Origin of the sequence: Alkaliphilus serpentinus, from assembly GCF_009017255.1 — a bacterium.
GTDB lineage: Bacteria > Bacillota > Clostridia > Peptostreptococcales > Natronincolaceae > Alkaliphilus_D > Alkaliphilus_D serpentinus.
Map to the genome: position 1 here is coordinate 115,343 of NZ_WBZB01000004.1, position 57,671 is coordinate 173,013.

Here is a 57,671-nt window from a genome sequence, read left to right on the forward strand (position 1 = left end):
TCACATCCCCCTGGGTATGCAATCTCATGGTACTTATGTTAAAGTTCCAAAATATTTTCATATAGATACCATCAGGGTAATCCTCGGATTGCCCTACCAATATCTTATCAATTAATATCTCTAAATCCTGTCTCTCCAAATCCTTCTTCCTAATTATATCATTAATTATTCCATTAATGGATATTTTTTGTACATTATTCATCGCTATAACTTTATTATTATATGTCACAAATCTAGACATCATAGACTCTAATTCCATTTCCCCTTCATCCATTAGTTCCCGATAAAGGGATTCTTCAAGCCTCCCCCTTGAATAGAGCTTTGTATAGCTTTTTAACTCGTTTCTTTTGATATCAATATCCTTGTTGATTTTTTTAAGTGCTTTCTGTATATTCCCTACATCTCTAAAAATTTCACATGTTTTCTCTAACTCCTTCATAGCTGTAGGTTTTAGTATCAAAATTTTCTTCAAATTATCAATAATAATATTTTGAATTTCTTCACCTGAAATGTTATGTCCACTACAATAATCCCTTCCCAGTTGATGATATTTACCACAGTAATAATAATGTCTTTCCTTTCTTTTTCTCATAATCATATAGCTTCCACATTTACTGCAGTATAGAAATCCGGAAAAGAGGTTTATTCCCTTACTGCCACCCTTGATTTTTCTTTCTACCCTTTTTTCGGCTATCTCCATAGCTATTTTATAATCTTCCTCTGAAACAATGGCAGGATGATGATTTTTGTAAATAATATGTTGGTCTTCAGGTATCTTAACAGATTCACCTTTAATCCTTTTTTTGATGGTTTTTTTACATCTAAGAACTCCCGTGTATATATCATTTTGAATGATTCTCTGAACATGAACTGGATTCCAGTTCTGTGCTACCTGAATGTTCGAACCATCTTTACTTTTCTTATACTGAGAGGGAGTTGGTATTTTCTCTTCATTAAGTTTTGCGGATATTTTTCTATAGCCCCATCCTTGTATGTATAAGCTAAAAATATACCTTACTGTTTCTGCTGCCTCCTCATCTATTAAAAGCTTATGTTTTAAATTTTTATCCTTTTGGTAACCAAAGGTGTTACGGATTACTAGGCCACCATTTTTTTGTTTGCTTCTTATACTCCCAATAATTTTCCTACTAATATCCTTTACATACATCTCGTTGTACCAAGTTCTAAGACCCAGGATATCGTCACTATCTTTTCTACTATCATAGTTTTCATTTATTAATATTAACCTGGTTTCATATTGATCTAGTAGTTCAAAAAAAAGTAAGGTTTTAGCATTATGTCTTCCGATCCTTGAGCTATCCTTAGTTAGCAAAAAATTCACTTTTCCTGATTTTATGTCTTCTACTAAGGAGTTAAAGCTTACTCTGTCAAAGGTATAACCCGATACATTATCATCCTCATAGATTTTATCTATGGTATACCCTAGTTCTTGAGCCTTTTGGTATATTAGTTCCTTTTGTTGAATTATTGAGCTATAGTTTTCTTTATCTTCATCTCGAGATATTCTGACATAGCCGCATACCCTCATCAATATCCCCCTTGGCATCTACTTTTAACTTTATTCTTAATTAAAATCTTAACCACCTCTTCCATAGTTTTATTACCCTCATATTTATGAACAACTACAACTTTTTTATCCTTCCTCCTTCCTTTGCTATTGGTTTTTTTTTCTTCCATAATATTTCCCTCCAATTCTAAGGGTTTCTATATTATAGATATGCAATAAAAACTATGTCCTATTAAAAGAACAAAAGCATTTCATGCGTTAATTTTCTATGGTTAAAATGCTTTTGTTTTCCAGGGAACCCATGTGTTCCCTAGGACGTTTCACTGTACCCTCCTTACTTTAATAAGGGGGAACGCCCCCCTTAACAACCTCCCATTTCATAGGACTTAAAACGAACTTTTTTCCTATGAAATAAAAAAAGCCCTAAGGCTTTTTTAAAAATGTTGAATGTTGAATGTTGAATGTTGAATTAAAGAAAGATTTGCATTGCAAATCTCTTATTTGTTATTTATTCTGATCCTTTAATATACCTATTACATAATTTCCTGCCCATTAATTGCTCATTTCCAATTACTCATTGTTTTTATTCTTCTTCTTAATTCTTTACCTATTACCTATTACTTATAACCATTAACCTATAACCAACCTTTTATCCCTTAACTATTAACTATTAGTTATTCACTATACACTGGGTTTTCTAGCTTCGCCAGCTCCACTGAAATTTCAGCTGCTACCCTGGCATTGTTATACACAAGCTGTATATTGGCATCCAGGCTATTTCCTTTTGTTAATTCCTTTACCCGCTCTAGCAGGAAAGGGGTTGTAGCCTTTCCTTTTATTCCCCTGATACCTGCTTCCATAAGTGCCTCATCTATAGCTTGGTTAATGATATTGAAATCCATTTGGTGCTCTTCTGGTATAGGATTGGCAATAACCATTCCTCCCTTTAAACCAAGCTCCCATTTAGTCTTTAGGGCCGCTGCAACTTCCTTAGCATCTTCAACAATATAGTCTACTTTAAAGCCGCTTTTTCTGGTATAAAAGGCTGGTAATTCCTCTGTTTTAAACCCTACCACTGGTACCCCATGGGTTTCTAAATATTCTAACGTTAATCCTAAGTCTAATATAGACTTAGCACCAGCACATACAACGGCAACATTGGTGTTTGAAAGCTCCTGTAGATCTGCTGATATATCAAAGCTCTCTTCTGCACCCCGATGAACTCCACCAATCCCCCCAGTTGCAAAAATTTTTATCTGTGCCAAGCTGGCAATAATCATTGTTGAAGCAACTGTTGTTGCACCATCTAGGCCTTTAGATATTAAAAAGGGAATATCGCGCCTACTGGTTTTTAGAATACCCTTTCCCCTACCCATATAGTCTATTTCTTCTTTAGTAAGGCCCGCCTTTAGCTTTCCCTTAATAATTGCAATAGTTGCTGGTACAGCCCCTTTTCCTCGTATGATCTCTTCAACCCTTAAAGCGGTTTCTACATTCTGGGGATAAGGCATCCCATGGGAAATAATTGTGGATTCCAAGGCCACCACAGGTTTTCCATTCGTTAATGCATCCTGTACCTCAGGATTTATATCTAGATATTGATGGATCATTTATTTCTCCTCCATTTCTTTAAAAAACACTTAAGTTTTAAAAAGTATACATTCAATTTTATTTTATGGCTTTATTCTACCCTAAAATCTTACCATCGAAAAGTCTGAGGACTTAATTTATGGATAGAAAGCTAAAAGGGAGGTAAAACCTCCCTTTTAGCTTTCTAACGCCTTTTTTCCTTCCTCATCAATAAATTGATTCGTATATAATCTGTAGTAATATCCCTTTTTCTTCATTAGCTGATGGTGATTACCTGCTTCTATGAGCTTACCCTTACGAATAACAAGAATTCTATCGGCAGATCTAATGGTAGATAGCCTGTGGGCAATAATAAAGCTGGTTCTACCCTTTAAAACCTTGTTAATGGCTTTTTGAATCATTTGTTCCGTTTCAGTATCTATGGAGGATGTAGCTTCATCTAACACAAAAATCCTAGGGTTTGCTAAAACTGCTCTTGCAAAGGATATCAGCTGTTTCTCCCCAGAAGAAAGCAATCCTCCTCCCTCACCAACCTCTGTATCGTAGCCCTTCTCCAGCTTCATTATAAAATCATGGGCATTTACAAGCTTTGCGGCCCTAATAATATCCATTTCCCTGGCATCTAGCCTACCATATCGAATATTATCCTTAATGGTACCACTAAATAGATGGGGACTTTGTAGTACATAGCCAAGATTTGAGTGGAGCCATAGCTGGGAACGTTCTTTGTAGTTTACACCATCAATTAGAATTTCTCCACTGGTGGCCTCATAAAATCTACAAGCTATATTTACAATGGTACTTTTACCTGACCCGGTTTCACCAACCAAGGCTATGGTTTCTCCAGCCTTAACCTCTATATTAAAATTCTCCAGGATTGGTTCCTCAGGGTTATAAGAAAAGGACACATTTTTAAAGGTTATGTCTCCTTTTATTTCTGGCCAGTTTTCTCTTTTAGGATTGAAGGAATCTCCAAATATCTCAACTACCTCAGGTGTGTCCTTTATTGCTGGCTCAGTATTTACCATGGACATTACCCTTTCAGCAGCGGCATGGGCATTTTGAAACTCAGCAAATACCCTAGCCAGTTCCCTTACTGGCTCGAAGAAAAGAATTGTAAAGGAGATAAAAGCCACAAGGGTTCCATAGCTAATGGTGTTTCGCGAAATATCAATCCCCCCAAACCACAGTATTAGAGCAGTTCCTATGCTTCCGAAGGTTAATACCAAAGGCAGATAAAGGGATGAATAGATGGCAGCCCTTATGGATGCAGCTCTCATTTCTCCGGTTTTTTCAGTAAATTCCTCTAGGTTTTTCTCTTCCCTTACCAATACCTTTGTAGTTTTAGCACCAGTAATTCCTTCGTTAAAGGCCCCAGTGATTTTTGAGTTAATTTTCCTCACTACTCTATATTCCTTTAAAATTTTCTTTTGAAAATATAGGCTTATAACAGCTAAAAAGGGAGTTACAGAGAGGGTTATTAGGGCCAGCTTCCAATTTAAGAAAAACATTACTACAGCTATAGCAGTCATCTTGGTAAAGCCCCAGACCATATCCACTGTTCCCCATGAAATAATCTCACCCAATCGGACAACATCATTGGTCATCCTTGCCATCAGCCACCCTACAGCCTTATTATCATAATAAGAGAAGGAAAGCTCTTGAAGTCTTTTAAAGCCAGCTTTTCTGATGGAATAGGTGATTCCCGTTTCTATTTTTGCCGCCATATCTATAAACTTAAATACTGTATAGGATAGTGCTACAATAAGGAGGAAATACACTAGGATAAAATACTCTATTCCCTCTGTGGTACCCTCCATAGCAAATTGATCTACAGCTATTTTGGTCATATAAGTAAAGGCTACATCTATGACAGCAACAGCCACCATCAATATTGCAAGTAGAATCATTTCCTTTTTTAGTGGGAGAGTATATTTAAATATGTCCTTCCACAGTTTAAAATCAATCTTTTGTTGATGCTCTTGTTCATTATGCTCTATCATTTTATCTACCTACCTTCAAATACTAAATTAATTTGAATAATTCTTTTATTAATTAGCAACCTCCATAAATCCATCTTCTGATGAGTTTTGAATATTCCATATCTTTTTATATAAACCTTCCTCATGAATAAGTTGATCATGGTTTCCAGTTTGTATTAATTTACCTTTATCTAAAACGATTATAAAATCAGCCTCCGACAAGGTTGAAATCCTATGGGATATGATGAATGTTGTTGCCTTATTTTTTCTCTCCTTTAGTGCCGCTCTAATGGATGCATCCGTCTCTGTATCAACTGCGCTTAAAGAATCATCAAAGACAACAATTGGTGAATTATTAATTAAGGATCTGGCTATGGCCATCCTTTGCTTTTGACCTCCAGATAGGGATACTCCCCTTTCTCCTACAAGGGTTTCATAACCCTTATCAAATTCTAAAATTACATCATGGATGGAGGCTACCTGTGCCACCTCAACTACTTCCTCATCATTTGCATCGTATCTTCCCAGTCTGATGTTTTCTTTAATGGTTTTTGCAAAGAGAAAAGGCTCTTGTAATATTAAACCTAGATTGCTTCGTATCCACTTCTTATCAATGGTCTTAAGCTCTTTACCATCAATTTTTATTGAGCCCTCTTGATAATCAAATAGTCTGGCTAATAGATGCACTAAGGTTGTTTTCCCGGAACCAGTAGGGCCTAGTATTGCAACGGTTTGACCTGCCTCTACATTAAAGTTAATATTTTTTAGAATGGGTTTATCCGTCTCATAACCAAAGGAAACATTTTCAAAGGAAATATTTCCATAAATCGGACTTTTGTCTCCGTTTTCCTCCATATTTTCAATGGGCTCATCAATAATTGCCTGAATCCTTTCTACAGCCACCATGGCCTTTCCAAGGTCGGTAATAACCCTACCCATCTGTCTAACAGGCCATAGAAGCATGCCAATGTAGGTTGTAAATACCACCAATGTGCCTAAACTGATTCTACCCATAGCGGTCCAATAGATCCCTGTAACCAGTACCATTCCGATTTGGAACATGCAAATTAGATCTGATATGGACCAATACCAAGCAAACAACCTAATGAGCTTATAGGTAAAATCTCTATTAATACGATTCTTTTCTTCAAATCTTTCTTCTTCATGCCTTTGACGTCCAAAGGCCCTAACCACCCTTAAGCCCGTTAGGTTTTCCTGAAGGGTAGTAGACATCTTCCCCTCCGATTCATCCATTAGCTTAAAGGCCTTTTTAACCTTAATAAAGAAAACCACTGCAAAGGTAAAAATTACTGGTACCAATGCTAGAGATACCAATGTCATGGTTAAATCTAAGGTTAACATGATATAACCAGAGAATAGAAGCATAAACAATGCACTACCGATTTCAACAAATTGAGTAGCTAAGAATCTTCTAATAGTTTCAACATCAGATGTACACCTTTGTACTAGATCTCCAGTCTCTGCCTTAACATGATACTGATAAGATAAATATTGAAGGTGATTATAAAGTTGATCCCTCATTTTTCTTGAGACGGTCTCAGCAGCCTCTGCAGACCACTTCCCCTTGAAAAATAGGAATAAACCTCTAAAGACTGTGAAGGCCACCAACATCCCTGCAGGAATCCACAGCTTACTCTTCAAAGCTGAAACACCACCAAACCCCTCAATAATTCTTACTACCCAATAGGGTGCAGAAAGCTGTTCATTTCCAATAATGGAATCTATCGTAATTTTCATCACCAATGGTCCAATTAAGCTAAATAGTGCTGCCATACCAATACTAAGAATAGCAAAGGTATACTTACTTCTATTTCCCTTCATATAATTCCATAATAATTTAATATTCTTCATTGTAGACCCCCCTTGCGGTCAAATTTTACTTTTTTAGGATTTTTTAATTTTGGTTCCCTATCCCATAAATCATGTTTAATGGTTAAAACCACCAATATAATATGCTGCCATCATTTCGCCCCCTTATTTATTCATTAAGTAAACCCATATAAAAAGCCCTGGCAAGAAGTAGCTACCAGGGCAATGAATATAAAATCAAACAAAAAGCCCAGGCAAGCATATCCTTACCTGGGCTGATTACACTATGTATCAGTTGGTGAGTAAAGATGAGTTACTTCCCTTAGAAAACAGAGTATTTAATTCTAGGCATACTAATCCCTTGGGGATGCCAAAAAAACCTGTTGATACAATAGCATTAATGCTTATTAATTCTCTGTTAACTAAACTAATCATAACCATCCTACACCTCCTTACTTAATTTACAGTCAAATTATACCATAGATTCATGAAGCATACAAACTTTTTTTTACAAATATGAAGATTTTTTAATATTATCTATATTACTCTTGTGAAATTTCAATTTTCACCAGCTCTGAATTAGAAAATAAGCGCATTGGTGGCCCCCAGGTTCCAGTGCCAGAGGTTGTATAAATGTAACTGTTCTTGTATCTATAGACACCATAGGAATACTTGAAAATTATCGCCACAATAAAATTCAAAGGAGGGATTTGCCCCCTATGGGTATGGCCAGATAATTGCAAATCAATTCCTGCTTCAACTGCCTCTCTAAATTTAACAGGCTGATGAGATAATAAAATATGGAGCTTTGCTGAATCACTGTCAGTCAATAAATCCTTCAGCTGATGATTAGCATTTGCGCCTCTTCGATTTGAAGAATCGTCAACTCCAATTAGTGTGATATCCTCCAATTCTATTCTTTTGTTATCAATCACTTCGATATTTGCATCACCACAGAATCTCTTAAAGCCTTCATATCCAGAGTATATTTCGTGATTGCCTGATACAGCATATACTCCAACCTTAGCTTTAAGGGTTTTTAGTATTGGTGCAAATTTCTTGATTTTCTCATATTCATCATCCACCATATCTCCTGTAATTAAGATAAGGTCTGCCTCTAAGCCATTACAGCTTTCCACCAGTTCATTCACCCATTTTTTAGAGGTTAATAGTCCTAAATGGATGTCGGATAAATGAATAATCCTTAGTTGATTTTTCATTGTTTTTTGATATTTTATTTCTATGGTTTTAAGAATTGGGCCTTTTTTAGCAATGGTAATTGACACAAGGCTTAGAATTGGAATTAGTGTAAAGGCTATTGTATTGATTTGATAATCATATCCATTAATAATATATAATAAAACTTCCTTGATCATTAAAACAAATAAGGAAATTGATAATATTCCCATCCATATTGATCCAAAATAAGATACTATAAAGCCATACTTAAATTTTCTTATAAGGCGTCCTAAAACATAGCTGACTCCCCCCAACCAAAAAATCAATTGAATAAGTAGCTTAATGAATCCCCCAAGAGTAAATTGATTCATCAGCTGAGTATAAACAAAATAATTCATTCCTCCATAAATACTAAAAAAAATTACAAAAAATATGGTAAATGCCATTATTCTCTTGAGCATAGTTCCTCCTTTGTAAAAGCACATTAATAAGTGTTGAATGTTGAATGTTGAATTGATGTGGAAATTTGTTTGCAAATTTCATAGTTTTTGTCTTCTCTATTTTTAAACTTTAGGCTATTCACTATTAGTTATTATCTATTAACTGTAGCTTACCATTACTATTACTATTACTAATTATTTATTCCCTATTACCTATTACCTTCACTTCAACTCTTTTCCCATGTGTTATCCCATCCACCTGGATAGCTAATTTTAACCCTTCCACATCTTGCTAGCATAGCTCCTAAAAAAATTATGGATGATCTCATTTCTCTAACCAACTTCTCAGGTATCTCGTAATTATTGAGATTTTTGGAATCCACCACTACGGTATTCCCTTCTCTAGTAACCTTACAGCCTACAGACTCCAGGATTTGTATCATAATTTCAACATCAGATAGCATTGGAATATCATGCACTATATTTATACCACTGTTTAACACAGTTGCAGCTAAAATAGGAAGAACTGAGTTTTTTGCACCCTGCACCTCTAGCTCTCCAACTATTTTATTACCACCGATTACTTCAAATTTACTCACCAGCTGGTCACCTCCAAAGTTCAATATGTTTATTTATATATGTAAAAAAATATCTGCTGGCAAATTTAACAAATATATAAACATATTATGCAGAAACCCTGTAGGTGTTACTCTTTGGTTTTTTTAGATATTTAAAGCCTTATAATCTCTTTTAGTATCGCTTCTGCTGCATCATCCTTTGCTGATTTCCTACTAGCCATCTTCATACTTTCCAATAGTTTAGAATCCCCTAAGATTTTTTTTATATTTTCATCTAGTATTTCAGCAGATAATTGATTCTCCTTAAGCATTATAGCAGCACCCTTCTCCTCCATGGCCTTTGCATTGTACTCCTGATGATTTTCAGCAGTATGGGCTTTAGGAATCAATATTGACGGCTTTCCGGCAGCAGTTAGCTCCGCTATGGTAATGGCCCCTGCACTACATACTACAATGTCAGCTGCCTTTACTGCATAGGGCATATCATCAATATAGGGAATTATCATATGATTACGAAGAATTTCATCATCAAAAGCTTCAATAACCTTATGATAATGATTTTTACCTGTTGCCCATATTAGCTTATAATTCAAAGCTTTAGAAGTTGTTAGCAACTGGGCTATAGCATGATTAAGCTTTGAAGAACCCCCGCTTCCTCCAACCACCAAGACAATGGGCTGGTTACTATCAATGTTATAGTGATTCTTAGCCTCTTGATCCTCAATCAAAAAGAAGGCATCCCTAATGGGATTACCAGTATATACAAGCTTTTGGGGATATCTAAAAAATCTACTTGCCTCCTGAAAGCTAAGAAGAATCACATCAACATGTCTTGAAAGGATTCTATTGGTTAGCCCTGGAAAAACATTTTGCTCATGTATGATTGTTTTTAGGCCCATCATGGCCGAGGCTACATATAGCACCGGACCACAAACAAACCCTCCAGTACCGATGACAACATCAGGTTTAAAGTCTTTTAAAATTCTCCATGCCTGAAAAAACCCCTTCATCAGCTTAAATCCGCTCTTTACATTATGTAGGGATATGCTGCGCCTTAGATAGCTAACAGTAATATGCTTCATTTCATAGCCGGCATTAGGTACTACATCACTTTCTAAACCCTCTTTAGTACCTATAAAAAGGATTTCAGCACTAGGCAACTGATGCTTTATTTTATTAGCTATGGCTATTGCTGGATAAATGTGTCCTCCAGTTCCTCCTCCGCTAATGACAAATTTCATTAAACTCATCTCCTATCAGGATTAATATGCTTAGATATGTTTAGTAGTATTCCAGTTAAGGCCATAAAAACTACTAATGCATTTCCACCAGAGCTAATAAAGGGCAAGGGCATTCCAGTAACTGGCATTGAAGAGGTGGCCACTGCAATATTTATAATAACCTGTATGGTTATTAAGGCTATTATTCCCGTCGCCAATAAGCAGCTTTGTAAATCCGGTGCATTCATGGCTATTCTTACACCCCTCCATATAAGAATTAAAAACAATAATAAGACAACAGTTCCTCCAATAAACCCCAGTTCTTCCCCTATTATAGCAAAAATAAAATCGTTTTGTGGCTCAGGCAAATAAAAGTGTTTTTGAACACTCCTTCCCAGCCCTCGTCCAAATAGCCCACCAGAACCTAAGGCTAAGAGGGATTGAATAACCTGAAAACCAGAAGCAGAGGGGTCTGCCCATGGATCAAGAAAAGCCGTTATACGCCGAGCCTTATAGCTATCCCCTTTAATTACAATATATGCTATTAAGGAGCTAATAGCTCCTAAGCCCGTTAAGGCTAAGCCAATAAAATGGGTTAACTTCATTCCTCCAACAAATACGATAGACATAATCACCACCCCCAGAACAAAGGCAGTACTGAGGTCTGGTTGGAAATAGATTAAGGAGAAATACATTCCAATAATTAGCAGATATGGAAGAACCCCATAAACAAAGCTTTTAATTTTATCTTTCTTTCTGGTTATGGTTGTAGAAACATAAATGATTGCACAGAATTTTGCAATTTCCGATGGCATAATGGTTTGACCAGCAATGGTTATCCATCGTTGGGACCCATTTATTTCTGTTCCCACAGGGGTTAAAACTAATATCAAGAGACCTATACTAAAGAAAAAAAGTAGATTAGCATATCTCTCCCATTTATAATAAGGAAACCTTGCGCAGAAATACATTGCGAAGGTCCCAAGAGCCCCCCACATCAGGCCCTTCTTTAAATAAAAATATCCATCCTTAAAATTTACCAAGGCATTGGCATAGCTAGAGCTGAAAACCATTACTATACCAATTACCACTAATGCAGCTACAGTTAGGGTTATCGTTGAGTCATAGGTTGGCTTTTTTGCCATTTTTAAGACCTCCTCAATTTTGAAACCAGCTCTTTAAAATGTCTTCCTCTCTCTTCAAAATTTGGATACATATCCCAGCTGGCACAGGCAGGGGATAATAATACTGAATCACCAGCAGTAGCAATTTCATTTGTGTATTCAACTGCCTCCTGTAAATCCTTTACTAATACCACATTGCTAAAGCCTAGGGATATAGCTGTACCCTTTATTTTTTCAGCGGTTTCTCCATAAACAACTAAAGCCTTTACCTTCCCCTTAAAGGATTTGATAAACTCTGTAAAGTCGCTTCCTTTATCCATACCGCCTGCAAGTAAAATTATTGGTTCCTTAACTGCCTCTACTGCCTTAATTGAAGCATCAGGATTAGTTCCCTTAGAATCGTTAATATAGGTAACCCCATTAATCACATCAACAAACTCAATCCGATGTTCAACCCCTTCAAAGGTTCTTAAGCTATCGGCTATAGACATAGGTTCAATTCCCATAGCAAAGGCCATAGCTGTAGCCGCCAAAGCATTTTCTAAATTATGATTACCGGGAATCTTTATTTCATCAATGGGAATAATTTCAAGAACTTTATCATCCAGTTTAACGACGATTTTCTGATCCTTCACATAAACTCCCTTTTCCAGCTTTGATTTTCTGCTGAAAAATAGGATATTAGCCGACAATCTTTTACTGGCTTCCCTTAAAACTTCATCATCATAGTTAATGACAGCATAATCATTAGAATTCTGGTTCATGAAAATATTCAGCTTTGCATTTAAGTAGTTTTCCATAGTCTTATGACGATTTAGATGATCCGGGGTTAAATTGAGGATGGCTGCAACCTTGGGGTGAAATTTAGAAATGCTTTCCAATTGAAAGCTACTAACCTCCATGATCATATTGTCTCCCTGCTGACTTTCTAGGGCCTTAGATATAGCTGGTACTCCAATATTGCCTACAACATAGGTTATTCTGCCTGCATCCTTGAAGATTTTACCCGTAAGGGCTGTTGTTGTGGTTTTACCATTGGTACCTGTAATGGCTACAATATCAGCCTTACCCAATCTATAGGCTAATTCTATCTCTCCTATTATATCTATGCTCTTTTCTCTAAGTAAATTAATAAAAGGAATATCCAGTGGTACTCCAGGTGAAACAACTACTAAATCTATGGTTCCTAACACATCAAGATCATTAGGATGCTCTTCGAATATGTATTTCACATTTAGTCCCTTTAGTTCTTCCAGGGCATCTGTAAGCTTATCCTTAGATTTTAAATCGTTTACAATAACCTTACTGCCAAGCTGAACTAGAACCTTCACTAAAGGCACACCGGTTACAGCTAAACCGATAACCAAAACTCTTTTATTCTGTAAGTTCATATAAAAACCAACCCTTCTTATAGAATTGAGAATTGAAAACTTAAATGTTGATTGTTAAATGTTGAATGTTGAATTTATGTTGCTAGATAATTTGTCATGAATACTAAAGTATCAATATAGATTCATGTCAAATTACTACCTAAGTGGCTATTACTAATCAAAGATTGGATTTTTTACTTATAATTATTACTCAATACTCATCACTCATTATTCATTATTCATTACTAATTACTCATTACTAATTATTAATTACATATTTTTCTATCAGCTCAGTGCGATCATTCCAATTAAGCATAATATTACCGTTATGATCCAAAATACAATTACCACCTTTGTTTCTGCCCACCCACTTAACTCATAATGATGATGGAGGGGAGCCATTTTTAAAACCCTTTTTCTTGTTAACTTGTAAGAGGCAACCTGTAGTATCACCGATAGGGACTCTGCAAAATATATTCCGCCTACTATAGGAATAATCATAGAAACATTCATCAATACCGCCACTGAAGCAATCGCTCCCCCTAAAGCTAAGGAACCGGTATCCCCCATAAAAACCTGAGCTGGATGGGAGTTAAACCGTAGAAAGCCTAGACAGGCCCCAGTTACAGCTCCGGCAAAGATTGCCAAGCTGGTATAACCCCAATCCAGGGCCAGTACACTGAAGAAGGCTGCAATAATAAGGGTTACCCCCGAAGCTAAACCATCTAAACCATCGGTTAAATTGGCACTGTTTACTGTGGCTATTACAACAAATATGATAAAGGGTATATACAAAATTCCAAGGTCTAAGTATTGTGGTATGACAAGGTTTCCTATGGTTACACTGCCTTGGATAAAGGGTATTATAATTCGTGTTCCCATCACAGAAACATTGGACTGATATATTGCCAATAATATAGCAACGGCTGTTTGCAATAATATTTTTTGATAGGCTCTTAATCCTAGAGATCGTTTTAAAACTACTTTAATGAAATCATCAATAAACCCAATGATTCCAAAGGCGGTAGTCGCAGCTAAAGCCACCAATAAATCTTGGTTAATTACCCCGGATGTAAGAGAAGTAATTAGGATTGAAAAGATTATGATGATTCCTCCAATAGTGGGGGTCCCACTTTTGGTGAGATGACTCTGAGGACCATCCTCTCTAACCATTTGTCCTACTTTTAACCTTTTTAGATAAGGAATAATTAGTGGACCAAGAATCAGAGTAATAACAAATCCAATAATAATAGTATAGATCAGCTGCTTGTGCTGTATCATTTAATTAACTCCTCTCTTGTAAATAATAAACAATTTCTTCCATTCTCATACCTCTGGAGCCTTTTACCAATATTGCATCTATGTTCTGAAGGATTTTAGGGAGGTCTTTTATTAGTTCTTCATTATTATTAAAGCTATGCCAATCTAAGTCGACTTTATGCTTCGTAGCCTCTTCTCCTATCCACTTTGCCATTTCTCCTACTGTTACCAGATTGTTAATATCTGTTAATGCTAGATCAGCACCAACCATCCTGTGACCCTCTTCAGAAAAGGTACCCATTTCTAGTATATTTCCTAAAATAGCCAGCTTATTACCCTTCTGTAGGTTTAGAACTGCTAAGGCAGCCCGCATTGAATCTGGACTGGCATTATATGCATCGTTTATCACTTTTATATTGTTAAATTGGTGTATTTCCAATCTCATACTGGAAGGCTTAAACTCATCCAAGGAGGTTTGTATCTCCTCTGGGGAAATATTGTAGTGAAAGGCTATCCATATGGAGGCTAAGGCGTTATATACATTATGAATACCTGGTTGAAGAATGTTGAAACTTATGGCCTTTCCCTTCCAATGAATTACTATGCTATAGCCCCCATTTTTATTTGCTTGAATTTCCTCTGGAAAGATGTCATTATCCTTTGATAAGCCAAAGAAAATTTTAATAAATTTAGTAGGTACATTTCTCATTTGAGATAAAAACTGGTCATCTCCATTTAATAGTAGATAGTCCTGGGAGTTCATATAATTGGTGATTTCCATTTTTGCCCTCATAATATTTTCTCTACTGCCTAAATGCTCTATATGGGACATTCCAATATTGGTAATAACTCCAATATTAGGATTTGCAATATTAGCGAGACTGTCGATTTCCCCTAGGGAGGACATCCCCATTTCTAATACGGCCATTTGGTGTTGGGGCTCCAGATTAAAGATTGTTAAGGGCAAACCTATCTGATTGTTGTAATTTCCAATATTTTTAAGTATTTTAAAACGATTACCTAAAACGGCACTTATCATATCCTTGGTTGTGGTCTTTCCAGTGCTACCGGTAACACCAATACAAGGTAGATCAAATAGCCTTCTATAGTAACTACTAATATCCATTAAAGCCTTTAAGGTATCTTCAACCTCTATTATATAGATACCATCTAAACCATCAGTATTTAGCTTCTGATCTTTGTCTATTAAAACTCCAGAGATTCCTTTTTCATAGGCCTCTCTAATGAAATGATGCCCATCGAAGCGTTGACCCTTTAATGGGAGAAAAAGCATATCTTTTTCAGCTGTTCGAGTATCTATTGATATACCTTGAAATGAATCTTTTTTTCCCCTTCTGATAATTTCACCTTTACATATTTCTGAAAGGGTTGTATAGGTTAAAGTTATCATATTCGACCTTCCTCTCCAGCCACTTCTAAAACCACCTGCTTATCATCAAAAACCAACACCCTGTCCTTAACAATCTGTGTGGTTTCATGTCCTTTTCCTGCTATTACAATTAAGTCTCCAGCTTCAGCCATCTTTACAGCTTCCCTAATGGCCTCCTTCCGATCTTCTATTATTATATAGTTCCCCTTAGTCCTTTTTATTCCTTCCTCTATCATAGATAAGATGACATAGGGATCCTCTGATCTAGGGTTATCGGAGGTAATAATTGAAAAATCGCTATACTTACCAGCAATTTCTCCCATTACAGGCCTTTTTGTTTGGTCTCTATCTCCTCCGCAACCAAAAACAGTAATTAATTTATTTTTAGTAAACTCCTTTGCAGCCTTCAACACATTCTCCAAAGCATCAGGAGTATGGGCATAATCTACTACTGCACTGAACTCCTTTAGTCCATCTATTGATTGGAATCTACCAGGAACACCAATAAAAGCATTTAGTCCATCGGCAATAATATCTGCAGGAACTCCTAAGCTATAGCAGCAGGCTATAGAGGCCAATGCATTATAAACAGCAAATAGGGCTGGAGTCTTTAAGGTTAACTTGATATTAAAATTTTCTGGTCCAACTACATCAAAGCTGAGCTCTTTACCATTATTATGTATATTCTCTGCAACAAAATCTGCAGGGTTATTTATGCTATAGGTTAATAAAGGGGTATCTAGATTTTTTATATCCTTAACTATTATTCTACCAGCTTCATCATCTAGATTAATAATATTGCAATGGGTGGTTTTATAAAAGAGCTTTTTCTTTGCTTCTCGATAATTGTCCATAGTGCTATGAAAATCTAAATGATCTGGGGTTAGATTGGTGAAGATCCCCACCTTAAAGCTAACCTCGTCTACTCTATTAAGCTCAAGGGAGTGGGATGAGACCTCCATTATACATGTATCAACATCGCCGTCAATCATTTTTCTAAAGAGGCCTTGTAGATCTAAGGACTCTGGTGTTGTTCTGGCTGAATACATTTTTTCATTATTTATTAATGTGGCAAGGGTTCCAATTATGGCTGTTTTTCTATCATAATTTTCTAGAATACTCTTAATAATGTAGGTTACTGATGTTTTTCCATTGGTTCCCGTAACACCAATCATATCAAGGAGCTGACTGGGTTTACCATAGAAATTACTGGCTATAGACGCCATAGCTCTTCTGGTATTTTTAAATCTAATGATAGGAACCCGATCTTCATGAATTTCCTTTTCAACAGCAATTGCCACTGCTCCATTTTCTATAGCTTCATTGATATAATTATGTCCATCCGTCATAAACCCTTCAATGCATATGAAAAGACCTCCCGGCTTTATGAGTCTGGAATCATAATGAATGTTATCTATCTGCACATCTATAGGTCCATAGATACTTTCAACCTCAAGTTCTTTAATCAAGTTTTTTAAATCCATTATTAACCTCCCCTTCTTGTATACTATTATTAACTCCTTATAAACTTTTTAAAAGGCAACTTAAAATTAAGGTTGATACCATAATTTTAGTTGCCCATTTAATTATAAAACTATATGATTATATTTTCCAGTGGTAAATTTAATTGGGCTTAAATTCCACGCTTATAATTGTTCCTAAGGGAACTTCCGAATTGGCTTCTGGATACTGGGAGGTTGCAACCCCATTGCCTGTTATCTTCAGCCTTAAGCCCAAGGCATTTAGCAGTTTATTGGCATCTCCTATAGTTTTCCCGGTTAAATCAGGTACCAATACCTTCCCTACCTCGCCCTTCTCTCTAGCATATAGCATTACTGAAGAGTTTTCAGGAACCCTAGCTCCAGGCTTAGGGAACATATCGACGATGATGGTATTAGGACCCATTTCCTGTTGGGCTTCAATCTCATATTGAAGCTTATGATCCTTGAGGGTTTTTGTCCCTTCAGTAACAGTCATCTGTCTAACCTCAGGAATGGTGATTTCTGCCTTCACCAGCTGCTGAGCCTCTTCTTCAGTATACTTAGGTTTAACTTCAAGATACCGTAGGCTCTCCTCCAATATTTCCTTAGCCACTGGCGCTGCTGTTATACTACCAAAATGACTTAATCCATTGGGTTCATCAACGATAATTAAAACCGCCAGCTTGGGATCATCCATTGGAGCTACACCTATAAAGGATGATACATAATACCCGTCAGCATATTTACCATCTATTACCTTTTGGGCTGTACCTGTTTTTCCACCAACAGCATATCCTGGAATATAGGCAGCTTTTCCAGAGCCCTCAACGATTACTGATTGCATGATTTCCCGCATTTCCTGGGAGGTTTTTTCGGATATTACTTGACGGACCATTTGTTCTTCAAATCGATGAACGACGTTTCCTTCATTATCTACAAGTTCTTTCACAATTCTAGGTTTCATCAATATACCATCATTAACTATAGCTGAAACTGCTGAAATTAGTTGGATTGGTGTGATAGAGATACTTTGACCAAAGGACATTGTAGCCAATTCAACAGGCCCTACCTGAGGTAATGAGTACATGATTGATTTCCGTTCTCCAGGTAAATCTATTCCGGTAGTGCTATTAAATCCAAAGGCATCTAGATAGGAATAAAAGGTATCCTTCCCAAGTTTTTCACCAAGCTGCACAAAGACAACGTTACATGAATTTTGCACTGCTTGTGTTAGGGTTTGATCCCCATGGGGATTATAATATCTCCAGCATTTTAGTGTTCTTCCTCCAACACTTATTGTTCCTGGAGAGAAAAAATGACTATCTGGTGTAGCAATTCCTTCTTCTAAAACAACGGCTGTAGTAATTAGTTTAAAGGTGGAGCCTGGTTCGTAGGTGTCATTAACGATGGGATTTCTCCACATACTAAACCATGTATCTAACTTTTCTTCATCCGACATAGCTTCCATCTGTAATTGCATTTCTTCATCTAAGGGTAGTCTAGGTTGGTTTGGATCATAGTCGGGCTTAGCAGCCATAGCTAATATATCGCCAGTTTTTACATCCATCACTATTGCAGTAACCCGCTTAGCCTTATTAACCTCAAGAGCATTTTGAACTGCCTTTTCTGCAAAGTGCTGGATCACCTCGTCAGTGGTCAAAACCACGCTTAGCCCGTTTTCTGGAGGATAATATTTTTCTACACTAGAGTCCAATTGTCTACCGGCGCTGTCGGTGCTTTTTATCCATCTACCCGGTAAACCACTAAGGTACTTTTCATATTCCCTCTCTATTCCATAGGCCCCTCTGTTATCATCAGTGGTATGTCCCAATATATATGTAGCAAAATTCCCATAGGGGAAGAATCTTTTATTATCTTCAGCAATCAAGACTCCCTTTAAGTTCTCTTTTCTTATTGCTGCGGCCACATCATCCTCAATCCATCTAGCAATTCTTACTAAGCCATATTTCGAATTTGAAATATCCTTCTCTAATTTATCAAAGGGCAACTGTAAGATATTGGCAAGCTTTGCGGCAGTTTCCTTAGCATTTTCTATTTCCTTTGGCTTAACCCATACAGTACTACTGCTTATACTGATTGCCAGCTCCTTACCATTCCGATCGTAGATAATACCCCTTTTGGCGGGAATGGGTATATCTCTTGTCTGCTGTGCATTTGCTAACTCCTTGTATTTCTCTCCTCTCACAATTTGTATCCACCCCAATCTAGCAATAAGCGCAAATATTAGGAAGGATACTATCGTGAACATGGTTAATAATCTTCTTTTGCTAGATATGGAAGGCTGAGACAAGATTATTTCCCCCTTATTAAATATTTAAAAATGCTAAAACTCTATTGAAGGTTTCAGCTAGAAAACCTTTTTTCTCCACTTGTAGTTCTTCATAGACCATATTTTTTGTTAGTTGACTGGACAACAACATCACCTTTGTTTCATCCACTTTAAAATAATAGGTATTCTCTGTCTGTGGATAAGTCATGGCCAATCTTTCTTTAGCTTCTGTCTCTATCCATCTTGATTTTGATACAGTTTCTAGCTCTGCCCTTAGTTTTTCCTTCTGAGCTTCTGCTTCCTCCACTTGTTTGTTTAAACCATGAAGCTGGTGTCTCATTTCTGTAATGGTGGCAAAGCGCAATACTATAGTTAAACCCATGGCAAGAATAATAGCGATCGTTGAAACTGCAGCTACCTTTGCTATGCGATGGCCTTTATTTACCTTAACCCTCTTTTTTCGTTGGGGTTGTTGAGGTATTCTCTCTTCAATATTATAGGGTATATAATCTTTCCTTGCTACTTCCAAATTTATTCACCCTTTCTATAAAATAGAACTCTATACCTTCTCTGCAACCCTTAATTTAGCACTTCTAGCTCTAGGGTTTTCTTGAAGCTCAACTTCCGATGGCAGTATTGGCTTTCTGCTAATAATGTCCAGCTGTTTGGCGTGATTACATTTACAAATGGGAAACTGCGGTGGACATACACATGAAATATTTAAATCTTTAAAGGTATTTTTTACGATTCGATCCTCAAGAGAATGAAAGGTTATAATACAAATCCTTCCCCCTTCATTGAGAAACTCCACAGCTTTTCTGATAGTATCTTCTATTATCTCCAGCTCTTTGTTTACCTCAATTCTTATGGCTTGAAAGGTTCTTTTTGCTGGGTGGGAGCCTTCCCTTCTAGCTGCTGCAGGTATTGCCCTTTTAATGATATCCACCAGCTGCCAGGTTGTTTCAATTTCTGCCTTGCTTCTATGTTCAACGATAAAGGCTGCTATTCGCTTGGCCCATTTTTCTTCGCCATAATCCTTAATGATTATTTCTAGTTCAGCCGCACTATAGCTATTTACTACATCCTTTGCTGTAAAGGAACTTCTATTATCCATCCTCATATCTAGTGGTGCATCCTGCATGTAGGAAAATCCTCTTTCTGCTTCATCAAGCTGGTGGGAAGAAACCCCTAAATCCAGTAGCACTCCATCAATTTTTTGAATATTTAAGGATTCTAGTACCTTATCAATATTTACAAAGTTGTCTCGAACCTGCTTTACTCTTTCCTTATAATCTTTTAAAACCTCTTCAGCTGCCCGATGGGCATTTTCATCCTGGTCGATGGCTATAAGGAGGCCTCCCTCTGTTAAGGCCTTTGCAATTTCCAAAGAATGTCCAGCACCACCCATGGTGCCATCTACATAAATTCCATTGGCTTTTATATTTAAATTGTCTATCGTTTCCCTTAATAGAACAGAAACATGTTGAAAGTCCATTTTATCACCCTCGTATTTTAAATTCCTAACTCCGCCATCTTAGAGGCAATTTCATCATAGCTAAGATTTGCATCATTATTGTATTGCTGCCATTGTTCCTGACTCCAAAGCTCTATTCTTGTAGCAACACCAATCAAGACGGTATCCTTATCTAAGGAAGCATGCTCCCTTAAATTATTAGGAATTCTTATTCTTCCCTGGTTGTCCAATTCACATTCAGTGGCACCTGCAAAAAAGAAACGAACAAAAGCTCTAGCATCTTTATTGGTGAGGGGAAGTTGTTTAAGTTTATTCTCTAATACCTTCCATTCCTCCATTGGATAAATGAAAAGGCAATTGTCCATACCCTTGGTCACGATGAAACGCTCCCCCAATTCATCTCTGAATTTTGAGGGAATGCTAATTCGGCCTTTTATATCAATGGTATGATTGTATTCACCAATAAACATTTCCATCCCACCTTAGGGTCTTTTTACCCACTTCATCCCACTTTGTACCACTTTTTATATATTTTCTAGGTTATTTTGATAATTCCTTCTTTTACTTTTAAGTTTTTATATCTTTTTTAAATATAGGCCTTAAGGCTTAGGCAGTGATACAATGAAGAATTAAGAATGAAGAATTAAGAATTGAGAATTAAGAGGTTAAATGAAGAACTAAGAATGCGGAAGTAGGGAATAAGGAAAAAAGGAATAGGTAATAGGTAAAAAAGGGCATAAAAAAACTGCCCTATTGGGCAGCTTCATCACTAAAACATTGTTTTATGCACTTTTTACTCTATAAAACTCTACAATTAATTGATCTAACTCTAAGCTTAACCGATAAATAGTATCATAATCCCCTTGATTAGTTATTTGCTGATTCAATTCCTGCTGAAGCTTTATAATTCGATTTTTTAGCATCATCTCACCCCAAAAATTGTCATTAATTGCTGAAATAATTGTAAAGAATAACAGCAAAATTTGTCAAATGTCATATAAGATGATTTTATCTTGTTTATTATAACTCTACTTGATATTTCTTCCAATATCTTCGAATTCTTTTATAATGCTAATTTTCGTCTCTACTAAAAATTAGTTGAATTGCTTTTACTCAATAATGAATTAATGAATAAACCCCCAGCGATTAATACAACACTTATAAGTTGTGCTGTTCTAAAGGGCCCAATCATTAGACTATCGGTCCGCAGGCCTTCTATTAAAAATCTTGCAATAGAGTACAATATTATATAGAGGACAAAAATTTGACCATTATATTTTTTCTTCTTGGTAAAGTATAAGAGAAAGAAAAATACACCAAAATTCCATAGGGATTCGTACAAGAATGTTGGATGAACCATTTCTCCATTAACTTCTATCCCCCATGGTAAATTCGTTGGTCCACCGTGGGCCTCTTGATTAACATAATTTCCCCATCTTCCTATGGCCTGACCAAGTATAATGCTTGGAGCACAGATATCTGCTAATTTCCAAAAACCGATTTTCTTATATCTGCAGTAGAAGTAACCAACGATAACTCCTGCAATAACCCCTCCATGAATTGCTAATCCACCTTGTCTAAATTTATAAATGTCCTGAAGGTTTTTTGAATAATAACCCCAGTTGAAAATTACATAATAAAGCCTGGCCCCCAATAGGGCTGCTGGCACAGCAAAAAGGGCTAAATCAATAACAGTATCTTCATGGAGTCCCTCTTTTTTTGCCCGAATGGTAGCTACAATAACCCCCAGTAGCATTCCTGTGGCAATAATGATTCCATACCAACCTATTTCTAAACCAAAAATTCTAAAGGCTATAGGATCCATATCAACCTCTCCTTGTAATAAAATCTATAATTCGGTCATTGGTGTTGCATTTTTAGTCCACCTAAACATTATAGACCTTTGTAAGTATCTATGTCAAACTAAGGATTGATCACCGAGAGCACCTGTAGGTCCTCTGAAAAATGATTTATGAAGCTCTGATGGATATCTTGGTAGGTAACCTCCTTTAGGGCTTGTAAATAGTCCATAAAGTTCAGACCCTTAAAATGATACCCTACAAAGGAGTTTCCAATATATTCGATTGAATTATAAAAGCTGATATTTTCCCCTATTTGCTTTCGCTTTATTCGGATAAAGTCCTCCTCTTTAAGTCCTATTTTTTTTCTATTAAGAATCCAGTTATTTATGGTTTCCTTAACTTTGTGGGGGTCTCGAGAATTACCATTAATGATGCTATGTCCGTAATCCAACTCTCTTACATAGTCAAAATTAAAGCTCTGGTCTATCAACCCCTTTTGATATAAGTCTTCATACAAATCACTGCTACGACCAAATACCATATCCAAAAGAACCCTAATGATTGCTTCGTGCTTCAAGAAATTGGTATGATCATAGGGGATTTCTTTTTCTTTATAGCCAAGATAAAATAATGGTGTTGAAACAATCATCTTTTCCTCTACAAGGGAGTTTTTCACATGGGTAGCCTCCGCAGGGTAATGTCTAACAATGGATGAAATCTCCTTACTCCCTTGATCATCAAAGCTCATTTCTATTTCATTGAAGAGCTTATCCTTTTCTAAATCCCCTGCAATAAACAATACCATATTGGATGGATGATAAAAGGTATTATAGCACTGATATAAGTCCTCTTTGGTAATCCTATTAATGCTCTCTTCAGTTCCTGCTATATCAATTCTTACTGGATGTTTATGATACATAGCCTTTAAAAGATTAAAAAACACCTTCCATTGGGGATTATCCTGATACATTTTTATTTCCTGGGTAATGATTCCTTTTTCCTTTTCAACATTTTCATCGGTGAAGTAAGGGTTTTGCACAAAACTGATAAGGAGTTTTAGATTTTCATAGAAATTATTAGTGGCAGTAAAATAATATGCTGTTACATTAAAGTTCGTATAAGCATTTACACTGGCTCCTAGGGGTGCGAATTTATCAAAAACATTTCCCTCCTGTGACTCAAACATTTTATGCTCAAGAAAATGGGCAATCCCTTCTGGAACTTCTATGACTTTTGTGTCATGGAGCCTATTGAATACCAAATCATTAGAACCAAATTTAGTAGCAAACAAAGCAAATTTCTTTATGTACCCCTTTTTAGGTAGAAAGAAAACCTCTAAACCGTTTTGAAACTTACCTCTATAGAGTACTTCCTTTACTGCCTCTCCAATTATTTTATCATATTGCATGCTTCTCCTCCTCAATTCTTACTGGTTCCCAAAAGATAGGTTGTATCTAGTTTAATAGATGAGGCAACCTCTAAAATATCATTTAAGGACACTGCTCTAATTTTATTTGCTAGCTCCTCTGGTGAGAGGTAAAAATCCCCTACAATTTGACTATAGGTATATTCGGCTAAGGAATTACTGTTGTCACCCAAGGCTTGAATAGCAGTAATGATGGCTTCTTTACCATTGTCAATTTCTTCTTGGGTTATATTTCCTAGCCGCATTTCATTTAGCTCATCTGCTATCACAGCCTTTGTTTCTTCTGCCTTAGCCACATCAATACCACAGCTTATCAGCATGATAGACTTAAACTTGTCTACTTTTGAATAGATGTAATAACAAAGGCTCCTCTCTTCTCTAACTTTAAGAAATAGCTTTGAATGGGCCCCTCCACCTAGGATACTTGAATATAACAACAACGCTGGATACAGTGGAGCTTGATAGGAAATTTGAGTTCGATAGCCCAAGATTAGTTTCCCTTGACTGATATCCATGTCTTCTGATACTTCATTAAGATCTTCCTTTGCAGCTATCATTTCAGGAAAGGAAACACCCTCTATGTTTCTGTCTTTAAGATGTAGTTTCTTAATGATATAATCCTTAGCCTCTTGATGCTTCATGCTTCCCACCATAACGATATCTATGGGGCTATTATTTATTATTTTTTCATAATGGTTGTACAACTTCATTGGATTAATAGCTTTAAGGTCTTCTAGACGCCCATATTCATAAAGACGATAATTTTCATCCCTACACATTTCCTCAATGCAGCGATCTAGCGCATATTGATTCTTATTATTAACCCTACCCTTGATTTTGCTTTCTAGATTACTGACCTCTTGATTAAAGTAATCTTTATCAAATCCCCCCTCATCAATTAGGGGTCTAAACAATACTTCCTTCATGAGATTCAATGCTGAATCCATAAGCTTTGGCTCCTCTAAGTAATCAAGGGCAATTGTTGTAAGGGTGAATAGAATTATATGTTTTTCACCTTTTTTTGATATATCACCAATTAAATTGGCACCATATAAATACTCCAATTCTTTAGCAATTAATCTTGCATCCTTATACTCTTGGCAACCCCTTTGCATAATCATTGGCAATAAAGCATTATAGGTAACTTCTTGGGGAACCAGTGGTTGTTGAAAATATATATTTAATGAATTGGTTTTAAACTTATCTACAGTTATAGTATGAAGATGTGTTCCCTTCAAAATTTTTTCAGATATTAGCTCCATCATATTCCTCCTTATGTATTTTGCTTTATATCTATACCTTCTTCAAGGTACGTTAGGCTTTTGCAAACTAATTCCGAGTAAATATTGCTGATTAATTTGTCCTTTAGTTATTTACAGTTAAGTTCTTAAATTTCCATTATCAAACTTCAATTGTAAATATCCATACTTATTATTCCCAAATTGATGAATATAAACGTGTTAATTCCAATTTTGCAATGTAAGTAAATTAATTCTGTTTCGAATTTCTTTATAAACCCCTTCCTCATGCTGCCAACCGCTTATATAGGTTAAAGTAACCCTTTGGGGCTTATCAACTTTATCTAGTATTCTTTTTATTTTGTATATATCAAAGGGATCATCATATAAGGATGCTCCTTGAAAGACATAAATATCACTGACACCTTTAAGCATTAACTCATTTAGCTCCCTAACAATTCTATTTTCATTGTTAAAACTCATTCTAATTTGTTTTTCATTGTATCCTTCCTCCAATAATCCATCCTTAACCTTTTCACGGAATAAAATTTCTTGTTTAACATATTGATTATTCTCCATGCCTTCATAATAACCTGAGCCCCTTATAAGGATCCCTACCTTATTTCTTTTTTCATCGGGTATATAGCCATTGATCCATTCAACACAGGATACAGCAATATCATCACTATTCCATAGGGGCATTGTGGCCTTTACCTGAATCTTATATTGCTGTGGATTTATTTGTTGGACAATCCTTTGAATTTGATTATAATCCCTTTCTTCAGTTAACATTACAGGGCTAACGATAATCCTACCATGCCCCTCCCTCATGACTTTATATAAGATTTCTTCTAGATAGGGTTCTTTATATATGTAGGCAGAATAGAATTTATATTGATTTTCATAATAACTATTAAGTCTGCGCTGAAGGGCTTTATTATAATGAATATCAGATGTAGAGGTTTTTTCGTAAATTAGCTTTTGTCTGAAGAGATTAAAGGGCAAGGCCAGATGCTTAAATATCTTTAACTCTTCTGTTTCCTTTTTTATAAGCTGAGGTATATTGTATCTTGATGGTTCATCTTGAAATACCAAAATCACTGCTAAATTCTGATTTTCAATGTAATTGGTTGCTATATTTTCATTCTCAATCTTGGGTTTGAATAATGGCAGAGCCATTATCACAAGGGAATATCCCAATACCAAACCAAATATTAAATATTTTATTGCTTTTCTGCTATTGATTTTTTTGATCCCATATTGAAGTATCAAAAAAAACAAAATCCATAAAGCCCTTTCTATCAGACCATTAGATATCAAAGCAATTAAGAATAGAATAGAAATCATCATTCCCATTAATAAAAACATATTATTTCCCCCTTAAACCCTTTGTTTATAATATGTTTAAATGATATATAAAATGATTAAAGGTGGGTTTCCCACCTTTAATCATTATGCTCCAGGAGTCATCCTGCGAACTAGTTCTTCTATTTCTCTACCAAATCCACTTAATGGGCGGCCTCTCATAGTTTCTCTAGCAATATTTTCTATTCTTTCTACGATATCAGGATTTGCAGAAACAGCTACTCTATCTATACCTCTATCTGCTCTCTTTACAACATCCTCTATTTTTTTCTTCACATTACTGCTTACTTCTTCTGTTTCTTCTGTCAAAGTTACTCCAACAAGGGCCGTATTGTCAGTAATTACAACAGTTGCACTTCTTACCTCATCAAGCTTTACTACTGAATCTACGATATTATCTGCTCGAATATTTAAATCTTGCATATTTTCTTCCCCGGATTGTAGATTGTTGGGATTATCTCTATCTTCATCTGGGTTTGGGTTTGAACGACGGTTTGTATCGGGTACTGGATCTGGAGCAGGTCGTTCAGCTGGTCTACAACCAATGGAAGCTACTATCAACACCAAAGCTAAAGCTACAATCATTAATATTTTACCTTTTTTCATTTTATACACCTCCTATATTTATTCTTTCTCTAGGAGGTTTTTTTATTAAGCTAACTTTTTGAATATATCACATAGATTGCCACAGGATTATGATATTTTATAATAATATTTCAATATTTGGAAAAGACTAAGCTATGAATGATTTTAGGAGGTATTTTAATGGATCTTCTTTTTATTGGATATTTGGTAAAAAACCTTAAAAGAAAATTTTCTAAGCTAAAGCTGGGATTTTTATTATTGCTTTTATTTAAAATCATAAAAAAAAGATATCAGTGATTTTTGATATCTTTTTTTTGTTTCATTTATTAATTAGTAGCCTTCGTTATTTGTCTTTAATCCCTTAACAATATTTACGGAAGCACTACATCCTAGCCTTGTGGCACCAGCTTCGATCATTGCCATAGCAGTAGCATAATCTCGAATTCCTCCTGAGGCCTTCACTTCCAAGGCATCCCCAACAACTTCTTTCATAAGCCGAACATCCTCTACAGTTGCTCCTCCGGAACTAAAGCCTGTTGAAGTTTTTACGAAATCAGCCCCGGCTTCCTTTGATAGGTTACAGGCAATTAGCTTTTCTTCGTTAGTTAAGAGGGCTGTCTCAATAATCACCTTTACAATAGCCCTTCCCTTTGCAGCCTCAACAACGGCTTTAATATCCTCTAATACATAATTAGAATTACCTTCCTTTAATGCTCCTACATTTATAACCATATCTATTTCATTTGCTCCATTTTCAATAGCATTTTTAGTTTCAAATGCCTTCGTTTCTTTAGTGGCTGCCCCTAAAGGGAACCCAACAACTGCTGTAACCTTCACGTCAGAGCCCAGCAATTCATTTGCAACTAAAACAACATTTGAGCCATTAACACAAACAGAATAAAAATGATTTTCCTTAGCTTCTGTACAATACTTCTTTATCTCCACATTGGTAGCATCAGGTTTTAAAATTGTATGATCTATATATCTTTCTATTTTCATAACTCATCTCCTAATTATTGAATAATCTCAACTTCGTCACCATTTTTAACTGCAGCAGCATTGCCTTCATCGACGTCAACATGCATTTCTAAAGCATAAGTAGGATGCACCCTTACCAATACATTTTCGAAAACCAAGGCCCTTTCACCAAAGGTCCTTACCCTAACTCGGTCCTTATCATGAACGCCAAATTTAACTGCATCATCAGTATGCATATGAATATGTCTGGATGCCAATATAACTCCTACATCCAGAGTCACTTCTCTCTTTGGTCCTACAATTTTCAAACCAGGACTATCCAACAAATCTCCCGAATCCCTTACAGGGGGCTTAACTCCGAGTATAAAGCTATCGGTTAAAGACACCTCTATTTGTGACTTATTTCTAGCTGGCCCTAAAACTCTAACCCCTTTGATTTCCCCTCTAGGTCCTACAATATCCACCTTTTCCACAGCTGCAAATTGGCCTGGTTGTTTTAAATCCTTTAATAACTGTAGTTGATAGCCCTCACCAAATAATGTATGGATATCCTCCTTACTTAAGTGTATATGTCTGTTGGAAAGCGCTATTGGAAGTTTCATACTCATTATATATCCTCCTCACCCTATTAGTTTCTTGCATACAATATCCATTACAAACATTATACTTTTTTTTTATATAAAATGCAATTAATAGCAATTCTGAGTTGATTTGTAGCATTCTATAAAAAATGTTATTGCTTCTCTAACAACTGTGATAAGGTAGAATAGGATTCATCCATTTTATTTTTAAAAATATATTTTCGTAAAAATATGATAAATGCCAGACCCATAGCTAATCCAGAGATTGTCATATAATAGATTGGGAAGGGTGAAAATAAAGCAGCAAAGAATAAAAAAACACTTAAAAATACATATCCACGAATCTTTTTTTTGGCTAAAGCAATTTCCTTGTATTTCTTCCATGAGGCTTCCCTTTTACTGATTCGATTTTCTATAATCTCATCAATTTCTTCATCCCTAGGATACAAACCACTGCCCTCTACCAGCTTTTGAAACTGATTATGATTAACAGGTATAATCCTAAACTTATCCTTAACCTTTTCAATAAAACCATAGGAATCTGTTGTAAAATCTGATGTAGTGATGATCATACCCTTTTCCAGCTTCATATCTCGCATTTTAAATAGGAACTCCTTCATTGCTTTAACTTCTACATAGTATTCTTTTTTATAAACAAAAAAACCTATAAGAAATTCCTTCGACTCCTCATCCTTTACTTTATAAATAAAGTTTACAGAATTGTTGTGGATCTTCTCGATAGAGTATAAACCATTTCTTTTTAGAAAATCTTCGATATACTCAATTAGCTCTGGTGCAGTTTTATAAACTAGCTCTTGATAAACCTTAGCGCCTGCTATTTCTTTTCTTTTAATTTTTTTCATAGCATCAAGCTTATTTTTTCTAAACTCAATTGAAATTAGATGGAAAAGGGTTAAGGTTATTGTAGCCAGAAACAAGGACTTTAACAACCCGCCTAGGATAATAGCAGCAAGGAAGTAGGTAGCAAAAAAAATAAAAAACCTGGCAATGACATAATCAAAGATCTTTGCTCCATTGCTTCTGGTATCTTCCTTCGAAGATAAATAAAATAGTTGAAACCTTCGGCTATTCTCCCTCTTTCTTTTGTATCCTTTTATTTTAGATGAAAATATTTCATAATAAGCTTTTATTTTCCTCATAAAATCGCCTCCTTTTTATACTCTTGCCACAAAAAGGAGGCTTGATACAGGGGTATATTAAAATCCTTAGTTCAATTCTTCAATGGTTGAAATAATGTTCTTAAGACCTACTTCATCCACATTAATCATCTTAACATATTTGTTATTCCCTCCAATTCTCAGAGTTCCAGAGGTGTTATGAGCTATATAATCCATGTTTTTAGTTGAATAGACAATCAGATCAATAGGGGCACTTCCATCATCTATGGTTGTGATCTTATATCCTGCCTCTTTAAGGTGGCTTGCAACATTATGAAGCCCTTCTTGAACAGCAATGGTTTTCTTGGCCATTTTGAATCCTCCTGAAATCCAATCTCAATAGAGATTGTTATATTGTAACTAAATAAAAACCCTACTGAGGGTTTTTATTTGATTATTATCCCATGGCCCTTTCAAGTTTATCCAAATGTTGAAGGGGGAAATGCTTAAGCAGCTCTTTAAATTGCTCTACAGATAATCCTTGGGTAGTTGTGTAAATTTCAATTTTTCCATCAACATCTGCTTGAATGAATCTTTGCTTGACATCCTCAAAATTAACCATCAATCATACCTCCTTGATTAGAATATACGATTAGTATGTAAGATTATGTAACATCCTATTCAAGGTTTACAAGATCATTTTAGCTCTTAACAACAGCTACATAAGGTAAATTTCTGTATTTTTCAGCATAATCAATTCCATAGCCAACAACAAATTTATCTGGAATCTCAAAACCTAAATAATCTATATCAATAGGGCATTTTCTTCTTTCAGGCTTATCTAAAAGGGCACATATTTTCATGCTGGCTATGTTCCTTGACTTAAAATTTTCAGTTAGATATTTCAGGGTAAGGCCGGTATCTACAATATCCTCGATTATTAGTACATCCTTGCCTTCAACATCAAGGTCTAAATCCTTAAGGATTTTTACAACCCCAGAGGTCTCAGTAGATAAACCATAACTAGACACAGCAATGAAATCCACCAGTATCGGCAGATCTATTTGCCTAATAAGATCTCCTAAAAAAACATTTGCCCCTTTAAGAACTCCAATAACCACCAATTCCTTACCGGATCCACTATAGTCATTAGTTATTTCCTCACCTAAAGCCTTCACCTTATGGGCAATTTCTTCCTTACTAATCATCACCTCTATATTTTCCTTATACATGGCGATCCCCTCCTTTGAATGATAAAGATATTATAGCATAAAGATTATACAAATGAAGAATGAAGAATTTATCTATAATCTCTCATCTATAATCTCTCATCTATAATCTGGTGCTCCATTACTAATTAGTAATTACCAATTTAATTATTTTGTATTGCATTTTTTCACTTTTCACTTTTCACCTTTCATTCTATAAATATATTAACTCCTTCTCAAGATATCTCGCAATGGTATAGATAGCATCCGATAGTCTGTTTACATACTTTACTAAATCATCCCTTATCTCAGCGGATCTCCTCAGTGTTATGATTCTTCTTTCGGCCCTTCTGCAAATGGTACGAGCCATGTGTAGGCTAGCTGACTCCACACTTGTACCTGGTATAATAAATTTATCTACCTTTGGTATTTTCTCCATATATTCGTTAATAATGCTTTCTAGATAAATTATATCTTCCTCTTGAACTTTGGCCACAATCTTGCTGTTGTCTTCCGTTGCCAACTCGGCAGCTACTTTAAATAGATCTCTTTGTATTTTATATACGATCTCAATTATTTTTTTATCCTGAATAAAATTCCTAGAAAAACCCAATGCTGAATCTAATTCGTCTATTGTTCCATAGCTCTCAACACGAATATCATCCTTACTTACCCTCGTTCCATCGTAAAGGCTGGTGTCTCCCTTATCTCCAGTTTTAGTATAAATTTTCATTATTAGCCCTCCTTATTTATATTATCATTTATTATATACCAAATCTTACTAAAATTAACCTAAAAGAAAAAAGCCCTGCCGACCAAGCAGCAAGGCATTTTTTAGTCTTCAAAGAATACAGTGTTTAGTCTATGGGTACCTGAAGGGTGTTGAATGAAGCCCTTAACATTTTTTTGGGTAGCAATAATATCCTCACCAACCCAGGTAAATACCATAGGTGCATCATTTCTAATGATCTCTTGAATGATTCTATAGTACTCCTTCCTACTATCTAAATCCGTCTCTGCTCTGGCAGCATCCAATAGAATATCCACATCTTCATTCTTATAGAAGGTACTATTGCCACCAGTGCCTACTTGTGAGGAATGGAATAGAGAATACAGACCATAATCGGGATCTCCTGTTACGGTAACCCATCCAAATAGAAACATATCATGCTGTCCTGATTCAGTAACATCCAAATAGGTATCCCAATCTACTACCTTAACCTCTAAATCAATATTTATAGCCTTCAATTGATTATGAAGAATATTTGCTATATCAATTCTCTGTAAATTTTCATTAGTCCATATTGTCGCCTTAAAACCATCACCAAAGCCAGCATCCTCCATTAAGGCTTTAGCTAAATCTATATCGTACTTATATGGGACCAATTTTTGATGAGCAGCCCATACATTGGGTCCTAATGGGCCTGTTGCTTGATATCCTACTCCATAGTAAACAGCCTCCACTATAGCTGCCATATCTACAGCATGATTAATTGCCTGTCTTACTCTAATATCTTTAAAGGCTCCTCTTTCAATATTAAACCCCACAGAGGTTATAGAGAAATTTGGAGTCCTTAATAGATTAAGTTTTTCATCTTTTTCAATGATGGCTATATCAATGGGGGGAACATCATAGGAAATATCAATTTCACCAGCTTCTAGGCCGGCTATTCTGTTTTCTCCATCAGCTATAATCATAAATTTTATACTTTTTATTCTTGCGTCTTGGTTAAAATAGCCTTCAAATTTTTCAAGATGAATCATTTTTTCCTGAACCCAGTTAACAAGTCTATAAGGCCCAGTCCCGATGGGATTGGTGCCATAGTTTTCACCAGCTTCTGTAACAGCCTTTTCATTAAGAATTGAAGAAGCTGAATGGGCTAGATGGGCTAGAACTGGTGAGAAGGGTGCCTTTGTCCCAATTCTAATTGTATACCGATCATATACAACAAGCTTTTCTGGATCTAAAATACCAAGGACACCGGAAACTTGTCTTGATTCCATTCCACGTAAAAGGGTGAATTTTACATCATAGGCTGTCATTTCTTCTCCGTTATGGAAAAGGACTCCTTCCTTCAACGTAAATTCATAAGTCGTCTCATCTATTTGTATCCATTCCGATGCAAGTCCTGGTTCTAACTCCATGTTTTCGTTTTGATATATCAAAGTATCATAAATCTGGGTCATGACTCTAGCAGAAAGTTGATCGTTACTTCCGTGGGGATCTAAGGTTCTGGCATCTGCGCCTTGAGCTATAATTAATTCCTCTTCCTCCTTAACAGGTGGGTCCTCCACCCTTTCTTTAGGGTTTTTTTTGCATCCACCTAAAAATATCGATAAGATTAAAATAACGACTAGCATTAAACTGTAGCTTTTTTGTTTCATAACATAAAGCCCCCTCTTATTAACATCCCCTAAAAAACTTTACAATTTAGAAATATATATTTAATTATATAGTTAATTAAGTAGAACTTCAACAATATACCTTACTATTATAATATGCTATATCTTTGTGTAATATAAAAAAGGAAACTATTGTAATAGTTTCCCGAGGATATAGAAATATAATGATTAATATTGATAAAAGCCTTTTCCGGTTTTTCTACCAAGATGTCCTGCTCTAACATATTTTCTTAACATTGTATGAGGTCGATATTTTGTATCACCATACTCTGAATATAAAACCTCCATAATTGCTAAGCATACATCTAAACCTATTAGATCGGCTAAAGCCAGAGGTCCTATTGGATGATTGGCCCCAAGCTTCATTGCTTCGTCTATATCAACTGCAGTTGCTACACCATCTGCTAACACTCCAATTGCTTCATTGATCATTGGTACCAAAATTCTATTTACGACAAATCCAGGTGCTTCCTCAACCTTAACTGCTGTTTTCCCTAAACCTTCCGACAATCTTAAAATTTCTTCAACTATAGCCTCGTCTGTAACCATTCCTTTTATAACTTCTACTAGCTTCATTACTGGAACAGGATTGAAAAAGTGCATTCCAATTACTTTATTAGGCCTTTTGGTGGCTTGTGCCAATTCTGTAATCGATAAGGAGGATGTATTAGTTGCCAATATGGCAGATTCTTGACAAACTTCATCAAGCTCCTTAAATATTTTTTTCTTAATCTCCATGTTCTCAGTAGCTGCCTCTATGATTAAGTCACAGTCTTTTAGCTGATGAATATCCATTGTAATACTGATATTTGCCAAGGTGTTATTTTTGTCTTCATCGGTAATATTTCCTTTGTCCAGCAACTTCCCTAAAGCCTTTTCTATCCCCTTTAAGGCTTTGTTTAGGTTTTCTTGATTTAAATCCCTTATTACAGCCCTATAGCCCTTTTGAGCTGCCACTTGAGCTATTCCGCTCCCCATTGTTCCAGCTCCAATTATTCCGATCTTTTTCATTGTTTATCCTCCCCATTTAATATATTTGGTTTTTAGCATCCATTACTGGAAGCATCCATAATTCAACATTCAACATTCAACATTTAACATTGATCCCTTTATGATCTAATATTTTATTTAAACTGAGGCTTTCTTTTTTCTAAGAAGGCCTTCATTCCCTCCCTTTGATCCTCATGGGCGAAGGACAAAGCAAACAAATTCCCTTCCAATAAATTGCCATTTTCCATATTCATACTATAGCCATTATTTATGGCTATTTTGGAGTATTTAATTGCTACCCCGCTATTACCTGCCACCTTCTTAGCCATTTCAATTGCTGTTATCATCAATTCCTCAGGTTGACACACCTTATTTACAAGCCCAATTTCAAAGGCTTCCTTTGCTCCAATAATTTCACCAGTGAAAATAAGCTCCTTAGCCTTGGCTATACCCACTATCTGTGGAAGCCTTTGGGTACCTGCAAAGCCAGGAGTAGTCCCTAACCCTACCTCTGGTTGACCAAACTTTGCCTTTTCTGAGGCTATTCTAATATCACAGGCCATTGCCAGTTCACATCCACCACCTAAGGCAAATCCATTGACTGCTGCTATTACTGGAATGTCTAGGTTCTCTATTCTAGAAAAGATATCCTGACCCTCTTTTGCAAAGACTCTTGCTTCCTCTGATGTCATTATGGACATAGCCTCTATATCTGCTCCAGCGGCAAAGGCCTTACCCTCCCCGGTGATAATTAAAACCTTTATACTATCTTTTAATACTGTGTCTAAAAATCCTCCAAGCTCCATAAGCATATCATTGTTAATGGAATTTAAAACATTACTCCTATTTAATGTAAGTATACCAATTTGATCATCCAAAACCTCATATTTAATAGTTTGATACTCCATTATAATAATATCCTCCATTCATTGTAAATTTTTGATTACATGGTATATTATACTATAAAACAATTTAGTTATAAAAGGATAATTCATGGAACAAGGATATAATTGATGTTTAAATTTCTTCAATGGCTTCTTTTGGTGGTTTTATATTTTCTCTATTTCAAATATAATAGTTTTATAGAGATACAAAGGAGTACTAATATGAACATCATACAAGACATAAAAAAAGCCATAACTAATAGACCATCAAAGATTTTAGATGTGAAGAATCATTATTCTGTTTTAATTCCCATTATTGAAAATAACGGTGAGCTCTGTATTTTATTTCAAGTTAGAGCCCACCATCTCCAGCATCAACCAGGGGAAATTTGCTTTCCAGGTGGAAGAATAGAGAATAATGAAAAACCCCAGGACACAGCCATTAGAGAATCAATGGAGGAGCTGAATGTATCAAATGAAAATATTGATTTGATAGGTGTCCTAGATACCTTGGTGACCCCCTTCAATTCCATTATCTATTCTTTTTGTGGCCTTATAAAAGATATCAAGGTGAAGGATATTCATTTTAATCCCCATGAAGTGAATTCTCTTTTTACAGTTCCTGTTAAAGAGTTATTGATTCAAAAACCATTAATACATGATGTAAAAATGATTCTAAGACCCAATGAAGATTTCCCTTACTATCTAGTTGAGCAAGGCTATCAGTATGAATGGAAAAGTGGTAATTATCCAGTATTCTTTTTTAAGTATCAGAATTATGTTATATGGGGAATAACCGCTAAGCTTTTAAATAGTTTTCTAAATGTAGTAGAGGATTATGATATAAAAATATAACCCAATGCATAAGTATTGGGTGAGGTTATCGAAAAACCCCTATATTTTATACTGAGAAATTGGCTCTCGGTCAAAAGGCAGGATGAACTCAAAAATTACAGGTGTTTTCAAAACTCACCTTCGGCTCAGACATTGAAAACACTCATCTGTAATTTTCTCCTTCTTTTTTTCTTATCTCCGCAGATTTCTCATTATTTAAGAACATAGGGGTTTTAATATAGTTTTATACTTTTTCGATGGTCTGACCCAATGCATAAGTATTGGGTTGTTTATTATATTCTCTTGGTCAAAGTACATATGTATGCTAATGTTAACTGTCTCGTTCACTTGTTTCAATTCTCAATTTCATTATGGATTGTCTCCCACTGGTTCTTCTAAAACGCTGAAAACCTCCACAAAATCTTCTAGTTGTGATGAATCGAATCGAAAATAATAGCCTTCAATAAAGATATGATTTTCTTTAACCAGCCCAAAGTAACTTTCCCCATCATTAAAGTAAAAGTTAATTGGCCCGATAATCTCTTTATTTGCATCTTCAGCAGCTATTGTGTCTTCAACATGGTAGCTAAATATTTTCTCCACTAAGCTAGTAATTTCTTCTCTTTCGGTAATTCCACCTATGACATCATTATCTGTATTCTTTAATTCTATCATAATTGCTTCTGATAACTGCAGACGAAGATCTTCTTCAGTAAGGTAACTAAAATCCTCTGAGATTTCATCTTCCTCTACTGTATCCCCTTCCTCCACAACATCATTCTGGGAGTCCCTTTGGCAGCCCATAAAGGCTATAGCTGAGATAATTAATAAGAATAATAATAAGGACTTAAACCTATTCAACTTCAATCACCCACCTGTTGTGTTTATTACTTATAAAGAAACTCATCCCTTTATAACATGTTAAGGATGTATGTAATCCAATTTATATATTATATCACACTTAGTCATATAATTGCATAGGAATGATAGCCTGATAAAATGGTGTTTACACCTATATAGGTAAAAAGAATGGAAGCAAAGCCTAAAATAGCAAACCAAGCTGTTTTTTTATCTCTCCAACCCCTCCGTAGCCTTAAATGTAAATATACTGCTACTATTCTAAGTATTTAATAGTATAAGATATAAATCAAAAATTATTTATACTATAGGTTAATTTAAAAGTTTTTTCAGATATAAGTTCTGATAGGAGCATATATTTTAATAGATTAGTACTGTATTCATATATTTAAGGAGAGATCAAAATGATAACTAAACCTACAATGACCAATAACCCAACACCTCAAGAACGCTACAAACTATTAAAAACTGCTTTAATTGAAAATAGAAGGCCAGAAGACTTCGATAATATTATCGAGTTATTGGGTCCCCCTGGTGAGATTACAACAATTCTACCAGCTGGATCCTGTAAAAATATTAAGGTAGCTATACTAGGTGGAGGGTTAGCGGGCCTTTCTGCAGCCTTTGAACTGAGAAAGCTAGGCTTTAATATCACAATTTTTGAAGGAGAGGAAGATCGTGTTGGCGGTAGGGTATATACCCATTATTTTGATAAGGTGAAAAATCTTTATGGTGAGTTGGGTCCCATGAGAATTCCCGTTAGTCACGAAACAACTTGGCATTACATAGATTTGTTTGGTTTAAAAACCCGGCCATTTGCCCAAACCAATATAAATACCTTTCATTATGTAATGGATACTAGGGTTAGAAATAGGCCAGAGGCGGTGCAAAAATACATTTATCCCTTTTTTGATATGACCAGAGAAGAAAGGTCCAAAGAATGGCCTCAGCTTGAAGCAGAAGGCCTTGAAGAGTATCTACTAAAAATGAGCCCTAAAATAAGGAGGGAAATTCTAGAGATTAAAGAGGTATATTCAGAGGAAATTGTTTATGCTGATTCTTTAAATGTAAAGGAAAAATTGGAGGTTTCGGGGCTGAGTCAAGGTGCAATATCCATGCTAAGCAGTGTTAATCCCTTTATAGGTGCCTTCCTATATAATAGCTACTTTGAAATTTTACATGAAATATACCCCCTCAGCTTTACTTACCTATATGAAATAATCGGAGGAATGGTAAATCTTCCAAAATCCTTATTGAGTTCCTTATTAAATGACTTCCCAAAGGAATACTCTTTTATTTCCCAAGGGGATATTGGTAAAATTTTTTGGCGACCCGGACATGGGGTAGTAGGAATTCATCAGAATGAAAGAAATCACTCTATCGGCATCAGCTACAAAGTATCAGCAAGTGGTATAGAAGGTACAGATTACTTCGATTACGTCATCTGTGCCCTTCCCTTTTCTAATCTTAGGCTTATCAATCTAAATCCTCTATTTTCAACCAAAAAAATGGAAGCCATCAGACAAATTAACCTATCGGCGGCTCAGAAAACCATCCTCTTATGTAATTATCGATTTTGGGAAATGGGATTACCAGATGAAAGGATTCTTGGAGGAGGATCTACCACCGATATGGTTATTAATACAATTTGGTACCCCTCCAATGGAAGAGAAAAAAATGAGGGATACATCAACATGGGTCCTTTCCAATCACCTGCCTGTAAATGGTCTTTTCATAAAGGCTATAACCCATATCAGCCAGGAGTTATTACTGGCAGCTATAATTGGACTCAGGATGCAGTTAGGCTAGGAAACTTCCCAGAATCCCACAGAATTGAAATTATTAAGGAACAGGTTGAAAAGGTTCATGGTCTACCATTTAATAGTTTAGACTCTATAGTACTGGATTCTAAGAGCCTTTTATGGAATAATCATCCTTGGTCATTGGGGGGGGTAACCTTTTATATGCCTCAACAAAAGGTTGATTTTTCAAAGGTAGCTATAGCGGCTGAGTACAATAATCGATTATTTTTTGCTGGAGAGCATGTTTCAGTGTCTAGGAGTTGGATGCAGGGGGCTTTACAAAGTGGAATGCTGGCAGCCAATAGCATCGCAAGGTTCTGTAAGGTGTATCGATAATAAATAACTGTAACAAAGATGCCACCTAAAGTCATAAAATATTATATATCACCTTAGTTGAAATGGGGGGCTTTAATGGCTAACTACCAGAAGGAAGTACTAACACTATTAGCATCCGATGTATTTACTCAATTATTAACCTCTAAAAATCTTCAAATAGCTCAATTAAATGCTGCAATCTCACTGCTAATAAAAAGCCGTATACCCTTTAATTTAGAGTATAGTCCGGGTACAAGAAGATTGGCAGCTTCAGCTCAGCTTAAAATCTTTATTACTCCTAGTATCAATTTGGATTTTATCATCAGTATAGGTGAAGGTGGGGGGGTTTTTAGTACTATCTAACCAAGAATATATGATTTTCCATAGTATAAGCCTTAATTAAGGCCTCTATATCCCTCAGCCACCACATTCTTTAGCCTTAGAGCAACCTCCGCTACTTCCTTTACTGCCACCTATCCCAAAGGCTGAAAATTGAAGCATTATTTTCCATATGGTATTCCTTTTCTTAAAGTATATAAATTATTCTGTTAGAGATAATAAAAAAGGATAGAGTATCAAAAGAAAAAACATTAGAGAGGAGTATCTTCATGAACCAGTTGAACCAATTAGAATTACAAAACTTAAGGCATCTCATTGGTAGCCATCAAACTATGTCTAGAAAGTTAACTGACTATGCTAATCAGTGCCAAGACCCACAAATTAAACAAATGTTTCAGCAAAGCGCTCAATCAGCTCAACAAAATGTTCAAAGACTAATGACATTCCTATAAAAATAGAGGAGGATAACCCATGCAAGAAAAAGATATGGTAAATGATGTGCTAAGTATGACTAAGGCAGGTATGAGTGACTATACAAGAGCAATAGGTGAATGCTCCAACCAAAACCTTAGACAAACCCTTCAACAAATGAGAAATGGGGATGAGCAGTTTCAATATAACTTATATCAAATTGCAGAACAAAAGAATTATTATAAAGCTGCCCAACCAGCAAATCAACAGGATATGATGCAGGTAAAAAATCAGTTGAATCAGGGAATGCAATAAAAACAGGACCTAATATAGGTCCTATTCTTTATCATTTATTGAGGGGTTTTTTTGTAAGTTTAAAAATACCTTTTCAGGAGTTGCTGGTAGCTCTCTAATTCTTACACCGCATGCATTATATATGGCATCGGTTATGGCAGGTGAAACAGTATTGATTACGACCTCACCTATGGACTTAGCTCCGTAGGGGCCAGTCTCATCATAGCCTTCAGCTAATTCAACATGGATGTTGCCAATGTCTCTTCTTGTAGGCAACTTATACTCCATAAAGGTGTCCGTCATCAATCTTCCTGCTTCACTATATTTTACCTCTTCAAATAATGCCATTCCAATTCCTTGGACAATACCACCCTCTGCTTGAATTTTAGCCAGCATAGGATTTATTGGAGTACCACAATCAACTACACCGATAAAATCTATCAGATTAACCTTTCCTGTTTCCAAATCTACCTCAACCTCAGCAAAACCTGCCATATATGGAGGAGCCGCCTTCTTTGGTACAAAGGATCCTGTGGTAATTAGCTGCTGATGAAGAATATTATAGGTGATTTTCTGAGAGAAATCCTTAAGACTTATGGATTCCCCATTATCAATTCGGGTAATATTTTTTCCGTCAAACTGAATATTTTCTTCTTGGGTTTTAAAGTATTCAGCACTTAATTGTATAATCTCTGCCTTCATATTTTCAGCTGCCTTTATCACTGCGTTCCCTGTAGTATAGGTGGTGCTAGAGGCATAGGCCCCACTATCGAAGGGGGTTACATCAGTATCTGAGGCATAAACGTTAATGGTCTCGGTTTCTACACCAAGGGTTTCAGCAGCTATTTGTGCCAATATGGTGTCACTTCCTGTACCGATATCTGTGGCTCCGGTTAAAAGGGTAAAGAAACCATCATCATTAAGCTTAAGGGTTGCAGAAGCCATATCTATGTTGGGTAAACCAGAACCCTGTTGGGCAATGGCCATTCCTACCCCCCTTACCTTTGTTGAGCTGATTCTTTCAGATGGATACTTACTATCCCAGTTGATCAGTTCCTTACCTCGTTTAACACAGTATTCAAGCATACAACTATCCATAGGAATAGGCTCAGGACCTGCACCTTTAGTAATCATATTATATAAAGGTGTGGTTTCACCCTTCTTAATCATATTCATTTCTCTAATCTCAACAGGATCCATATTGAGCTCCTTGGCCAGCTCGTTGATTGTTGATTCTAAGGCAAAGGTTCCTTGGGTTACTCCAAAACCCCTTAGGGCTCCGCCTGGGACATGATTTGTGTATACTGCCTTACCAGAAAATTTACAGGCTTCCACCTTGTTGTAAAGGGTTAATACCTTTTTTCCCGCTGCCGAAAAGGTGGTTTGAGCATGTTCTCCATAGGCCCCAGTGTCGGAAATTCCGTCTATTTCAATGGCTTTTATTCTGCCATCCTTGGTAGCGCCAACAGTGATGTGAAATCTCATTTGATGCCTTGATGTGGTTCCTCTAAAAACCTCTTTTCTTGAATAGACAATTTTAGCAGGTTTCCCTGTCTTTAATGTTACCAAAGCAGGATAGAATTCTGAATGGGCTGTTTGCTTAGAGCCAAAGCCTCCACCAATTCGTGGCTTAATTACCCTGATCTTATTGGTAGGGAAATCTAAGGCATTTGCTAAGATTCTTCTTACATGAAAGGGAATTTGGGTTGATGTAACCACTACCAAACGATCATATTCATCTAAATAGGTATAGGTTCTTTGGGTTTCCATCATTCCTTGGGCTTGGGCTTGTGTCTTAAAGGTTCTTCTTAATACAATATCGCTTTCTTCCAGGGCCTTTTCTAGATTTCCTAGGGATAAATCTACTTTACATACAGTATTTCGTTCTCTATCAAAGCCTACATCTAGCTTGGAGAAAATATCCTTTTCGGGGTGAACTAAGATTCCACACTCCTCAGCCTTCTCATAATCTAGAACTGGTTCTAAAATTTCGTACTCTACCTTTATAAGCCTCATAGCCTTGTTGGCAGTCTTTTCATTTACAGCTGCCACTATAGCAACATCATCCCCAACGTGTCTTACATATTCATCTAATAAAAACTTATCATAGGGAGACAGCTCTGGATAGCATTGTCCTGCCCTAGTAAAGGGTTTTCTGATGATATTTTCGTGGGTAAAGATACATTCAACTCCTGGAACCTTTTCGGCAATGGATGTGTTGATCTTCTTAATTCTAGCAAAGGCATGGGGACTTCTTAACACCTTTACAATTAAGGCATCCTTTGGAGCCAAATCATCTGTATATACTGGTCTACCCTTTATCAAGGCCATTCCATCCTTTTTATTTATAGAGCTTTTAACCTCTTTCATTCTTCTTCGCCTCCATATACCTCTTGATGGCCCTTAATTGTCCTGAATATCCCGTACATCTGCATAGATTTCCATTTAAATAATGAAGGATTTCCTCATCTGTGGGTTCTTTTATGCACCTTTCTAAGTATAATATACTCATTATAGTGCCAGAACTACAATATCCACATTGGTCTACACCCTCAGATATTAAATAGTTGCCGATCCTTTCAGCCTCAGATTGAACTCCTTCAATGGTGGTTATCTCACAACCATCAGCCTTAGCTGCTAAAACAACACAGGACAATACCGCCTTTCCATCTAGATGTATTGTACAAACTCCACAGGTTCCTGTATCACATCCCTGCTTAACGGCTAAATATCCATTGCTACGTAAAACATCTATTAAAAAATCGTCGGGTTGGATTTCAAAGGATTTTGTTACCCCGTTAATCTTCACTTTTATTGTCATATCCTTTTACCTCCTCCAGGGCTCTTTTTAGAAGGACCTTACAAATCTGCCTCCTATAGGCTTCACTACCCCTAGTATTTGATCCAAAGATGATTTCTTCAGCAATGATATCAGTTGCCTCAGTTAATACTTCCTTTGACAACTCTTTACCCTTTAAAAAGTCCATGGTTTTTGTGGCAAGGATCCCTCTATTGGGTCTTGCTCCAACGGCTATACTATAGCTTCCATCCTTCATAGATAAGGCCAAATTTAATATGGCATAATCTCCCTTAGAGTTCCTCATAGACTGGAAGGAGGCAATCCTTCCAGTCTTCTTAATGATAATAGCCTCTAATATATCCCTTTCTTTACTGCCCTTTATTAAAAAGTCCCTTAAAGGAATAATACCTTGCTTATATAGCTTAACATCGGTTTCCAGCACCAACAAAGCAGTGATGGGATCTGAAAATCCATATCGTGAATATACTGTTCCACCTACAGTGACAAGATTTCTTAATTGTACTCCAACGATATCCCCTACAGACCTTGCCAATAAGTTATTAAAAACTTTATTTAATCCTTTATGCCTTTCTATATCGCCAAAGGTGGTCATAGCTCCAATTTCAAAGGTTTCTTCCTTTTCCTCTACATAGGATAGCCCAGCCTTAGATAAGTCAATTGCCAGGGAAATAGACTTAGCTCCCATTCTTAGAAAGGCTCCTCCACCAATCAGGGTGCATCCTTTATTACTTACTAATAAGTTATATGCCTCTTCAATTGATTTTGGTGCAATATACTCTTTTATACTAATCATAGATTTCACCCCTATCCTTTATATATATTATAACAAATAAAGAATACCAAGGTAGAAGAATTTAAGTTTTGCTCATCTTAATTCAACACCTAGGTATTCCACTTTAATCCCTAATCATTAGTTGTTAGCCTTTGCACCCTCTTGTTGTTCATGCTTTCCAAACAAACTCTTACCCAACTCTTGAGGCAAAATGATATTAAGAACTAATGCTACTATACAAGCTATTACTATACCTGAACCTCCGAAAATTAACCTAACGGATTCTGGAAAGTGTTGTAAAGCATTAGGAACTGAAGTTACACCCAAACCAAGGGCTAATGCTAAACCTACAGTTAAAAGATTTCTTTGATTTAACTCAGATTTACTTATAAGTGCAATACCGGTAACAGCTATCATGGAGAACATTACAATTGTAGCTCCCCCTAAAACTGATTGAGGAATTGTAGTTACTAAAGCTCCTAGCTTCGGAAACAATCCTGCAATAATTAAAAAGCTTGCACCTAAAGCTACTACGAACCTGCTCATAACTCCAGTTAAGGATATTAAACCAACATTTTGACTATAAGAGGTATTAGGGAGGGCTCCAAAGATTGCTGCAAAGGAGCTTCCAAGACCATTAGATATGATTCCACCTGATAGCTCACGGTCAGTAGCTTCTCGGCCTGCTCCACCCATTGTAATACCTGAAATATCTCCAACTGTCTCTACAGTTGTGACTATATACATAATGAGCATTGCTGCAATTGCCTCCCAATGGAAGGTCATTCCGAAAACTAAGGGCTTGGGCAATGAAAACCAGCCGGCTTGAGCAACTGCATCAAAGCTTACTTTCCCAAAGGCTAACGCAACTATATATCCAACAATTATTCCGATAAGTATTGCGGCCATACTACTGAAGCCTTTTGTAAATTGTCTAAAGTACACAACTGTGATTAAAACAACAAAGGCAATAAATAGGTTAGTAAAAGAGCCAAAATCTGCTGCCCCGGCTCCACCAGCCATAGCCGTTATCCCCGTTGGCAATAGAGATAGTCCTATTGTTAACAATACGGTCCCTGTAACCAATGGAGGGAAGAATTTACGAAGAGGCTTTAAAAATAAACCTAAAATTCCGCAGAAGAAACCCCCAACAAATTGAGCACCTAATATACCCGCCAATCCAAAGGATTTTCCAATGGCAATACATGTTGGTAAAAAACCAAAACTCGTTCCCATTACTATAGGTAGTTTAGCCCCAATTCTTCCGATTGGATACAATTGTATCATAGTTACAATACCAGCAACAAACATTGCATATTGAATAAGCATTGTCTTCTGTGCAACATCAAATCCTAATAAACCGGCAATAATAATTGGAACCGTTACATTCCCAACAAACATTGCCAAGATATGTTGCATACCTAAGGGAATAGCTTCCCTCAATGGTGGTTTGCCATCCAGCTCATATACAGAGGTGTCATTAGTTTTACGAATCTTCTTTTCGATTTTCATTTTTCTTCCCCCTTTAATTTGTTAAATCAATACTTACTGATTAATTTTTAACCCACCTCCTGAAGAACTTAGTTATTGTTGTACTTAGAGAAAATAAAAAAGGTCAGCACAAAAGAATTTTTCATTCCTTTATACTGACCTATTAAAGACTAACAGAACTTGCTTTCTTTAATTATTGTCATTGCCTTATTAAGTTGTAATTTTTCTCCGTGATAGTCTATAGAATCTATATCTATGACGGTTTTATTAGCTTAAATACAGTATAGCATATAGACTATTAAAAAATCAACTAAAAAAATGAAAACGTTATCTTATCCATATTATGGAGGGAATCTGCCTCAAACTCCAACAATTTGCAATCACTTCCCACAATATCACCAATGGATTTTTCAAGAATGGTTTTGTATTCCCGATATAAAAGACTCCTATTATAATCAACGAGGCTGTAATTCTTTCTATTGGCTATTAAGCTAGCTTCATAAACCGTCAACACTCCTAAAGCCTTAGCGGTTATCTCATTTCCTTGTATGAAGGCTTGAACATATTGGGGCCCTTTGCCGGTATAGCTCTTAATAAAATAGGCAATTTCGCTGGCAACCTTTTTTTCTAGTTCAATTTTTTCCTCTTTACTAAGTACATAGATATTATTTACAATGGTTTTATTCATCTTCTCCTTCAAAATGTTGGCTGCTAATTCCTTCATAGCATCAATTAAAGTATTGGTATCTACAGGCTTTACCACATATTTAACAATCCCCAAATCCACTGCTTGTAAAATAGTTTCACTATCGGAAAGGGCAGAAATAATGATTACTGGTGTATTGCCCCCAATATTTCTGATCATCTTTACCATCTCTAAGCCATCCATAAGGGGCATTTTTAAATCCGTTATAATTAAATCTGGATTACGCTCTTTATATATAGCCAACCCCTCTTGGCCATTTTCACAGCAATACAGCTTACCTACCCTGCGTTTAAGAAATTTCGAAAGCTCTCCTCTGGTAAATTCTTCATCCTCTACATATAATAGCTGTAAATTACATAGTAAATTATCCAATTTCTCCTTACTCACCTTACTCCCCCCCTACTCGGTGGTATCTCAAGTCTCAATAAGAGGCCATTTTGTTGGTTTTTCCAATAAATTACACCCTTCATATTGTTCTCAATAATCATTTTAGTGATGTATAAGCCTAGACCGGTACCTTTACCCTCATTCTTGGTTGTAAAATAAATTTCAAATATTCTTTCTCCTATAGATGGATCAATTCCCCCTCCATTATCCCATATCTCGATTATTGACCTATCCTTTTCTATATCTATAGATATTCTAATTTCCTTATTTTGCATAGCACCGTTACTTAAAGCATCGATTGAGTTGCTGATAATATTAAATATAGCCTGAGAGAATTGATTACCATACCCGTATACAACAGCATCAGCGTTTTTTTTCAAATCAACATGAATACTATTAAACTTCAAATTTTCCTCCAATAGCTCTAGCACACTGATAATACTATCATATATATTAAAGTAATCCATATTGGTTTGAGGCTTAAGAAAGTAGCGAAAGTCGTCAATTGTCTCTGACATCTTTGTGATTAATTTTTTCGATCTCTCAATAGAGGAATTTAAGTAATCCCCATCTAATTCATTGTGTCTATAGGAATCTTCAATATTAGCCAATACTAAACCCAAGTTATTTAAAGGCTGTCTCCATTGATGGGCTATGTTTGCAATCATCTCCCCCATAGCAGCCAGTTTAGCCTGATAAATGATCAAGGCTTCCTTTTTTTGATTCTCCTTTAACTCCCTTTGAACCATGATTTCCAACTGTCTCATGGTGTTTTTTGCAGTTATATGAATGACTAAAAGTATTACTAAAAAAATTGCTGTAGCTACTGAGAATATAAGCAAAAAAGCATCTTGTCTTTCCCTTCTTTGATTTTCTATTCTCTCGTAATCAAATATAAATTCATCCCAGTTAATTTCCTCTTTTAATAAATCTAACTTAAGTAATGCATCCTCCATTGCAGCCCATCTATGGGGGTTAATATTTCCAATCTCAACCACGGGATAGAGGGTATAGGCTTCTACCCTTTCAGCCTGAAATTTATTAAATTCATAGTAATTCCTATGGGTTCTGCCGACGGTTTCTCCATATTCTTCAACCATTCTTTTAATAATTTCTTCAGGATTCTCAAGGGCATATACCCACCCCTTTAAGCTTGCCCTCTTAAAGGCCTCCACCATCTCTGGTTTTGAATCAGCTAATGTCTTCCTTGTGAACAAAGAATCTCCATAAAAATCTATTCCATAGTCTATAGGCCTAATAACCTTTAAATCCACATCGGCTTTTTCAGCATAATAAGAAATTGTCCCCAAATAACCTGGAATCACATCAAATCTATATAAGGTAAGGTCCTTTATTGAAAAATCCAAATCCTCATCATAAACCTCCAACTGATCTGGATTTATCCCTTCTTTTAACAGCATTGCTTGAAGCTCAATATCCAGTAAATCATTTTTTCTTCTCGCAGTATTTAAATCAACTAAATCTACTAGAGAGTAAAAGGGGGTTTCCTCCAGCATATAAAATTCAACAGGACTCCGTTGAAAAATTGAAGCCACTATTGAAAACTCATAACCTTGGTTTCTGGCTATAAGGGTGTCCACAGCTCCCACACCAAAATGCGCCCTACCTTCAGCCACCTCTTGGGTTGCATAGTGTATTTTTCTATCCTCAGAAAATCCAGGCAAAATCTCTACTTCTAGGCCTTCTTCTTCATAGAAACCTAGCCAATTGGCTGCATAATAACCAGCAAATTGAAATTGGTGATCCCATCGTAGCTGTAGGGTAACCTTTTCAGGTGCTTTTCCATAAACTGTCCCCATTTCTACAAAGAAAATGGTAAATATAATTGTTAAATTTAATAACCCTTTCCAACACCATACATTAATCCTTTTGTTTTCCATAATGTCACCCTAACGGTTTTTATTCATTCATGAACTATAGCTTTCTATAGGAACCAACATAATGGGTAGTTTTATTATTCTCATCCGTAATTCCTCTAATAGTAAGCAGTACCCTTATTTTCAGTCCTCTTTTGCTTATATTGGTTATCTCACCCCTCCACTCACCCTTTGTTTGAAGTTCCTTCCACATATCCCTATAGAAGCTATCCTCATAGTATCCAGATTTCAGTATATTGGTTTTCTTACCAATCACATCAATTAAAGAGTAGCCTGTTATTTTTATAAAGGCATTATTAACCCATGTAATGTTTCCATCGGCATCAGTCAAAATCAATCCCTCAGAGCTATACTCTAAGATCTTTCTAAATGTATTTAGCTGCCTCTCACTGGCCTTTTTAGCTGTTATATCTAAATAAATAATATAGGCACCGACAATGGCATTATGGCTCACTATTGGATAGCAGATAATTTCTACATATAATAATTTGCCATCCTTTCTTCTTCTTATTCCCTCCTGCTTGATGATTTCTCCTTGATAGAGTAATTGGATATTTCTAACAACTTGCTTTTCGGAGTCAATAGTGGATACAAATTCTGCAATATGTCCATCCTTTACATCCTCAAGATAATACTGAAAGAGATTGGTAAAGTTGCGATTGATATTAACGATTTTTTGATCCTTATTTAGTATTGCAACAGCATCAGGGGAATCAAAAAATAAGGTGTCAAACATCAGCTTCTGACTTCTTATCTCTGAAACATCATGTATAATAGAAAACAATAAAGACTCATTGTCAATTTCTATAGGAAAGCTGTGAACCTCAACATCCCTTAATTCACCATTGGCTAACCTATGGGTAAACTCGAAACAGTTTCGATCTTCTTTTTTAGCTCTAATCATTTCCTCCTTAACTTCCTTCTCACTGAGGGTATTAATCTCAGCAATCTTCATACTAAGAAGTTCTTCTTCAGAATAGCCATAATATTCAATTGTAGCCCTATTGACTTTAACAATTCTTCCTGTCATAGAGTTTATTAATAGCATCACCGATTTATTGTTCTCAAATAATAGCTGATAAATCTTATTCTTTTCAGCCAGCTGATTCTTAATCTTTTCTTGATGATCAATATCGAAAATAACCGCAAACAAAAGGCCATTTCTATTGGTGATACGAATATCTGTAACAAAGCTGTGGCCATTTTTTTTAAGATGGGTCCACTGAAATTCTATTGGTTTTTCACTAATAAGGGCTTTGTCTACTATATCCTTTCCCTTTTCATTAGAATACCTTCCATCGGGCTGGAGCTCCGGAGATAGCTCATAGGGGCCTAATCCTATTACCTCTACTTTTTTTTCATAACCAAATAACTGCAGAGCAGCTGAATTGCAGTCTATGATTTTATAATCCTTTATAACGTATAGGGCAGATGGAAATACTTCAATCAAATCGTCAAAATCTAATTTATATTGATCTAACTTATCAATCATTTTATCATCCTCATTTCCAGTCTAATACTTTAATTATATATCCTTCACTAAAAATTATAAAGTATTTGACAAACAAAGTAGCAAAAAGTTGGTTTTATGTATTTACTGTCTATTTATATCGGGTATAGTGTTATTGATTAGAAGAAGGCTAGTTACAAGAAGAAATAGGCTTAAGTGAAATATCTGCTATTGTAGGGTGTTGAAAAATATGGTAACCTAATGAGGTAGTTTCCATTGTAACAGAAAATTCTAATAAGGGAGATCACAAAGGGATGTCCCTTTCTATTTGAGGTCTATGACCTCTTCTTAAGGAGGATCTATGAGAAAAAGTAAAATAATTCAGATACTAAAAGATAATTTTGGAAGAATTCCTAAATTGGAATATAAACCAGGGGATATGGATGGTATTAAAAAGTATTATGAACATAGGCTCAATCATGATAAGGATGAATTTTTAATTGATGATCTTACATGGAATGATTTGAATATGGATGATGTTTACAAGAGAATGAATCTTGGATTATCTACTTCGGGAGAACACTACCTGTACTATACCTTAAGGAGCCCCGCCATCAATGCAGAAACCTATAGGGAGCGTCAAAATTTAATTGATGTGGTTGAGGAGGATGAAGGTTTAAGAAGGGACCTTAGTGTTATTTTGTATAAGCTTGGCAGAGAAAGGGTGGCCAACATCTGTGAGGTTTTTAAATCCAATACCTCTGCTCCCTCCAAACTGGCCTTGTACTTGTTTCTGGTTTTAGGCTTGCTCACCTGTCTTATCGCTTTTTCCTATACTAAAATGGCCATCCCTCCCCTAATTTTTTTTGCCATTGTAAACCCTCTAATAAGAGAATGTATGCGAAAAGACATCTATAAAGATGTCGTTACGGTTAATTATGCCGCTGCAATGGTTCTAGCTGCTTATAAGATTAGTAAAATAAACCATAGTAAGCTAAAGGAAATTATAAAGCCCATGATAGAAACCGTTCATAAGCTAAAAGCCATCATCAGAGTTGGTGATGTTAGCATTACCTCTGGTAATGATGTTTTAGAAATACTATCCAGTTGGTTGATGGTTGACCTTATCACCTACGAGTACTTGAAAAAGAAGCTTGCTAAGAACCATGATGATATATTCCTAATTCATGAATATCTTGGCAAGGTTGATACAGCCATTGCTGTTGCATCCTTTAGAAGGAGTGTTGAGGATTATTCCGTCCCCAGCATCGATTTTAGCTCTAACACTAAATCCTATTTAAAGGCCAAAGGCCTAAGGCATCCCCTAGTCAAGGATTGTGTTCCAAATGATTTGATTATGATAAATTCTATACTAGTTACTGGCTCTAATGCCTCTGGTAAATCAACCTATATTAAAACCGTTGGAATAAATTTATTACTAAGTCAAAGTATTTGTACTGCCATTGCAGATGACTATACAGGAACTCCCCTAAGACTCTACTCCTCTATGGCCATAAAGGATGATTTAGAGGCTGGCGAAAGCTATTACATAGCCGAAATTAAATCCCTTAAGCGAATTGTAGAGGCTTCTAAGGATCATCGCAATATATTATGTATCATTGACGAGATTTTAAGGGGCACCAATACCATAGAAAGAATAGCTGCCTCAAGCGAAGTATTAAAAACCCTAGCGAAAAGGTCTGTGTTATGTCTTGCTGCCACCCATGACCTTGAGCTTTGTCAGCTTTTATCTCAATATTATCGTCAGGTTCATTTTCAAGAGGAGATTTTAGCAGGGGAAATGCTTTTTGATTATAAGCTTAGGGAAGGGCCAACCACCAGTAGGAATGCCATAAAGCTCCTAAGTATTATGGGCTTTGAGGATGCTATTATACAACAGGCAGATAACCGAGCTAAGGTCTATATGGAAGAGGGTAAGTGGCAATAACAAACAGAACAAGGTTTTTATTAAATAAAAAAACACTCTAATAGGAGTGTTTATAATGAAATAGCGAGCAAATCTATAAGCCGAGTTCTGTATTTGACGGTCATCTGTCTAGGCCGGCTGTTGCCAGACGGCTCAAGCAACCTACCACGGGACACGACGGGCAGCCGCTTTTTTGTCCCTACTTGGTCTTGCTCCAGGTGGGGTTTACATAGCCAGCTAGTCACCTAGCTGCTGGTGAGCTCTTACCTCACCTTTCCACCCTTACCTACTAGAAGTTAGAAGTCGGAAAGCAGTAGCCTGAAATGAACGATTTCTTTAAAGCTTTTCCCTTAAATCTGGCTTCTGATCTCTGACCTCTAACCTCTAGTGGCGGTATCTCTCTGTTGCACTTTCCTTGGAGTCACCTCCACTGGGTATTACCCAGCACCCTGCCCTATGGAGCTCGGACTTTCCTCGTTGGCAATAAATGCCCCCGCGACCATCTGATTTACTCACTATATTTACTTTTCTCTGTCACGAGATATAATCTTATCACAATAATCGTCATCTGTCAAAATGCAAATTCTGTAAATGAGTTAAATCATCTTACCCTCGATCCATAGCTTCATTGGCTAATTTATCAGCCTTTTTATTTTGCTCTCTTCTTATATGTTCTATTTTAAAACTATTAAAGTCTTTAATCAAGGGCTTAATCATGTTATATAAGGGAATTAATCCCTCATTTTTCACCTTATATTCTCCCTTAATTTGCTTAACCACCAGCTCACTATCTAAATAGCAGGTTATATCCGTAATGCCCATATCAAGGGCTACCTCCAGCCCCCTGCTTAAGGCTTTATATTCAGCCACGTTATTGGTTTGAACACCAAGGAACTGACTGATTTCCTTAATTGGATTTCCTGCCTCATCTTCAATTAATACTCCAATTCCGGCAGTCCCAGGATTACCCCTAGCTCCACCATCGCTATACATGATAGCCTTCATTTGAAAACACCTCCATTAGAAATGATGAATTATGAATGTTGAATGTTGAATGTTGAATGTTGAATGTTGAATGATTGAAAAATTTACATGAATGCAAATTTCTTTTATTCTAAATCATTTTTTACAACCTTTTTTAATTCTTCATAATTTTTTTATTTCATAAAATAGCTTCGGTTAATCGAAGCCTCCTTAATTCAACATTTAACATTAAACATTTAACATTTATAATCTTTATCTATAAGATTTGAAAGGGATTACTATAAACCTGTGATGGAATAACCACCACTTGGATTTTTTTATGTACTAATGTATTTTGAAGATATTCAGTAACCATTTCAATAAAGGGGATTTCGGATTCATAGTGACCAATATCAATTATATTGAGTCCATGGTCTAAGGCCATCTGGGCATCATGAAACTTAATATCACCGGTTATCAGACAATCACATTTGGCCTTAATGGCGGCCTTTATGTAATCTCCACCACTTCCGTTGACAACAGCAACTTTTACAATATTGCTATTTACATCACCAGCCACCTTAACCTTATCTAAGTTTAAAGAGGCCTTTATTCCCTCAACAAACAGAGATAAAAGCATCGAATTTTCTAAAGTAGCAATCCTCCCTGCTCCATTTAGCCTTCCTTCATTATGCAAGGGATAAATATCATAGGCAACCTCTTCGTAGGGGTGGGACCTTAATATTTCATTTAATACCACTGTTAAATCCTTTTCCCTCACAATTGCTTCAAGCTTTACCTCCTCAACCCTTTCAAGCTGACCCTTGTTGCCTATAAAGGGTTGGCTACCTTCTAAGGGCTTAAAGGTACCTATTCCCGAGGTTCTAAAGCTACAATGACTATAATTTCCGATATGTCCACCCCCAGCTGCTGCCATTGCCTCCGCCAATACCTCGGTATAGCTGGTGGGAACAAATACAGCCAGCTTATAGAGTTTTTCAACATCTTCTATATCTAAAATGGTTGTATTGGATAGTCCAAGTTTATATACAATATAATCATTTAACCCCCCATCGACAATATCTATATTGGTGTGGGAGACATAAATAGATATATTATTCTTGATAGCTTTAGAAATAATTTTGCCCTTAACATCCTCCTCAGAGATCTTTGCCATTGCCTTGAAAATCAACGGATGATGGGCTATGATCATATTGGCTCCTACTTCTATTGCTTCATCTATAACAGCCTCATTCACATCTAGACAGACTAATACCTTCTTTAAACGATGATTTAAGCTACCCACCTGAAGTCCTACATTATCCCAAGACATGGACTCTTTACTGGGGGCAAAGGTTTCCATCAAATCTACTATTTCTTTAACCCTCGTAGACACAATAACACCTCCTGAATCTTATTGAATTTTTCCATAGTGGCTTTATATTTTACTATAACCTCCTCTGAGTCTCTATTCTTCACCTGTTGAATTATATCCTCTAATATTCTCAATTTAACCAATAAAAACTCTTTGGCAAGGGGTAAGGGGTTTTGGTATATTTGAAAACCTATTTCAAAGAAGATTTCATCCTCCACCACCTGGTGGCCCCTTGTAACCCTTAAAACCTCATATATCTTGTGATCTTCCTTAACTAGGTTGTCCTCTTCTATTTTATAACCCTTATCAACAAGATAGGCCCTCAGCTGCTCCTGGGCCTGCATCGGCTGCAGTATAAAGGTATTGACTGTCTTTGTAACATCAGGGCACCTATCCAGCAACTCAGCAATTAACAATCCACCCATCCCAGCAATAATTATGGTATCCACCTCATTAGGCTTTAAAACCTCTAGTCCACTTCCTAGCCTAGTAATGATTTTATCCTCTAGTCCATTGAACTTTATATTTTCCATTGCAGACTGGAGGGGCTTTTTATTTACATCACTGGCAATAACCATGGGGCAGATTTTGTTTTTAACTAAATATATTGAAATATAACCATGATCCGTTCCAATATCCGCTACTATGGAAGATTTAGGTACCATTTCAGCTATTTTTTTAAGCCTTGGTGTAAGTTTTACCTGCATAAATAGAACTCCTTTATTAAAAAATATATGTAACCAATGTTGAATGTTAAATGTTAAATGTTAAATTAATGTTGGATTTTCCTTTGCCCATCTAAGCAAATAAAGATTACATTTAACTAAAATTAGTCTATAATTGATTTCTTTATCGGTTATCTTGTATTTATTATCTAGTTTTTATTTCTTTTACTTTAATCATATGAATTTCTTCGATGTATCGAAGATTCAATAATTCAACATTTAACATTCAACATTCAACATCTACATTAAAGGGAGGTTTTATCATTGACTGATAAAAAAAGAAAAAAAGTTACACCCCCTGAAGATATGATTAGGTTTCAATGGGGTGGAAGAACTCAGGAATGGGAAGAAGAAGCTGATCAAATCATGCATATCCTACAGGACCAAGTAGACGAAGAAGAAACTGAAAAGGAGAAAAAGAAAAAAATTGAGTATGCTAAGGAAAAAAAATACTGGTAGCTTCCTTAAAATATTAAAATAATAGATTCGCCAAGGCGAATCTAATTTTTTTTAATATTTATTAAGCTTATTCAAGATAATCCTTTAGCTTCTTACTTCTACTTGGATGTCTAAGCTTTCTTAATGCTTTGGCTTCTATCTGTCTGATACGTTCCCTAGTTACATCAAATTTCTTACCAACCTCTTCTAGGGTTCTAGCTCTACCATCATCTAAGCCAAAACGAAGTCGAAGAACTTTCTGCTCCCTAGGTGTTAGGGTATCTAATACCTCAATTAACTGCTCCTTTAACAATGAAAATGCAGCTGCTTCAGCTGGAGCAGGAGCATCATCATCTGGTATAAAATCGCCTAAATGGCTATCCTCTTCCTCCCCAATAGGTGTTTCTAGGGAGACTGGCTCCTGAGCAATTTTTAAAATTTCTCGAACTTTGTCTTCTGAAAGATCCATTTCTTTTGCGATTTCTTCGGGTTTAGGCTCTCTTCCTAGCTCCTGAAGGAGTTGACGGGAAACTCTAATAAGCTTATTGATGGTTTCAACCATATGAACTGGTATTCTTATAGTTCTAGCTTGATCAGCAATTGCTCTTGTTATAGCTTGACGAATCCACCAGGTGGCATAGGTACTAAACTTGAATCCCTTTCGGAAGTCAAACTTTTCAACAGCTTTGATGAGTCCTAGATTACCCTCTTGAATAAGATCTAGAAAAAGCATTCCTCTACCTACATAACGTTTGGCAATACTAACTACTAGTCTAAGGTTGGCCTCTACTAAACGTTTCTTGGCATCTTCATCTCCAGCTTCCATTCTTTTTGCCAACAGGATTTCTTCCTCACCTGACAGCAATGGAACCTTTCCGATTTCCTTTAAATACATTCTTACAGGATCATCAATATTTACACCCTTAAGTAAAGCTACATCATCCTCTAGGTTCTCCTCGGGTATAACTTCACCATCAATATCTGGTTCATCAATATCTATGTCTTCTTTATCTCCTACAATATCAATCCCCATCGTTGCCAAATGGTCGTATATTTCATCAACTTGGTCTTTATCTAAGATAATATCCTCTAAAGCATCCATTACTTCTGAGTAGGTAACCATTCCTCTTTTCTTGCCTTTTTCAATCAGTTTTACTACTGATTCTTTTTTGTTTTCCTGTGGATTACTCATTTTGTCCCCTCCTTTCCTTAAAGCTGTAGCTTCTGTATCTCTGAGTTTAATCTCATAATTTCAACACCAATTTTTAGCAATTCCTTCTCGACCTCTTCCTTATTTAATTTATTCTCTCTAGTCAATTGATCTTGTTGTTGATGTAATTGTTTTATTTGATATAAGAGCTTGAATTTTTTAAGATTACTAATATATTTTGCCAAAGCCTTTTCTATATCAATATGCTCAATATCTGTATTATATATTTCTTTAATGTCAGCCTCCATATCTGGAAATTGATTTTCCAATGTAACTCTATCAGGAGCCTGGTCATTATTGATTAAATAATTGGCTAATATCTGATGTTTTCCAATTGAAAAGTCCTCTGGGTTTAGTTTGTTTTTGAAAAAAGGTATAATGTTATCTTGTGTAAGCATTGCCTTTAGCAATTGTTTTTCAGCAACAATGTGACCTTTACCTTCAACTGGTGTTATGGCTTCTATATATTTATTATCTCTTTTGTTTATATAACTATACTTTTGATTATTGTCAAGGCCTTTTTTCCTTTGCCTACCATAAATTTCTAAAAAAATGGTATCTTCATTAATCCCTGTTTCTTTTTGAATTTTATTGATATATACTTCCCTTTCAACAGGACTGCTGATATCTCTCATGATTTTTGCTAATTCTTTAATGAACTTAATTTTGCCTTCTGCCTCGGTTAAATTGTGTTTTCTTTTTGCTAAAATAATCTTATAATCTATAAGACTTATTGCTGAGTCAATTTGTTCCTTAAAAACCTTGCTTCCATTTTCTCTTAGATAGTCATCTGGATCTAGTTCATCTGGTATAATTAAGACTCGTGAATTTAAATCAACTTCTTTGAATATTTCCAGACTTCTAAGGGTTGCCTTTTCTCCTGCCTCATCTCCATCAAAGCAGATAATCACTTCATTGCAATACTTTTTAAGTTTTATAGCATGTCCCTTTGTTAAAGAAGTACCTAAAGTTGCTACACAATTTTTAAAGCCATACTGATGAAGGGCAATTACATCCATATATCCTTCTACCAGAATCATTCTATTATCGGTTATGTTTTTTCTTGCTATATTTAAAGCATATAATGTATCGCTTTTATTAAAAACTGGGGTTTCAGGTGAATTTAAGTATTTGGGTAGACTATTATCCATAACTCTTCCCCCAAAGGCTATTACATTACCCCTTGCATCAAATATTGGAAAAATAATTCTATTTCTAAAGCGATCATAATATTCTTTTTTCTCTTTTTTAGGTACGATTAAGCCTGATAGAAGAATTCGGTCTTCTTTATATCCTGCTTTTTTCAAATATTTAAGTAGGTCATCCCATGAGTGGGGTGCA

At 36.0% G+C, this 57,671-nt stretch carries 56 protein-coding genes and 1 other RNA gene (3 of these 57 only partly in view); 7 read left to right on the plus strand and 50 right to left on the minus strand.

Translation table 11 applies throughout. The features are described 5' to 3' along the window. A protein-coding gene (gene murA / locus F8153_RS01165) for a UDP-N-acetylglucosamine 1-carboxyvinyltransferase (protein ID WP_151864512.1) crosses the window boundary here: on the minus strand, positions 1-23 show its start. It extends 901 nt beyond the left edge of the window; the window shows 23 of its 924 coding nt (coding positions 1-23); the start codon lies at positions 21-23; its stop codon lies beyond the left edge, outside the window. Then, on the minus strand, positions 1-1,549 hold the 5' portion of the coding sequence (locus F8153_RS01170) for a recombinase family protein (RefSeq protein ID WP_192929595.1). 41 nt of this gene lie to the left of the window's left edge; 1,549 of the gene's 1,590 nt are visible here — the first part of the coding sequence; it begins with the start codon at positions 1,547-1,549; the stop codon falls past the left edge of the window. Before F8153_RS01170 ends, murA begins: the two co-directional genes overlap by 64 nt. Continuing rightward, the gene (locus F8153_RS15905) at positions 1,549-1,698 is read right to left on the minus strand and encodes a hypothetical protein (protein ID WP_192929596.1); all 150 of its coding nucleotides are present in this window, start codon (positions 1,696-1,698) and stop codon (positions 1,549-1,551) included. Before F8153_RS15905 ends, F8153_RS01170 begins: the two co-directional genes overlap by 1 nt. 504 nt (positions 1,699-2,202) lie before the next feature. Continuing rightward, entirely contained in the window at positions 2,203-3,138 is a 936-nt protein-coding gene (locus F8153_RS01175) for a pseudouridine-5'-phosphate glycosidase (RefSeq protein ID WP_151864514.1), read from the minus strand. Positions 3,139-3,294: 156 nt separating this feature from the next. Next, a complete protein-coding gene (locus F8153_RS01180; RefSeq protein ID WP_151864515.1) occupies positions 3,295-5,121 on the minus strand; it encodes an ABC transporter ATP-binding protein in 1,827 nt (608 codons plus the stop codon). Between the two features lie 48 nt (positions 5,122-5,169). Beyond that, complete coding sequence (locus F8153_RS01185) at positions 5,170-6,972, minus strand: ABC transporter ATP-binding protein (protein ID WP_151864516.1); 1,803 nt, start codon at positions 6,970-6,972, stop codon at positions 5,170-5,172. 249 nt (positions 6,973-7,221) lie between these two features. Next, positions 7,222-7,371 (minus strand): hypothetical protein, encoded by a 150-nt coding sequence (locus F8153_RS15910; protein ID WP_192929597.1) that lies wholly within the window; start codon positions 7,369-7,371, stop codon positions 7,222-7,224. A gap of 101 nt (positions 7,372-7,472) precedes the next feature. Next, positions 7,473-8,570, minus strand: a complete 1,098-nt coding sequence (locus F8153_RS01190; RefSeq protein ID WP_192929598.1) for a metallophosphoesterase — start codon at positions 8,568-8,570, stop codon at positions 7,473-7,475. 206 nt (positions 8,571-8,776) lie between these two features. Then, positions 8,777-9,148, minus strand: a complete 372-nt coding sequence (locus F8153_RS01195; RefSeq protein ID WP_151864518.1) for a UDP-N-acetylglucosamine 1-carboxyvinyltransferase — start codon at positions 9,146-9,148, stop codon at positions 8,777-8,779. Positions 9,149-9,279: 131 nt separating this feature from the next. Then, a complete protein-coding gene (murG, locus tag F8153_RS01200) occupies positions 9,280-10,368 on the minus strand; it encodes an undecaprenyldiphospho-muramoylpentapeptide beta-N-acetylglucosaminyltransferase (protein WP_151864519.1) in 1,089 nt (362 codons plus the stop codon). Positions 10,369-10,373: 5 nt separating this feature from the next. Next, positions 10,374-11,492 carry a putative lipid II flippase FtsW gene (ftsW, locus tag F8153_RS01205; RefSeq protein ID WP_151864520.1) on the minus strand — a complete coding sequence of 373 codons (1,119 nt, stop codon included), beginning with the start codon at positions 11,490-11,492 and terminating at the stop codon, positions 10,374-10,376. Positions 11,493-11,494: 2 nt separating this feature from the next. Next, positions 11,495-12,862 (minus strand): UDP-N-acetylmuramoyl-L-alanine--D-glutamate ligase, encoded by a 1,368-nt coding sequence (murD, locus tag F8153_RS01210; protein ID WP_151864521.1) that lies wholly within the window; start codon positions 12,860-12,862, stop codon positions 11,495-11,497. 264 nt (positions 12,863-13,126) lie between these two features. Next, positions 13,127-14,122: a phospho-N-acetylmuramoyl-pentapeptide-transferase gene (gene mraY / locus F8153_RS01215; protein ID WP_151864522.1), complete on the minus strand. Its 996-nt coding sequence runs from the start codon at positions 14,120-14,122 to the stop codon at positions 13,127-13,129. A 4-nt stretch (positions 14,123-14,126) separates the two neighbouring features. Next, positions 14,127-15,512 carry a UDP-N-acetylmuramoyl-tripeptide--D-alanyl-D-alanine ligase gene (locus F8153_RS01220; RefSeq protein ID WP_151864523.1) on the minus strand — a complete coding sequence of 462 codons (1,386 nt, stop codon included), beginning with the start codon at positions 15,510-15,512 and terminating at the stop codon, positions 14,127-14,129. Continuing rightward, complete coding sequence (locus tag F8153_RS01225) at positions 15,509-16,975, minus strand: UDP-N-acetylmuramoyl-L-alanyl-D-glutamate--2,6-diaminopimelate ligase (protein WP_151864524.1); 1,467 nt, start codon at positions 16,973-16,975, stop codon at positions 15,509-15,511. The genes F8153_RS01220 and F8153_RS01225 overlap by 4 nt, the downstream gene beginning before the upstream one ends. A gap of 139 nt (positions 16,976-17,114) precedes the next feature. Continuing rightward, positions 17,115-19,178 (minus strand): PASTA domain-containing penicillin-binding protein, encoded by a 2,064-nt coding sequence (locus tag F8153_RS01230; protein ID WP_279237096.1) that lies wholly within the window; start codon positions 19,176-19,178, stop codon positions 17,115-17,117. 121 nt (positions 19,179-19,299) lie between these two features. Then, complete coding sequence (locus F8153_RS01235; RefSeq protein ID WP_151864526.1) at positions 19,300-19,791, minus strand: hypothetical protein; 492 nt, start codon at positions 19,789-19,791, stop codon at positions 19,300-19,302. 30 nt (positions 19,792-19,821) lie between these two features. Further along, on the minus strand, positions 19,822-20,757 hold the full coding sequence (gene rsmH / locus F8153_RS01240) for a 16S rRNA (cytosine(1402)-N(4))-methyltransferase RsmH (protein ID WP_151864527.1): 936 nt from the start codon (positions 20,755-20,757) through the stop codon (positions 19,822-19,824). Between the two features lie 17 nt (positions 20,758-20,774). Then, positions 20,775-21,206: a division/cell wall cluster transcriptional repressor MraZ gene (gene mraZ / locus F8153_RS01245; protein ID WP_151864528.1), complete on the minus strand. Its 432-nt coding sequence runs from the start codon at positions 21,204-21,206 to the stop codon at positions 20,775-20,777. Positions 21,207-21,518: 312 nt separating this feature from the next. After that, entirely contained in the window at positions 21,519-21,659 is a 141-nt protein-coding gene (locus F8153_RS01250) for an aspartyl-phosphate phosphatase Spo0E family protein (RefSeq protein ID WP_151864529.1), read from the minus strand. Between the two features lie 164 nt (positions 21,660-21,823). After that, positions 21,824-22,561: a prolipoprotein diacylglyceryl transferase gene (lgt, locus tag F8153_RS01255; RefSeq protein WP_151864530.1), complete on the minus strand. Its 738-nt coding sequence runs from the start codon at positions 22,559-22,561 to the stop codon at positions 21,824-21,826. A gap of 98 nt (positions 22,562-22,659) precedes the next feature. Beyond that, a complete protein-coding gene (gene yfmH, locus F8153_RS01260) occupies positions 22,660-23,946 on the minus strand; it encodes an EF-P 5-aminopentanol modification-associated protein YfmH (RefSeq protein WP_151864531.1) in 1,287 nt (428 codons plus the stop codon). A gap of 11 nt (positions 23,947-23,957) precedes the next feature. Next, positions 23,958-25,226, minus strand: coding sequence for an EF-P 5-aminopentanol modification-associated protein YfmF (gene yfmF, locus F8153_RS01265; RefSeq protein ID WP_192929599.1), 1,269 nt, complete (start codon positions 25,224-25,226; stop codon positions 23,958-23,960). Positions 25,227-25,424: 198 nt separating this feature from the next. Then, a complete protein-coding gene (locus F8153_RS01270) occupies positions 25,425-26,570 on the minus strand; it encodes a hypothetical protein (RefSeq protein ID WP_151864533.1) in 1,146 nt (381 codons plus the stop codon). Between the two features lie 84 nt (positions 26,571-26,654). Next, positions 26,655-27,173: a YhcN/YlaJ family sporulation lipoprotein gene (locus F8153_RS01275; protein ID WP_151864534.1), complete on the minus strand. Its 519-nt coding sequence runs from the start codon at positions 27,171-27,173 to the stop codon at positions 26,655-26,657. 309 nt (positions 27,174-27,482) lie between these two features. Then, positions 27,483-28,151: a deoxyribose-phosphate aldolase gene (gene deoC / locus F8153_RS01280; protein WP_151864535.1), complete on the minus strand. Its 669-nt coding sequence runs from the start codon at positions 28,149-28,151 to the stop codon at positions 27,483-27,485. Between the two features lie 14 nt (positions 28,152-28,165). Further along, on the minus strand, positions 28,166-28,732 hold the full coding sequence (gene pduL / locus F8153_RS01285) for a phosphate propanoyltransferase (protein WP_151864590.1): 567 nt from the start codon (positions 28,730-28,732) through the stop codon (positions 28,166-28,168). Positions 28,733-28,863: 131 nt separating this feature from the next. After that, positions 28,864-29,871: a restriction endonuclease gene (locus F8153_RS01290; protein ID WP_151864536.1), complete on the minus strand. Its 1,008-nt coding sequence runs from the start codon at positions 29,869-29,871 to the stop codon at positions 28,864-28,866. A gap of 66 nt (positions 29,872-29,937) precedes the next feature. Beyond that, a complete protein-coding gene (locus F8153_RS01295) occupies positions 29,938-30,201 on the minus strand; it encodes a YkuS family protein (protein WP_151864537.1) in 264 nt (87 codons plus the stop codon). 85 nt (positions 30,202-30,286) lie between these two features. Further along, positions 30,287-30,451, minus strand: a complete 165-nt coding sequence (locus F8153_RS15915) for a hypothetical protein (protein ID WP_192929600.1) — start codon at positions 30,449-30,451, stop codon at positions 30,287-30,289. A 79-nt stretch (positions 30,452-30,530) separates the two neighbouring features. Further along, the gene (gene hpt / locus F8153_RS01300) at positions 30,531-31,061 is read right to left on the minus strand and encodes a hypoxanthine phosphoribosyltransferase (RefSeq protein ID WP_151864538.1); all 531 of its coding nucleotides are present in this window, start codon (positions 31,059-31,061) and stop codon (positions 30,531-30,533) included. A 190-nt stretch (positions 31,062-31,251) separates the two neighbouring features. Further along, positions 31,252-31,770: a cob(I)yrinic acid a,c-diamide adenosyltransferase gene (locus tag F8153_RS01305; protein ID WP_151864539.1), complete on the minus strand. Its 519-nt coding sequence runs from the start codon at positions 31,768-31,770 to the stop codon at positions 31,252-31,254. A 101-nt stretch (positions 31,771-31,871) separates the two neighbouring features. Beyond that, positions 31,872-33,422 carry an ABC transporter substrate-binding protein gene (locus tag F8153_RS01310; RefSeq protein WP_151864540.1) on the minus strand — a complete coding sequence of 517 codons (1,551 nt, stop codon included), beginning with the start codon at positions 33,420-33,422 and terminating at the stop codon, positions 31,872-31,874. Between the two features lie 186 nt (positions 33,423-33,608). Then, a complete protein-coding gene (locus tag F8153_RS01315) occupies positions 33,609-34,451 on the minus strand; it encodes a 3-hydroxybutyryl-CoA dehydrogenase (RefSeq protein ID WP_151864541.1) in 843 nt (280 codons plus the stop codon). 113 nt (positions 34,452-34,564) lie between these two features. Next, positions 34,565-35,338, minus strand: a complete 774-nt coding sequence (locus F8153_RS01320; RefSeq protein ID WP_151864542.1) for an enoyl-CoA hydratase-related protein — start codon at positions 35,336-35,338, stop codon at positions 34,565-34,567. Between the two features lie 198 nt (positions 35,339-35,536). Between F8153_RS01320 and F8153_RS01325 the strand changes: the two genes are divergently transcribed. Then, a complete protein-coding gene (locus F8153_RS01325) occupies positions 35,537-36,169 on the plus strand; it encodes an NUDIX hydrolase (protein ID WP_151864543.1) in 633 nt (210 codons plus the stop codon). A gap of 348 nt (positions 36,170-36,517) precedes the next feature. Here F8153_RS01325 and F8153_RS01330 read toward each other — a convergent pair whose 3' ends face one another. After that, positions 36,518-37,009, minus strand: coding sequence for a hypothetical protein (locus F8153_RS01330; protein ID WP_151864544.1), 492 nt, complete (start codon positions 37,007-37,009; stop codon positions 36,518-36,520). Between the two features lie 104 nt (positions 37,010-37,113). Further along, on the minus strand, positions 37,114-37,275 hold the full coding sequence (gene ccsA / locus F8153_RS16680) for a cytochrome c biogenesis protein CcsA (RefSeq protein ID WP_151864591.1): 162 nt from the start codon (positions 37,273-37,275) through the stop codon (positions 37,114-37,116). 135 nt (positions 37,276-37,410) lie between these two features. Here ccsA and F8153_RS01340 point away from each other — a divergent pair, with 135 nt between their 5' ends. The 4 genes from F8153_RS01340 to F8153_RS01355 all read left to right on the plus strand — a co-directional run bounded on the left by F8153_RS01340 (position 37,411) and on the right by F8153_RS01355 (position 40,188). Beyond that, complete coding sequence (locus F8153_RS01340; RefSeq protein ID WP_151864545.1) at positions 37,411-39,144, plus strand: flavin monoamine oxidase family protein; 1,734 nt, start codon at positions 37,411-37,413, stop codon at positions 39,142-39,144. A gap of 75 nt (positions 39,145-39,219) precedes the next feature. Next, entirely contained in the window at positions 39,220-39,486 is a 267-nt protein-coding gene (locus tag F8153_RS01345) for a hypothetical protein (protein WP_151864546.1), read from the plus strand. 245 nt (positions 39,487-39,731) lie between these two features. Then, complete coding sequence (locus F8153_RS16685; RefSeq protein ID WP_151864547.1) at positions 39,732-39,914, plus strand: spore coat protein; 183 nt, start codon at positions 39,732-39,734, stop codon at positions 39,912-39,914. A gap of 19 nt (positions 39,915-39,933) precedes the next feature. Beyond that, positions 39,934-40,188 carry a spore coat protein gene (locus F8153_RS01355; RefSeq protein ID WP_151864548.1) on the plus strand — a complete coding sequence of 85 codons (255 nt, stop codon included), beginning with the start codon at positions 39,934-39,936 and terminating at the stop codon, positions 40,186-40,188. A gap of 21 nt (positions 40,189-40,209) precedes the next feature. Here the strand turns inward: F8153_RS01355 and F8153_RS01360 are convergent, their stop codons facing one another. The 7 genes from F8153_RS01360 to F8153_RS01390 form a co-directional block, all read right to left on the minus strand. Continuing rightward, positions 40,210-42,537: a xanthine dehydrogenase family protein molybdopterin-binding subunit gene (locus F8153_RS01360; RefSeq protein ID WP_151864549.1), complete on the minus strand. Its 2,328-nt coding sequence runs from the start codon at positions 42,535-42,537 to the stop codon at positions 40,210-40,212. After that, positions 42,524-42,988: a (2Fe-2S)-binding protein gene (locus tag F8153_RS01365; protein ID WP_151864550.1), complete on the minus strand. Its 465-nt coding sequence runs from the start codon at positions 42,986-42,988 to the stop codon at positions 42,524-42,526. The genes F8153_RS01360 and F8153_RS01365 overlap by 14 nt, the downstream gene beginning before the upstream one ends. After that, positions 42,966-43,781, minus strand: coding sequence for an FAD binding domain-containing protein (locus F8153_RS01370; protein ID WP_151864551.1), 816 nt, complete (start codon positions 43,779-43,781; stop codon positions 42,966-42,968). Before F8153_RS01370 ends, F8153_RS01365 begins: the two co-directional genes overlap by 23 nt. Before the next feature lie 117 nt (positions 43,782-43,898). Then, the gene (locus tag F8153_RS01375) at positions 43,899-45,272 is read right to left on the minus strand and encodes a uracil-xanthine permease family protein (RefSeq protein ID WP_151864552.1); all 1,374 of its coding nucleotides are present in this window, start codon (positions 45,270-45,272) and stop codon (positions 43,899-43,901) included. Positions 45,273-45,561: 289 nt separating this feature from the next. Beyond that, positions 45,562-46,344, minus strand: a complete 783-nt coding sequence (locus tag F8153_RS01380; RefSeq protein WP_151864553.1) for a Na-translocating system protein MpsC family protein — start codon at positions 46,342-46,344, stop codon at positions 45,562-45,564. Beyond that, positions 46,341-48,245 carry an ABC transporter substrate-binding protein gene (locus F8153_RS01385; protein ID WP_151864554.1) on the minus strand — a complete coding sequence of 635 codons (1,905 nt, stop codon included), beginning with the start codon at positions 48,243-48,245 and terminating at the stop codon, positions 46,341-46,343. The genes F8153_RS01380 and F8153_RS01385 overlap by 4 nt, the downstream gene beginning before the upstream one ends. A 34-nt stretch (positions 48,246-48,279) precedes the next feature. Next, complete coding sequence (locus F8153_RS01390; RefSeq protein WP_151864555.1) at positions 48,280-49,734, minus strand: PAS domain-containing protein; 1,455 nt, start codon at positions 49,732-49,734, stop codon at positions 48,280-48,282. Between the two features lie 319 nt (positions 49,735-50,053). On the opposite strand from F8153_RS01390, the gene F8153_RS01395 reads away from it, so the two are divergent. Then, complete coding sequence (locus F8153_RS01395) at positions 50,054-51,640, plus strand: MutS-related protein (protein ID WP_151864556.1); 1,587 nt, start codon at positions 50,054-50,056, stop codon at positions 51,638-51,640. A 60-nt stretch (positions 51,641-51,700) separates the two neighbouring features. Here the strand turns inward: F8153_RS01395 and rnpB are convergent. From rnpB to F8153_RS01415, 4 genes are all read right to left on the minus strand, one after another. Next, an RNA gene (rnpB, locus tag F8153_RS01400) (RNase P RNA component class A) lies at positions 51,701-52,134 on the minus strand. 91 nt (positions 52,135-52,225) lie between these two features. Next, positions 52,226-52,624, minus strand: a complete 399-nt coding sequence (locus F8153_RS01405; protein WP_151864557.1) for a ribonuclease HI family protein — start codon at positions 52,622-52,624, stop codon at positions 52,226-52,228. Positions 52,625-52,859: 235 nt separating this feature from the next. Further along, positions 52,860-53,978, minus strand: coding sequence for a Nif3-like dinuclear metal center hexameric protein (locus F8153_RS01410; RefSeq protein WP_151864558.1), 1,119 nt, complete (start codon positions 53,976-53,978; stop codon positions 52,860-52,862). Next, the gene (locus F8153_RS01415; RefSeq protein ID WP_151864559.1) at positions 53,954-54,664 is read right to left on the minus strand and encodes a tRNA (adenine(22)-N(1))-methyltransferase; all 711 of its coding nucleotides are present in this window, start codon (positions 54,662-54,664) and stop codon (positions 53,954-53,956) included. Before F8153_RS01415 ends, F8153_RS01410 begins: the two co-directional genes overlap by 25 nt. Positions 54,665-54,946: 282 nt before the next feature. Between F8153_RS01415 and F8153_RS01420 the strand changes: the two genes are divergently transcribed. Next, complete coding sequence (locus tag F8153_RS01420) at positions 54,947-55,141, plus strand: hypothetical protein (RefSeq protein WP_151864560.1); 195 nt, start codon at positions 54,947-54,949, stop codon at positions 55,139-55,141. Positions 55,142-55,208: 67 nt separating this feature from the next. Here the strand turns inward: F8153_RS01420 and rpoD are convergent, their stop codons facing one another. After that, positions 55,209-56,312 (minus strand): RNA polymerase sigma factor RpoD, encoded by a 1,104-nt coding sequence (gene rpoD, locus F8153_RS01425; RefSeq protein WP_151864561.1) that lies wholly within the window; start codon positions 56,310-56,312, stop codon positions 55,209-55,211. A gap of 17 nt (positions 56,313-56,329) precedes the next feature. Further along, positions 56,330-57,671, minus strand: partial view of a DNA primase gene (gene dnaG, locus F8153_RS01430; protein ID WP_151864562.1) — the 3' portion only. The gene runs 476 nt beyond the window's last position; only the last 1,342 of its 1,818 coding nucleotides appear in the window; the start codon falls outside the window, past its right edge; its stop codon occupies positions 56,330-56,332.

Coding starts and splice junctions, on each gene's coding strand:
- F8153_RS15905 (WP_192929596.1), bottom strand. CDS start 1,698: ATGGAAGAAAAAAAAACCAATAGCAAAGGAAGGAGGAAGGATAAAAAA.
- F8153_RS01175 (WP_151864514.1), bottom strand. CDS start 3,138: ATGATCCATCAATATCTAGATATAAATCCTGAGGTACAGGATGCATTA.
- F8153_RS01180 (WP_151864515.1), bottom strand. CDS start 5,121: ATGATAGAGCATAATGAACAAGAGCATCAACAAAAGATTGATTTTAAA.
- F8153_RS01185 (WP_151864516.1), bottom strand. CDS start 6,972: ATGAAGAATATTAAATTATTATGGAATTATATGAAGGGAAATAGAAGT.
- F8153_RS15910 (WP_192929597.1), bottom strand. CDS start 7,371: ATGGTTATGATTAGTTTAGTTAACAGAGAATTAATAAGCATTAATGCT.
- F8153_RS01190 (WP_192929598.1), bottom strand. CDS start 8,570: ATGCTCAAGAGAATAATGGCATTTACCATATTTTTTGTAATTTTTTTT.
- murG (WP_151864519.1), bottom strand. CDS start 10,368: ATGAAATTTGTCATTAGCGGAGGAGGAACTGGAGGACACATTTATCCA.
- ftsW (WP_151864520.1), bottom strand. CDS start 11,492: ATGGCAAAAAAGCCAACCTATGACTCAACGATAACCCTAACTGTAGCT.
- murD (WP_151864521.1), bottom strand. CDS start 12,862: ATGAACTTACAGAATAAAAGAGTTTTGGTTATCGGTTTAGCTGTAACC.
- mraY (WP_151864522.1), bottom strand. CDS start 14,122: ATGATACAGCACAAGCAGCTGATCTATACTATTATTATTGGATTTGTT.
- F8153_RS01220 (WP_151864523.1), bottom strand. CDS start 15,512: ATGATAACTTTAACCTATACAACCCTTTCAGAAATATGTAAAGGTGAA.
- F8153_RS01225 (WP_151864524.1), bottom strand. CDS start 16,975: ATGGATTTAAAAAACTTGATTAAAGAACTTGAGGTTGAAAGTATCTAT.
- rsmH (WP_151864527.1), bottom strand. CDS start 20,757: ATGGACTTTCAACATGTTTCTGTTCTATTAAGGGAAACGATAGACAAT.
- mraZ (WP_151864528.1), bottom strand. CDS start 21,206: ATGTTTATTGGTGAATACAATCATACCATTGATATAAAAGGCCGAATT.
- F8153_RS01250 (WP_151864529.1), bottom strand. CDS start 21,659: ATGCTAAAAAATCGAATTATAAAGCTTCAGCAGGAATTGAATCAGCAA.
- lgt (WP_151864530.1), bottom strand. CDS start 22,561: ATGGATCCTATAGCCTTTAGAATTTTTGGTTTAGAAATAGGTTGGTAT.
- yfmH (WP_151864531.1), bottom strand. CDS start 23,946: ATGCAATATGATAAAATAATTGGAGAGGCAGTAAAGGAAGTACTCTAT.
- yfmF (WP_192929599.1), bottom strand. CDS start 25,226: ATGGAGCTAATATCTGAAAAAATTTTGAAGGGAACACATCTTCATACT.
- F8153_RS01270 (WP_151864533.1), bottom strand. CDS start 26,570: ATGTTTTTATTAATGGGAATGATGATTTCTATTCTATTCTTAATTGCT.
- F8153_RS01275 (WP_151864534.1), bottom strand. CDS start 27,173: ATGAAAAAAGGTAAAATATTAATGATTGTAGCTTTAGCTTTGGTGTTG.
- deoC (WP_151864535.1), bottom strand. CDS start 28,151: ATGAAAATAGAAAGATATATAGATCATACAATTTTAAAACCTGATGCT.
- pduL (WP_151864590.1), bottom strand. CDS start 28,732: ATGAAACTTCCAATAGCGCTTTCCAACAGACATATACACTTAAGTAAG.
- F8153_RS01290 (WP_151864536.1), bottom strand. CDS start 29,871: ATGAGGAAAATAAAAGCTTATTATGAAATATTTTCATCTAAAATAAAA.
- F8153_RS01295 (WP_151864537.1), bottom strand. CDS start 30,201: ATGGCCAAGAAAACCATTGCTGTTCAAGAAGGGCTTCATAATGTTGCA.
- F8153_RS15915 (WP_192929600.1), bottom strand. CDS start 30,451: ATGGTTAATTTTGAGGATGTCAAGCAAAGATTCATTCAAGCAGATGTT.
- hpt (WP_151864538.1), bottom strand. CDS start 31,061: ATGTATAAGGAAAATATAGAGGTGATGATTAGTAAGGAAGAAATTGCC.
- F8153_RS01305 (WP_151864539.1), bottom strand. CDS start 31,770: ATGAAAATTTATACTAAAACTGGAGATAAGGGAGACACCAGCCTTTAC.
- F8153_RS01310 (WP_151864540.1), bottom strand. CDS start 33,422: ATGAAACAAAAAAGCTACAGTTTAATGCTAGTCGTTATTTTAATCTTA.
- F8153_RS01315 (WP_151864541.1), bottom strand. CDS start 34,451: ATGAAAAAGATCGGAATAATTGGAGCTGGAACAATGGGGAGCGGAATA.
- F8153_RS01320 (WP_151864542.1), bottom strand. CDS start 35,338: ATGGAGTATCAAACTATTAAATATGAGGTTTTGGATGATCAAATTGGT.
- F8153_RS01325 (WP_151864543.1), top strand. CDS start 35,537: ATGAACATCATACAAGACATAAAAAAAGCCATAACTAATAGACCATCA.
- F8153_RS01340 (WP_151864545.1), top strand. CDS start 37,411: ATGATAACTAAACCTACAATGACCAATAACCCAACACCTCAAGAACGC.
- F8153_RS01345 (WP_151864546.1), top strand. CDS start 39,220: ATGGCTAACTACCAGAAGGAAGTACTAACACTATTAGCATCCGATGTA.
- F8153_RS16685 (WP_151864547.1), top strand. CDS start 39,732: ATGAACCAGTTGAACCAATTAGAATTACAAAACTTAAGGCATCTCATT.
- F8153_RS01355 (WP_151864548.1), top strand. CDS start 39,934: ATGCAAGAAAAAGATATGGTAAATGATGTGCTAAGTATGACTAAGGCA.
- F8153_RS01360 (WP_151864549.1), bottom strand. CDS start 42,537: ATGAAAGAGGTTAAAAGCTCTATAAATAAAAAGGATGGAATGGCCTTG.
- F8153_RS01365 (WP_151864550.1), bottom strand. CDS start 42,988: ATGACAATAAAAGTGAAGATTAACGGGGTAACAAAATCCTTTGAAATC.
- F8153_RS01370 (WP_151864551.1), bottom strand. CDS start 43,781: ATGATTAGTATAAAAGAGTATATTGCACCAAAATCAATTGAAGAGGCA.
- F8153_RS01375 (WP_151864552.1), bottom strand. CDS start 45,272: ATGAAAATCGAAAAGAAGATTCGTAAAACTAATGACACCTCTGTATAT.
- F8153_RS01385 (WP_151864554.1), bottom strand. CDS start 48,245: ATGGAAAACAAAAGGATTAATGTATGGTGTTGGAAAGGGTTATTAAAT.
- F8153_RS01390 (WP_151864555.1), bottom strand. CDS start 49,734: ATGATTGATAAGTTAGATCAATATAAATTAGATTTTGACGATTTGATT.
- F8153_RS01395 (WP_151864556.1), top strand. CDS start 50,054: ATGAGAAAAAGTAAAATAATTCAGATACTAAAAGATAATTTTGGAAGA.
- F8153_RS01405 (WP_151864557.1), bottom strand. CDS start 52,624: ATGAAGGCTATCATGTATAGCGATGGTGGAGCTAGGGGTAATCCTGGG.
- F8153_RS01415 (WP_151864559.1), bottom strand. CDS start 54,664: ATGCAGGTAAAACTTACACCAAGGCTTAAAAAAATAGCTGAAATGGTA.
- rpoD (WP_151864561.1), bottom strand. CDS start 56,312: ATGAGTAATCCACAGGAAAACAAAAAAGAATCAGTAGTAAAACTGATT.